The 56,533-nt window shown below is 69.4% G+C and carries 50 protein-coding genes and 1 tRNA gene (1 of these 51 cut by a window edge); 28 read left to right on the top strand and 23 right to left on the bottom strand.

Annotated elements, in window-relative coordinates; all coding sequences use genetic code 11:
* Together ACFORO_RS38335 and ACFORO_RS38340 are read left to right on the top strand one after the other, a co-directional pair.
* Positions 1-980 (top strand): tetratricopeptide repeat protein (locus tag ACFORO_RS38335; protein WP_377896740.1); only part of this gene is annotated, 980 nt, incomplete at its 5' end.
* A 444-nt stretch (positions 981-1,424) separates the two neighbouring features.
* Positions 1,425-1,811 (top strand): hypothetical protein, encoded by a 387-nt coding sequence (locus ACFORO_RS38340; protein ID WP_377871813.1) that lies wholly within the window; start codon positions 1,425-1,427, stop codon positions 1,809-1,811.
* A gap of 544 nt (positions 1,812-2,355) precedes the next feature.
* On the opposite strand, the gene ACFORO_RS38345 is transcribed toward ACFORO_RS38340, so the two are convergent.
* Positions 2,356-4,221, bottom strand: a complete 1,866-nt coding sequence (locus ACFORO_RS38345; protein ID WP_377871812.1) for an ATP-dependent helicase — start codon at positions 4,219-4,221, stop codon at positions 2,356-2,358.
* Between the two features lie 576 nt (positions 4,222-4,797).
* Between ACFORO_RS38345 and ACFORO_RS38350 the strand changes: the two genes are divergently transcribed.
* Entirely contained in the window at positions 4,798-4,872 is a 75-nt protein-coding gene (locus ACFORO_RS38350) for a hypothetical protein (protein ID WP_377871888.1), read from the top strand.
* A gap of 262 nt (positions 4,873-5,134) precedes the next feature.
* Entirely contained in the window at positions 5,135-5,629 is a 495-nt protein-coding gene (locus ACFORO_RS38355; RefSeq protein ID WP_377871811.1) for a hypothetical protein, read from the top strand.
* 1,113 nt (positions 5,630-6,742) lie between these two features.
* Here ACFORO_RS38355 and ACFORO_RS38360 read toward each other — a convergent pair.
* From ACFORO_RS38360 to ACFORO_RS38370, 3 genes are all read right to left on the bottom strand, one after another.
* Positions 6,743-6,816, bottom strand: a tRNA-Arg gene (locus ACFORO_RS38360).
* A 1,184-nt stretch (positions 6,817-8,000) separates the two neighbouring features.
* Positions 8,001-8,432, bottom strand: coding sequence for a peptidase inhibitor family I36 protein (locus ACFORO_RS38365; protein ID WP_377871809.1), 432 nt, complete (start codon positions 8,430-8,432; stop codon positions 8,001-8,003).
* Between the two features lie 189 nt (positions 8,433-8,621).
* On the bottom strand, positions 8,622-9,662 hold the full coding sequence (locus ACFORO_RS38370) for a LacI family DNA-binding transcriptional regulator (RefSeq protein WP_377871808.1): 1,041 nt from the start codon (positions 9,660-9,662) through the stop codon (positions 8,622-8,624).
* 143 nt (positions 9,663-9,805) lie between these two features.
* On the opposite strand from ACFORO_RS38370, the gene ACFORO_RS38375 reads away from it, so the two are divergent.
* From ACFORO_RS38375 to ACFORO_RS38410, 8 genes are all read left to right on the top strand, one after another.
* Positions 9,806-11,824: a cytochrome c oxidase assembly protein gene (locus ACFORO_RS38375; protein ID WP_377871806.1), complete on the top strand. Its 2,019-nt coding sequence runs from the start codon at positions 9,806-9,808 to the stop codon at positions 11,822-11,824.
* Between the two features lie 103 nt (positions 11,825-11,927).
* Positions 11,928-13,604, top strand: a complete 1,677-nt coding sequence (gene ettA, locus ACFORO_RS38380; RefSeq protein WP_354747671.1) for an energy-dependent translational throttle protein EttA — start codon at positions 11,928-11,930, stop codon at positions 13,602-13,604.
* 18 nt (positions 13,605-13,622) lie between these two features.
* Positions 13,623-16,259, top strand: a complete 2,637-nt coding sequence (locus tag ACFORO_RS38385) for a hypothetical protein (protein ID WP_377896741.1) — start codon at positions 13,623-13,625, stop codon at positions 16,257-16,259.
* A gap of 768 nt (positions 16,260-17,027) precedes the next feature.
* Positions 17,028-22,010, top strand: coding sequence for an NAD-glutamate dehydrogenase (locus tag ACFORO_RS38390; protein WP_377871803.1), 4,983 nt, complete (start codon positions 17,028-17,030; stop codon positions 22,008-22,010).
* The gene (locus ACFORO_RS38395; RefSeq protein ID WP_377871802.1) at positions 22,007-22,429 is read left to right on the top strand and encodes an acyl-CoA thioesterase; all 423 of its coding nucleotides are present in this window, start codon (positions 22,007-22,009) and stop codon (positions 22,427-22,429) included. The genes ACFORO_RS38390 and ACFORO_RS38395 overlap by 4 nt, the downstream gene beginning before the upstream one ends.
* A complete protein-coding gene (locus ACFORO_RS38400; protein WP_116201566.1) occupies positions 22,422-23,057 on the top strand; it encodes a hypothetical protein in 636 nt (211 codons plus the stop codon). The genes ACFORO_RS38395 and ACFORO_RS38400 overlap by 8 nt, the downstream gene beginning before the upstream one ends.
* Positions 23,058-23,103: 46 nt before the next feature.
* A complete protein-coding gene (locus tag ACFORO_RS38405) occupies positions 23,104-23,361 on the top strand; it encodes a hypothetical protein (RefSeq protein ID WP_377871801.1) in 258 nt (85 codons plus the stop codon).
* A 304-nt stretch (positions 23,362-23,665) separates the two neighbouring features.
* Entirely contained in the window at positions 23,666-24,112 is a 447-nt protein-coding gene (locus tag ACFORO_RS38410) for a DUF6292 family protein (RefSeq protein ID WP_377871800.1), read from the top strand.
* A 112-nt stretch (positions 24,113-24,224) separates the two neighbouring features.
* Here the strand turns inward: ACFORO_RS38410 and ACFORO_RS38415 are convergent, their stop codons facing one another.
* Positions 24,225-25,121 carry an acyl-CoA desaturase gene (locus ACFORO_RS38415; RefSeq protein ID WP_377871799.1) on the bottom strand — a complete coding sequence of 299 codons (897 nt, stop codon included), beginning with the start codon at positions 25,119-25,121 and terminating at the stop codon, positions 24,225-24,227.
* A 396-nt stretch (positions 25,122-25,517) separates the two neighbouring features.
* Positions 25,518-25,721, bottom strand: coding sequence for a cold-shock protein (locus tag ACFORO_RS38420; protein WP_037814060.1), 204 nt, complete (start codon positions 25,719-25,721; stop codon positions 25,518-25,520).
* Between the two features lie 387 nt (positions 25,722-26,108).
* Between ACFORO_RS38420 and ACFORO_RS38425 the strand changes: the two genes are divergently transcribed.
* Entirely contained in the window at positions 26,109-26,297 is a 189-nt protein-coding gene (locus ACFORO_RS38425) for a hypothetical protein (RefSeq protein ID WP_354743611.1), read from the top strand.
* Between the two features lie 116 nt (positions 26,298-26,413).
* On the opposite strand, the gene ACFORO_RS38430 is transcribed toward ACFORO_RS38425, so the two are convergent.
* The 3 genes from ACFORO_RS38430 to ACFORO_RS38440 are packed head-to-tail and all read right to left on the bottom strand — an operon-like array spanning position 26,414 to position 29,416.
* A complete protein-coding gene (locus ACFORO_RS38430; RefSeq protein ID WP_377871798.1) occupies positions 26,414-28,000 on the bottom strand; it encodes a glycoside hydrolase family 13 protein in 1,587 nt (528 codons plus the stop codon).
* On the bottom strand, positions 28,000-28,395 hold the full coding sequence (locus ACFORO_RS38435) for a globin (protein ID WP_377871797.1): 396 nt from the start codon (positions 28,393-28,395) through the stop codon (positions 28,000-28,002). The genes ACFORO_RS38430 and ACFORO_RS38435 overlap by 1 nt, the downstream gene beginning before the upstream one ends.
* A gap of 19 nt (positions 28,396-28,414) precedes the next feature.
* Positions 28,415-29,416: a mechanosensitive ion channel family protein gene (locus tag ACFORO_RS38440; RefSeq protein WP_377871796.1), complete on the bottom strand. Its 1,002-nt coding sequence runs from the start codon at positions 29,414-29,416 to the stop codon at positions 28,415-28,417.
* Positions 29,417-29,827: 411 nt separating this feature from the next.
* Here ACFORO_RS38440 and ACFORO_RS38445 point away from each other — a divergent pair, with 411 nt between their 5' ends.
* A complete protein-coding gene (locus ACFORO_RS38445; RefSeq protein ID WP_050788293.1) occupies positions 29,828-30,280 on the top strand; it encodes an HNH endonuclease in 453 nt (150 codons plus the stop codon).
* A gap of 108 nt (positions 30,281-30,388) precedes the next feature.
* Here ACFORO_RS38445 and ACFORO_RS46680 read toward each other — a convergent pair whose 3' ends face one another.
* Positions 30,389-30,634 (bottom strand): hypothetical protein, encoded by a 246-nt coding sequence (locus tag ACFORO_RS46680; RefSeq protein WP_446681609.1) that lies wholly within the window; start codon positions 30,632-30,634, stop codon positions 30,389-30,391.
* A gap of 465 nt (positions 30,635-31,099) precedes the next feature.
* Between ACFORO_RS46680 and ctaJ the strand changes: the two genes are divergently transcribed.
* A complete protein-coding gene (gene ctaJ / locus ACFORO_RS38455) occupies positions 31,100-31,354 on the top strand; it encodes an aa3-type cytochrome oxidase subunit CtaJ (protein ID WP_037814055.1) in 255 nt (84 codons plus the stop codon).
* Positions 31,341-31,823, top strand: coding sequence for a DUF5130 family protein (locus ACFORO_RS38460; RefSeq protein ID WP_182894010.1), 483 nt, complete (start codon positions 31,341-31,343; stop codon positions 31,821-31,823). The genes ctaJ and ACFORO_RS38460 overlap by 14 nt, the downstream gene beginning before the upstream one ends.
* Positions 31,824-32,328: 505 nt before the next feature.
* Here ACFORO_RS38460 and pepN read toward each other — a convergent pair.
* Positions 32,329-34,896: an aminopeptidase N gene (pepN, locus tag ACFORO_RS38465; RefSeq protein WP_377871795.1), complete on the bottom strand. Its 2,568-nt coding sequence runs from the start codon at positions 34,894-34,896 to the stop codon at positions 32,329-32,331.
* A gap of 177 nt (positions 34,897-35,073) precedes the next feature.
* Between pepN and ACFORO_RS38470 the strand changes: the two genes are divergently transcribed.
* A complete protein-coding gene (locus ACFORO_RS38470; protein WP_377871794.1) occupies positions 35,074-35,694 on the top strand; it encodes a mycothiol-dependent nitroreductase Rv2466c family protein in 621 nt (206 codons plus the stop codon).
* 46 nt (positions 35,695-35,740) lie between these two features.
* Here ACFORO_RS38470 and ACFORO_RS38475 read toward each other — a convergent pair whose 3' ends face one another.
* The gene (locus ACFORO_RS38475) at positions 35,741-36,532 is read right to left on the bottom strand and encodes an MBL fold metallo-hydrolase (protein ID WP_377871793.1); all 792 of its coding nucleotides are present in this window, start codon (positions 36,530-36,532) and stop codon (positions 35,741-35,743) included.
* Complete coding sequence (locus ACFORO_RS38480; protein ID WP_377871792.1) at positions 36,529-37,272, bottom strand: 2-phosphosulfolactate phosphatase; 744 nt, start codon at positions 37,270-37,272, stop codon at positions 36,529-36,531. The genes ACFORO_RS38475 and ACFORO_RS38480 overlap by 4 nt, the downstream gene beginning before the upstream one ends.
* A gap of 44 nt (positions 37,273-37,316) precedes the next feature.
* On the opposite strand from ACFORO_RS38480, the gene ACFORO_RS38485 reads away from it, so the two are divergent.
* Both ACFORO_RS38485 and ACFORO_RS38490 read left to right on the top strand, forming a co-directional pair.
* Positions 37,317-37,790, top strand: a complete 474-nt coding sequence (locus ACFORO_RS38485) for a ribose-5-phosphate isomerase (RefSeq protein ID WP_344283378.1) — start codon at positions 37,317-37,319, stop codon at positions 37,788-37,790.
* A complete protein-coding gene (locus ACFORO_RS38490; RefSeq protein WP_377871791.1) occupies positions 37,790-38,599 on the top strand; it encodes an Fpg/Nei family DNA glycosylase in 810 nt (269 codons plus the stop codon). Before ACFORO_RS38485 ends, ACFORO_RS38490 begins: the two co-directional genes overlap by 1 nt.
* Positions 38,600-39,148: 549 nt before the next feature.
* Here the strand turns inward: ACFORO_RS38490 and ACFORO_RS38495 are convergent.
* Positions 39,149-39,970, bottom strand: a complete 822-nt coding sequence (locus ACFORO_RS38495) for a hypothetical protein (protein ID WP_377873044.1) — start codon at positions 39,968-39,970, stop codon at positions 39,149-39,151.
* A gap of 142 nt (positions 39,971-40,112) precedes the next feature.
* Here ACFORO_RS38495 and ACFORO_RS38500 point away from each other — a divergent pair, with 142 nt between their 5' ends.
* Both ACFORO_RS38500 and ACFORO_RS38505 read left to right on the top strand, forming a co-directional pair.
* Entirely contained in the window at positions 40,113-40,988 is an 876-nt protein-coding gene (locus tag ACFORO_RS38500) for a TIGR03619 family F420-dependent LLM class oxidoreductase (RefSeq protein WP_354739727.1), read from the top strand.
* A gap of 1 nt (position 40,989) precedes the next feature.
* Positions 40,990-41,430, top strand: a complete 441-nt coding sequence (locus tag ACFORO_RS38505) for a nuclear transport factor 2 family protein (protein WP_354739725.1) — start codon at positions 40,990-40,992, stop codon at positions 41,428-41,430.
* Positions 41,431-41,432: 2 nt separating this feature from the next.
* Here the strand turns inward: ACFORO_RS38505 and ACFORO_RS38510 are convergent, their stop codons facing one another.
* A complete protein-coding gene (locus ACFORO_RS38510; RefSeq protein ID WP_377873043.1) occupies positions 41,433-42,293 on the bottom strand; it encodes an alpha/beta fold hydrolase in 861 nt (286 codons plus the stop codon).
* A 58-nt stretch (positions 42,294-42,351) separates the two neighbouring features.
* Positions 42,352-42,819 (bottom strand): MarR family winged helix-turn-helix transcriptional regulator, encoded by a 468-nt coding sequence (locus ACFORO_RS38515; RefSeq protein WP_377873042.1) that lies wholly within the window; start codon positions 42,817-42,819, stop codon positions 42,352-42,354.
* Between the two features lie 73 nt (positions 42,820-42,892).
* On the opposite strand from ACFORO_RS38515, the gene ACFORO_RS38520 reads away from it, so the two are divergent.
* Complete coding sequence (locus tag ACFORO_RS38520; RefSeq protein WP_377873041.1) at positions 42,893-43,900, top strand: 4,5-dihydroxyphthalate decarboxylase; 1,008 nt, start codon at positions 42,893-42,895, stop codon at positions 43,898-43,900.
* Positions 43,901-44,164: 264 nt separating this feature from the next.
* On the opposite strand, the gene ACFORO_RS38525 is transcribed toward ACFORO_RS38520, so the two are convergent.
* From ACFORO_RS38525 to ACFORO_RS38535, 3 genes are read right to left on the bottom strand one after another with little or no spacing between them, the layout of a single operon-like run.
* Positions 44,165-45,040, bottom strand: a complete 876-nt coding sequence (locus ACFORO_RS38525; RefSeq protein ID WP_377873040.1) for a phosphotransferase family protein — start codon at positions 45,038-45,040, stop codon at positions 44,165-44,167.
* Positions 45,041-45,084: 44 nt separating this feature from the next.
* A complete protein-coding gene (locus ACFORO_RS38530; RefSeq protein ID WP_377873039.1) occupies positions 45,085-45,747 on the bottom strand; it encodes an MSMEG_1061 family FMN-dependent PPOX-type flavoprotein in 663 nt (220 codons plus the stop codon).
* A gap of 11 nt (positions 45,748-45,758) precedes the next feature.
* The gene (locus ACFORO_RS38535; protein WP_377873038.1) at positions 45,759-46,718 is read right to left on the bottom strand and encodes a PDR/VanB family oxidoreductase; all 960 of its coding nucleotides are present in this window, start codon (positions 46,716-46,718) and stop codon (positions 45,759-45,761) included.
* Between the two features lie 67 nt (positions 46,719-46,785).
* Between ACFORO_RS38535 and ACFORO_RS38540 the strand changes: the two genes are divergently transcribed.
* Complete coding sequence (locus ACFORO_RS38540; protein ID WP_377873037.1) at positions 46,786-47,448, top strand: TetR/AcrR family transcriptional regulator C-terminal domain-containing protein; 663 nt, start codon at positions 46,786-46,788, stop codon at positions 47,446-47,448.
* Here ACFORO_RS38540 and ACFORO_RS38545 read toward each other — a convergent pair.
* Positions 47,445-48,005: a TetR/AcrR family transcriptional regulator gene (locus ACFORO_RS38545; protein WP_377873036.1), complete on the bottom strand. Its 561-nt coding sequence runs from the start codon at positions 48,003-48,005 to the stop codon at positions 47,445-47,447. The genes ACFORO_RS38540 and ACFORO_RS38545 overlap by 4 nt on opposite strands.
* Positions 48,006-48,100: 95 nt before the next feature.
* Here ACFORO_RS38545 and ACFORO_RS38550 point away from each other — a divergent pair, with 95 nt between their 5' ends.
* The 3 genes from ACFORO_RS38550 (at position 48,101) to ACFORO_RS38560 (ending at position 52,228) form a co-directional block, all read left to right on the top strand.
* Positions 48,101-49,003: an NmrA/HSCARG family protein gene (locus ACFORO_RS38550; RefSeq protein ID WP_377873035.1), complete on the top strand. Its 903-nt coding sequence runs from the start codon at positions 48,101-48,103 to the stop codon at positions 49,001-49,003.
* 77 nt (positions 49,004-49,080) lie between these two features.
* The gene (locus tag ACFORO_RS38555) at positions 49,081-49,407 is read left to right on the top strand and encodes a hypothetical protein (RefSeq protein WP_377873034.1); all 327 of its coding nucleotides are present in this window, start codon (positions 49,081-49,083) and stop codon (positions 49,405-49,407) included.
* A gap of 145 nt (positions 49,408-49,552) precedes the next feature.
* The gene (locus ACFORO_RS38560) at positions 49,553-52,228 is read left to right on the top strand and encodes a hypothetical protein (RefSeq protein WP_377873033.1); all 2,676 of its coding nucleotides are present in this window, start codon (positions 49,553-49,555) and stop codon (positions 52,226-52,228) included.
* Between the two features lie 469 nt (positions 52,229-52,697).
* Here ACFORO_RS38560 and ACFORO_RS38565 read toward each other — a convergent pair whose 3' ends face one another.
* The 3 genes from ACFORO_RS38565 to ACFORO_RS38575 all read right to left on the bottom strand — a co-directional run bounded on the left by ACFORO_RS38565 (position 52,698) and on the right by ACFORO_RS38575 (position 55,431).
* A complete protein-coding gene (locus tag ACFORO_RS38565) occupies positions 52,698-52,859 on the bottom strand; it encodes a hypothetical protein (protein ID WP_354739701.1) in 162 nt (53 codons plus the stop codon).
* Between the two features lie 25 nt (positions 52,860-52,884).
* The gene (locus tag ACFORO_RS38570) at positions 52,885-53,982 is read right to left on the bottom strand and encodes a glycosyltransferase (RefSeq protein WP_377873032.1); all 1,098 of its coding nucleotides are present in this window, start codon (positions 53,980-53,982) and stop codon (positions 52,885-52,887) included.
* A gap of 180 nt (positions 53,983-54,162) precedes the next feature.
* On the bottom strand, positions 54,163-55,431 hold the full coding sequence (locus ACFORO_RS38575) for a cation:proton antiporter domain-containing protein (RefSeq protein ID WP_354739695.1): 1,269 nt from the start codon (positions 55,429-55,431) through the stop codon (positions 54,163-54,165).
* A 212-nt stretch (positions 55,432-55,643) separates the two neighbouring features.
* Between ACFORO_RS38575 and ACFORO_RS38580 the strand changes: the two genes are divergently transcribed.
* Positions 55,644-56,171, top strand: a complete 528-nt coding sequence (locus tag ACFORO_RS38580) for a DUF1453 domain-containing protein (protein ID WP_377873031.1) — start codon at positions 55,644-55,646, stop codon at positions 56,169-56,171.
* A gap of 39 nt (positions 56,172-56,210) precedes the next feature.
* Positions 56,211-56,533, top strand: the 5' end (the start) of a protein-coding gene (locus ACFORO_RS38585) for a sensor histidine kinase (protein ID WP_377873030.1). It continues 760 nt past the right edge of the window; only the first 323 of its 1,083 coding nucleotides appear in the window; the start codon lies at positions 56,211-56,213; its stop codon lies off the right edge, out of view.

Genomic DNA, 56,533 nt, shown 5'->3' on the forward strand with positions numbered 1-56,533 from the left:
GGTTGCGTGTGCTGGGACCTGACCATCCCGACACTCTGGGCACTCGCAACAATCTGGCATTCTGGCGGGGCGAGTCGGGTGATCCGGCGGGCGCGGCATCCGCATTTGAGAAGCTGCTCGCCGATCGGTTGCGTGTGCTGGGACCTGACCATCCCGACACTCTGGGCACTCGCAACAATCTGGCTCGCTGGCAGGGGGACGCGGGTGATCCGGCGGGTGCCGTTTCCGCATTCGAGAAGCTGCTGACTGATACGTCGCGGGTGCTAGGCCGCGACCATCCCAGCACTCTGACCACCCGCGGCAACCTGGCTCGCTGGCGGGGCGAGTCGGGTGATCCGGCGGGTGCTGCTGCTGCGTTCGAGGAGTTGCTCGCCGACCGGTTGCGGGTGCTCGGCCCCGACCATCCAGACACCCTGGCCACCCGCGGCAACCTGGCTCGCTGGCGGGGCGAGTCGGGTGACCCGGCGGGTGCCGTTTCCGCATTCGAAAAGCTGCTGACTGATACGTCGCGGGTGCTAGGCCGCGACCATCCCAACACCTTGACCACTCGTAACAACCTGGCCGCCTTGCGGGGTAAGGCGGGTGATCCGGCGGGTGCTGTTGCTGCGTTCGAGGAGTTGCTCGCTGACCGGTTGCGTGTGCTCGGCCCCGACCATCTCGACACCTTGACCACTCGTAACAACCTGGCCGCCTTGCGGGGTAAGGCGGGTGATCCGGCGGGTGCTGCTGCTGCGTTCGAGGAGTTGCTCGCTGACCGGTTGCGGGTGCTCGGCCCCGACCACCCCAGCACTCTGGCCACCCGCGGCAACCTGGCTCGCTGGCGGGGCGAGTCGGGTGATCCGGCGGGTGCCATAGCTGCGTTCGAAGAACTGCTTGCTGACCGGCTGCGACTCCTGAGTCCTGGCCACCCCGATATTCTGACCACACACGACGTCCTCGCGTACTGGCGAGATCTGTCTTTCGAGGATCCATCGTCATGATTGGCTCAGTCAATTATTGAAGTTACGGCGATTTCGTAGCCTAGCGAAGCTGCGCTCGATACCCAGCTTCTCGACGCGGAGCTGGCCCACCTGGGGTCCCGATTCGGCTGGGGCGAAGCCAAAGCGTGCGCGGCGCGTGCGGCGCAGGCCGAGCTGCAGCGCTAGTCCAGGACGAAACTTGCTCGCTGCGCCAAGCGCACCCAGCAGAATGAAGGCGCGGGGAATCTCGCGTTTCGCTGGGACCGTACCTCATAGCACGTCCTGTAGTCAGTTCATCCGCGCCGAAATCTTTTCAAGATCAACCCGCCGGCTTCCGGCCGGGACAGTGGGAAACCCCGTCGGATTCCGCGTGCCCTTCTGAGCTGGTCCCGTCGGGTTCGTGGTCAAGGCTTCGGGACCGGTCCCGGCCGCCCGTCTGTATGGTTCTTCGGCGGGGTGGTGCTGGTGGATGCAGTGTTGTGGGTTCTGCAGGGGTTCATGGCTTTCCTCACCGTTCCTTCGGGCTTGATGACTGCCCTGCGTCGGGAGCCGCGAGGCGTCCTTCACGGCGAGACGGTAGGTCTAGGAGGAGGTCCGGGTCCGGCCGCGCGGCTGGGCGGTGTGCTGGTGGCGGCCTGCGGAACGGCGTTGGTGTTGCCGGGCCTGATGAGCAGGGCGACGGTCCTGACGCCGTTTGCGGCTCTCGCGCTGCTGATCCCCGTAGCCGCTGTCCCGACGTTGAAGCTCAAGCGCGGCGACATCGGACCGTTTCGCTGGTTCTTCGGAACGCTCTTCCTCGCGATCCCGCCGGTCTTGGTCGCTTGGGGTCGTCTCGGGCCCTATCCGCTCTGACAGGAAGTTCGCCAGCCGAAGTAAAAGCAAGATTTGGAAGCCTGTATAGGTCTTTCCGGTCGCGGAGCGGGCCCGACGCGTCGTCCGGCACATCAGTGCGAGGTTGTCGCGGGCTGGACGGTCGCAGGTACGGCCTCGGAAAGCGACAGCGAAACGCCCGTGGAATCTGTTCGGCCGGTACTGGCAGGCTCTCGTGTCGGCTCTCGCGTATTCCTGGGATAGCGCGGGTTGCCAAGGAGACCTGAGGCGACCATGGCCCGGCAGAAAGCCGCTCGCTCGACATCCACGTCGCGGTACTGCGCACGAAGCTCGGCAGGCCGGATGGGCGGGACCTCGATCAGGGCACATCGCTGCCGGAAACCTGAACCTCCTGGTCATTGGACTGCCGGTATTCGCGGGCAGCTCACGCGAAGGTTCGGCGGCGCGCAACGTCGCCACAGGCGCGGCATCGTCTGTGTGAGGGCTGCATGGGTGCTGGGGGGTGGACCGGCTTTCCGGTCGTATTGGTGACCTGGCCACGACCAATGGTGGGTAGTGCTGCGGGTTACAGCTTGCTCAGCTTGTGGTCCGCTGTCACCGTCTTGACGCCGTAAGGGGTGCCGAAATCGGCCGTTACGGCTGTTTTGGTCGTCGCGGTCACCTTGCCCATGCCGAAAGTCGTGCTCACCACCCGGTCGCCGACCGAGTACGGATTCCGCGCCGCCACGGGAGCCGCCGGGAACGAACGTCGGACCGGAACGATCTGGTCGAGGAATCGGGAAGGCTTTCTGGGATACCCCTTTTCGCTGACCAGGGCGTGCGAAAGTTCCAGCCGCTCCCTGGCCCGGGTGACGGCGACGTAGAACAGGCGGCGTTCCTCGTCGACCTCCTCCGACGAAGCCGCATAAGCGATGGGGAGGAAGCCCTCCGCGAGGCCAGGAAGCAGGACGGCGTCCCATTCCAGGCCCTTCGCCTTGTGCATGGTGGCCAACGTGACTCCACCACCGCCGCGGGGTGCGTGCTCCGCGGCCGCCCGTCGTTCCAGTTCGCGAAGGAGGATTTCGACGGTTTCCCGTGTGCCGTCCGGTGTCCGTTCGACAAGCCGCAGCAGCGCTCCCAGCGACTCCCATCGATCGCGCGCGGCGCCCTGCCCTACCGGCGGAACGTCCGGGTCGAAGCCGGCATTCTTGAGAACCGACTGCAGTCCGGCCATGCCGGCCAAAGTCGGCGACCGTTCGGCGAGATCGGCCAGCGCTGTCATTGCCTGGCGGATCTCCTGCCTTTCGAAGAACTTCTCGTCGTCGAAAACCTCGGTGGTGACCCCCTCGTCCTGCAGGGCGGTTCGATAGAACAAGACCTGGGACCTCGTTCGAACCAAGATGGCGATCTCGGATGCGGTCGTGCCCTCGGCGACGAGTTCGTTGGCCCGTCCTGCCAGTGCCGAGGCTTCGGTCGCTTCGGTGTCGTAGGTCCGGAGAGTCGGCTCGGGCCCGTCGGGTCGCTGTCCCTTGAGCACCACGCCCGTCGACGCTTGCCCCATGAGCCGGTTGGCGTAGCCCACGATCTGAGGTGTCGACCGGTAGTCCCGGTCGAGCGAGATGCTGACCGCGCCGGGAAAACGATCGGCGAACCCGACAAGCAAAGAAGGGTCGGCTCCTTTGAACGAGAAGATGGTCTGGTTGGGATCGCCCACGACGGTCACATTGCGGCCTTGACCCAGCCAAGCGGCCAGCAAGCGCTCCTGCGAGGGGTCGGTGTCCTGGTACTCGTCCACTACGAAGCACCGGTACCTGTCTCGGAACTGCGCTGCCGCCTCACGGTCGTTTTCGAGCAGGAGCGCGCACTGCTCGATGGTGTCGCCGAAGTCCAACACGGCCTGAGACCGTTTCGCCTGCTCGTACCGTTTGTAGCCGGCTGCCAGCACCGCGGCAGGCAGGTTTCGCTTCCGTCCGCTCTTATTCGCCGCTTGCGCGTACTGGTCCGGTGTGAGCCGGCTTCGCCGCGCCCAGTCGACTTCCTCCCTGAGGTCCCGAACATCCGTGGTCGCGACCGACCGCACCTCGGCTTCCAGCGCCTTGCGGAGAAATGATCCCTGACCGCCCTGGAAGTCGTGAATCATCCGCAGCTCATCTCCGGGAAGGCCGGTCCTCGTCCAGAAATGTTTCAACTGGCCCATCGCCGCACTGTGGAACGTCCGAGCCTGTACGGACACTCCCAACGACCGGATGCGATCCCGCAGCTCGCCCGCAGCTTGGTTGGAATGGGTCACCGCAAGGATCTCGGTGGCCTTGACCTGCTTTGTCACAGCCAGATAGGCAATCCTGCGAGTGATGGTCCGGGTCTTGCCGGTACCGGCGCCGGCAAGAATGCGTACCGGGCCTGGCGGTGCCAGCACAGCCGCACGCTGTTCGGGATCCAGCCCGTCGAGCACCTGCTCCCGCCGCTGAACATCGTCAGCCATCTAAACCCTCCCCGGTTTGGCGCGTTGTTCGAATCAAGACCCTACGACGTGGCTGCGCGGGTGGGGATCACGCCTGCCACTGTCGCTACGGCCGCAGTCTCTTCGACAGCGTCTTCCGGCGACAGATTCGGCGGGCTCGCGCTGAGTCCCGGAGACAAGATGGTGCTGACCGGGAGCATGGCGCGGGACACGAAGAGATCGTCGCGCAGGCTGCGTCCGCGGGTGTCGGAGCGACCGGCAGCGTCAGCTGGCAAATTCGTGTGGTCGTAGCCGCGGACCCGGACTCGTTGTCGGGCAAGGCACGCAAGGCTCGCGAACTCGGCGTTCCGTGGAGGGGGTTGTCCTACGAGATCCTGTGATGGGGCTGCTCAGGGCTTTCGGGGTGAACGAGTGTGTGCGCCACCTGTACGAGACCTATCCTCGATAGTCGTCGGGCGGGAGGGGATCGATGTGCTGCACCTGAGGGTCGAGTGGCCCCACGATCTCGAAGAAGAGCCGGTTACGCTCTACTGTGAGATCGATGTCGATGGTTAAGAGGTTCGCAAGATCGAGCTATTTCACGATGGAAGAATGACGTATGCTGATGCTGATCAGTCAACCGGTGATACGGTGCTAGGGTAAGATCCCTGCGTTGGAGGAGATTCAAGCGCAAGCTGATTTTCTCCCGGAGGTAACCGATGCCGGACATTTCGGTCGAGTTTGGGATGAGGTGCGCCGATCGGCGCAGTGATGACCGTGTTCTCTCGGGTGGAACGGTCGACATAGGCCGGGCGGAATGTGGTCGTGGTTTGGCGATGAGCACTGGTCGGGATTTCGGATCTATGGGCAATCTCGTCTGCGGGAACATGATGGCTCATTTTCCTGGCGCTCCGGGTGGCCGCTGATGCTCGAAGAGACTTTTGTGCGCGATCTGCGAAAGTTGGCGCACGACGTAGGACTCGAAGCGGGTTCATTTGAAAGCGGGCACGATCGCTGGAGTTGCTATCGCAGGGCGATGCGGCTTCCTGGCGCGATCGATCAGCTGATCTCATTGATTGGCCGCGAGCCCGACAATACGATCGCGGCTTCGGTTTCCTTGAGCTGCCTGGAGCAAGTTCCGGGGGTGCTTCGTGAGAGAGTGGTAAGCGCGCTCCCCGACGGTTATTCACAAGATCTCGCAAGGGCGAGAATGGCGGATCTGTCGGTACTTGATGACCTAGTTTCGAGATCGAGTGTCGCTTTTGAGTCGACTTCGATGGAAAGCTGGTCGCAATGGCTGCAGTTGCGTGCCGCGAAACTTTCTTCCAGTCGTAAGGTGCTCGAATATCTTGCGTCCTCGGGGGTGACGAAGCGAATCAGGAGGGAGGCGCTGGCTCGCGCGAAGGAAATAGGTGGCTGAGGCCGGTGTCGCTTGCGCGCAGCTGTCCGGGGCAAGGACGTCTGCTTCCTTCTTGTGTCGACGCTGGCGGCGTCCTCTGCAAGCCTCTCGCAGGTGCCGGACGCGATCGTTGAAGCTGTGGTGATTGCCTGACCGCTTCAGGTTTCAACGCAGCGGCTACCGCAGTCGGCTCTGGTTTGCGGTTGCTTCCGCGCGGCTTCATCAAGGGCAGCGTCGGCCTCGTCGATGTTGGCCTCGGTTCGAACTCTTGGTTGCAGAGCCGCCGCGGCCGTGTCGCTGGTGTCTATCGCGTCGCGTGCAGTCCGACTGGGGCAGCGAGGAGTTCGGCTGGTGAAACCGTACGCCGGAGCTGGGCTTGGCCCGTGTGTCTTTGTCTCGGCCGGGCGTGCCACGCAGGCTGAGCAGGAGTCGGCCGGGTGCAGGCTTGGGTACGCAGCAGGCGGAGTTGCCGTGAGGCCTGTCCGTTCCCGAACTGGCATTGGGTGCTCCGGCAGGCGGGTGTCTCGTCGAGGCAGCAGGAGGCGAGGCCTCGCCGGGGTTCGAGGTGAATGGGCCTGTTTCGGTTGGCGGTTAGGCGGCTTCGCCCGATGCGGCGGCCTCTGTGGACGGTCGGTGCGGCGGTGTTGTCGGCGGGCAGGCGAGGTCAATGCCGAGCGCGAGTTGCTGCGCTCGTCGGCGTCCTCGCGGTGGCTGGTGCGTTGGTGCGGTGGCCGAGTGTGCTGCTTCGGCTGAGGCTGCGACTGGTTGGGGCGTGCTTGCTGTCAGTGGATGCGGGTGCCGGGCGAGGTGGTGGAGTTTGCGGAGGTGTCGTTGGACGAGTCCGGCGCTGCGGGCTTCCTCGAAGAGGGCTCGGGCGGCTCCGTTCCGCGACCGGCGGCTGGGGTCGGGCATGGGCGTTCCTGGCGTGGGCGAGCTTGTTGAGGGCAAGATCACGAATGCGTTTCGGCCTGGTTGAGGTGTCGTGATGGCGGGTAGTGACGCCGTGTCACGGGAGTGCCGGAGAAGGCGACGCGGGCTTGCGGTGAGACGCGGGGCGTGCCCGGCGGTCCGGACGGTTCGACCACCCGGGTATGAGCTGTGCCTGGTCAGGGATTCCCCTGACCAGGCTGTTTGTGCCCCCGGCAGGACTCGAACCTGCGACCTAGAGATTAGAAGGCTCTTGCTCTATCCAGCTGAGCTACGAGGGCCCGGGTGGCCGACAGCTGCTGACCTCCAGCATGGGCAGCTTAGTCATCGCCAATCTCTCGATCGTTCGACACCGTCGAATCGTTTCAGCCTCGGTTCGTCGGATTTGCGGGTCTCCGGGGGCGGAATGCCACAGCGCGCGACGGCTTCGGCACGCACTGCTCGGGGGAACGGCCTCGGGCGGCTGGTGGGCGGCGGTTTGTGCAGCTTGGGCACCTGGATCTCCTGGCGGGGGCGGCGGGTGGGACGGAGGTTCGGGCTCGTGGCTGGTGGAGACTGTGGCGATCTTGTGATGTAGGACGTCTGGCTGGGGCGGTGCCGGTTGGGCGGTTCGGCGGTTGCGGCGAGGTGTCGGGGCGGACCGAGTGTGGTCCGGCAAGCGGCTTTGCGATGGCGTGATCGGATCGGTGTCAGGTCCGCCTCCGAACCTGACGAGTGGCGGTCGCGGACGGGCGGGGCAGCCGTCGCAGCGTCGCCGGGCGACCGCCGGTGCGTGCCGGGCTGATCCACCGGAGTCTGACGTGCGGGCACGGGTGCGTGGGCAGGGCGGACCGGCTTCCGAATCTGGCATCGGCGGGCATCCGCCTGGACTGCGGCGGACCACGGCGGGGCCCAAGGAGTCTCACGGCGGGACCCAGGCCAACCATGGCGGTAGCCAGGTCTGCCGCGATGGAACTGAGACCTGCCGCGGAACCCAGGCTTGCCGCGAAGGCGGCCTGACCTGCCGTGAAGGAACCCAGGCCTGTCGCGAACGAAGTCAGGCCTCGCATGGTGGAAGCCTGACCTGCCGTGAAGGAACCCAGGACTCTCGCGAACGAAGTCAGGCCTCGCGTGGCGGAAGCCTGACCTGCCGCGAAGGAACCCAGGACTGTCGCGAAGCAAGCCAGGCATCCCACGGCGTAAGCCTGACCTGCTGCGACAGGACTCAGCCCCGCAATGACGGAAGCCAAGGCCTCTCACGACGAAACCCAGGTTCGCCTGCGAACGGACCCGGGCCTCGCCTCCCGCTCCCAGGTCGGGGCCGGGAGCGGGAGGGCGAGGGGTCAGGGGCCCGTGGGCGCGGGTCTTCCGGGCTGCGCGCCCACGGGCCGGGGGCCGCTCGGGGGTGCGGCCCCCGGGCCGGCGAACTTCGGCTGCGAGTCGACTCGGCCTGGAGCTCGCCTTGTTCGCCTGGCCCGGTCTCGGGTTATTCCCACACTTTCAGGGCACGCACCGCGAACGGGGACTGCGGAACGTACGTGCCGCCGCCCGGATAGGTGATGAAATCGCCCTCGGTGGAACAGTCCGCTCCTTGGTAGATCGTGACGTCGCGGGTCATCCGGTTGACGAAGGAATGTCCTTGGAATCCCTCGGGCAGGGGAATGCAATCACCCGGATTTGCCGTGCGCAGGTCATAACTCTGTGCTCCGCCGGAATAGGTTTCGCTGTCCCACAGGCAGAACTCTCCCGCGTTGCAGGCGGGTGCCGGGGGAGTGGCCGGACTGGCTTGCGCTAGGCCGGAACCGGTCAGGAGACCTGCGGTGACCAGCAGCAATACGCCGGGCAGGCGGGACGGGGCGGCGGTGGGCCAGGTGCGGCGGCCGGGGAAAGGCAGGGACGGCAGCAGGCGGCGGAACATCGTGGGAACTCCCCCTCAATCGAATGCGGTGCCGGGCGAAGAGGCCGGGCGGTATCCCGGGAAACCGGGCATGTCTCCACCTTGGCGGGTTTCGCACGGTTTGTCTGCCCGCATTCCTACGTCTGTGGACAAGTAGTTTCCCGTCACTCGTACGAGACCTAGTTGTCCACAGATCGCCGAGCGGTCTTGCTAAATCGCCGCGGTGCTTTCCCGGACCGCCAGCGACACCGGGAGTTCGACCGGCGGCGGGACGGGGGCGGCGGCGAGGAGGGACATCACCAGTTCGCCCGCGACGCGGCCCTTGCCCGCCAGGTCCTGGCGGACGGTCGTGAGAGGTGGTTCAGACCATGCGGCCTGCGGGGTGTCGTCGAAGCCGACGATCGACACGTCGGCGGGCACGCGCAGGCCCAGCCGGTGGGCGGCGGCGATGGCGGCGAAGGCGAGCTGGTCGGACATGCACAACAGTGCCGTCGGCCGCACCGAGGCGGTGAGCAGGTCGGTGGCGGCGGCGCGGGCGGTCGAGGCGGAGAGCCACGGGGCTTCGGTGATGGAGATGTCGGTGATTCCGGCGGCGGCCAGGGTGTCGAGGTAACCGGCGAGGCGTTCCCGGGTGCCGTGGAAAGGGCTGGTAACCGCGGAAAGGCGCGGTGCGGCGAGGATTCCGAACCGCCGATGGCCTAGCTCCACTAAATGGCGTGCGGCCAACGACGCGCCGCCGCGGTCGTCGCAGCCGACTCGGGCCGTGTCCGGAAGGGGTGGCTGGTCGATGACTACCAGCGGCAAACCCCGTGCGCGCACGGCTTCCAGCGCGGGCGTGCCGTCGGCGAGGGAGTACGCCACGGCGATATCCGCTTGTGCGGCCAAAACTCGCGCCGCCGGCGGGCCCTCCTGGGCTTCGTGGCCGGGCAAGAGCAGCAGCGCATTGCCGGTGGGTTCTACGGTTTTCGCGAGCGCGTCCAGGGTGATCGACAGCGCGGGGTCGGAGAAGGCCGCCGACAGCGACGAATCGAGCAGGAAAGCGATCGCGCCGGTGCGGCTCGTGGCGAGGCTGCGGGCGGTCGGGTTCGGTCCGGGGTAACCGAGTTCACCCGCCACGCGCAGAATCTGCTCCCGCAACTGCGTCGACAGCTGGTCAGGCCGGTTGTAGGCGTTGGACACAGTGGCGCGCGACACCCCGACCGCCTCCGCGACGTCGTCCAGCGTCGGGCGGCGGCGACGGCTGCTGGTCATCGGCGGAGCATAGAGGAAAGCCTTGCCGCGCACCGGGTTCCGCCCGGCAACCCGGCTCGACCAGCGCAAACACCGCGAGCGAGCGATCCGGGGCGAAACCCACCCCGGTGCCGGGCCGCGCGCGACCGGCCTAGTCTCGTAGCGTGAGCTCGGAACCTGTGACGAAACCCGCCCCGGACCGCGGACGCAAGACGAGTGTGCTCCCGCTGCTTTCGGTCGGAGTCGTGCTCGCGGCGGTCGTCGCGGTCGGGCTCGTCGCGCTCACCGGCGGCGCTGGCTACGTCATCGCCGGGCTGCCGGACCCGGGACTCGTCACGCGGTACGGCGTCACGGTGGCCCGCGTGCTCGCCGAGGCGTCGTCGGTCGTGTGCGTCGGAGCCTTGCTGCTCGCCGCTTTCCTCGTACCGCCACAGAAAACCGGCACGCTCGCGCCCGAAGGGTACGCCGCGGTCCGCACCGCCGGAATCGCCGCGTGGGTCTGGTTCGCGGCCTCGATCCTGTCGGTCGCCTTCACCGCCGCGGACAGCGCGGGCAAGCCGTTCGGCGACGTCCTTTCCCCGGACACGCTGCTGAGCCTCATCAGCGCGATCGAACAGCCCAAGGCATGGCTGTGGACGGCGCTGATCGCGATCCTGCTCGCCCTCGGCTGTCGCCTGGTGCTCAGCTGGGGCTGGACGGCCGTGCTGTTCTTCCTGGCCGTCGCCGGGCTCGTCCCGGTCGCGGTCACCGGGCACTCGGCGAGCGGCGGTTCGCACGACCTGGCCACCAACAGCCTCCTGTTCCACCTCGTCGCGGCCGCGCTGTGGGTCGGCGGCCTGCTCGCCGTGCTCGCGCTCGGCTGGCGCCGCGGCAAGAACCTCAGCCTCGCCGCGCAGCGGTTCTCCAAGCTCGCCCTGGTCTGCTGGGTCGTGATGGCGGTGTCCGGCATCGTCAACGCGCTGGTCCGGATCAACCTCGGCGACCTGTTCACCACCGACTACGGCCTGCTCGTCGTCGCCAAGATCGTCGCGCTGCTGCTGCTCGGCGTCTTCGGCCAGCAGCAGCGCAGCCGCGGCGTGGCGAACCTTGTCGACGGCAAGGGCGGCAGCCAGCTGCTCCGGCTCGCGGCCGTCGAAGTGCTGATCATGTTCGTCACCATCGGCATCGCCTCCGGCCTCGCCCGCACGCCACCGCCGCCGGACGCGGTCACCCAGCCGGGCACCGTCGAACTCCTCATCGGCTACGACCTCCAGGGCCCGCCGACGTTCTGGCGGCTGCTCACCGACTGGCGGTTCGACCTCGTCTACGGCACCCTCGCGATCGTTCTCGCCGGCCTCTACCTCGCCGGCGTGCGGCGGCTGCGCAAGCGCGGCGACGCCTGGCCGGTCGGCCGGATGGTGGCGTGGTTCGCCGGCTGCCTGGTGATCCTGCTGGCCACGTCGTCGGGCATCGGCCGGTACGCGCCCGCGATGTTCAGCGTGCACATGGGCACGCACATGCTGATGTCGATGGTCGCGCCGGTCCTGCTGGTGCTGGGCGGCCCGGTGACGCTCGCCCTGCGCGCGATCCAGCCCGCCGGTCGCGACGCTCCTCCGGGGCCGCGCGAATGGCTACTGGCCGCCGTGCACTCGCCGGTGTCGCGGTTCCTGACCAACCCGATCGTCGCGCTGCTGCTGTTCGTCGGGTCGTTCTACGGGCTGTACTTCTCCGGCCTCTTCGACAACGCGCTCAACTACCACTGGGCGCACCTGGCGATGAACGCGCACTTCCTGCTCGTCGGCTACGTCTTCTACTGGCCGGTGATCGGCGTCGACCCCGCGCCGCGGCGGCTGCCGCCGGTCGGCAAGCTCGGGATGATGTTCGGCGCGATGCCGTTCCACGCCTTCTTCGGCGTGATCCTGATGAACATGCAGACCGTGATCGGCCGCGAGTTCTACACGTCGCTGAAGCTGCCGTGGGTCGGCGACCTGCTGACCGACCAGCGGCTCGGCGGCGGCATCGCGTGGGCGTCGGGCGAGGTGCCGGTGCTGCTCGTGCTGATCGCGCTGCTGGTGCAGTGGGCGCGCCAGGACGAGCGCGAGGCGAAGCGGCGCGACCGGCGCGAGGAGAACACCGGCGGCGAGGAACTGGCCGCCTACAACGCGATGCTGAAGAACCTCGCCGAGGGCAAACGGGCCGAATGACGCGGCGGAAAATCATGCTGTCCGCGTGACCTCGACCTGACCCTCGGTAGCACGGTGGTGACCGCCGTCAGGCCGCCGGAGGAGCCACTCTACGATCGATGGCATGGCCGAGTTCATCTACACCATGAAGAAGGTGCGCAAGACCGTCGGGGACAAGGTGATCCTCGACGACGTGAGCACCGCGTTCTACCCCGGAGCCAAGATCGGCGTCGTGGGCCCGAACGGCGCCGGCAAGTCGACCGTTCTCAAGATCATGGCGGGGATCGAGCAGGCCAGCAACGGCGAGGCCTTCCTGCAGCCGGGCGCGACCGTCGGCATCCTCATGCAGGAGCCGGAGCTGAACGAGGAGAAGACCGTTCGGCAGAACGTCGAGGAGGGCCTCGGCGAGACCAAGCAGAAGCTCGATCGCTACAACGAGATCGCCGAGCTGATGGCGACCGACTACAGCGACGCGCTGATGGAGGAGATGGGCCAGCTCCAGGAGGAGCTGGACCACGCCGACGCCTGGGAGCTCGACGCGACCGTCGAGCAGGCCATGGACGCGCTGCGCTGCCCGCCCGCCGACGAGCCGGTCACCCACCTCTCCGGGGGCGAGCGCCGCCGGGTGGCGCTGTGCAAGCTGCTGCTGTCCGCGCCCGACCTGCTGCTGCTCGACGAACCCACTAACCACCTGGACGCCGAAAGCGTGCTGTGGCTGGAGCAGTTCCTCTCCAACTACAAGGGCGCCGTCCTCGCCGTCACCCACGACCGGTACTTCCTGGACAACGTCGCCGAGTGGATCATGGAGCTCGACCGCGGCCGCGTCGTCGGCTACGAGGGCAACTACTCCACGTACCTGGAGAAGAAGCGCGAGCGGCTCGAGGTCCAGGGCAAGAAGGACGCCAAGCTGGCCAAGCGGCTCAAGAGCGAACTCGAGTGGGTGCGGTCCAACGCCAAGGCGCGCCAGACCAAGTCCCGTTCGCGGCTCGACCGCTACGAGGAGATGGCCGCGGAGGCGGACAAGCACCGCAAGCTCGACTTCGAGGAGATCCAGATCCCGCCGGGCCCGCGTCTGGGCAGCGTCGTGGTCGAGGTCGAGAAGCTGCGCAAGGGCTTCGACGACCGGGTGCTGATCGACGGGCTCTCGTTCGACCTGCCGCGCAACGGCATCGTCGGCGTGATCGGCCCGAACGGCGTCGGCAAGACGACGCTGTTCAAGACCATCGTCGGGCTCGAGGAGCCGGACGGCGGGTCGGTCAAGATCGGCGAGACGGTCAAACTGTCCTATGTGGACCAGAGCCGCGGCGGGATCGACCCGAAGAAGACCGTGTGGGAGGTCGTCTCGGACAAGCTCGACTACATCCACGTCGGGCAGACCGAAATGCCCTCGCGCGCTTACGTGAGCGCGTTCGGCTTCAAGGGCCCGGACCAGCAGAAGCCGGCCGGCGTGCTGTCCGGCGGCGAGCGCAACCGGCTCAACCTCGCGCTGACGCTCAAAGAGGGCGGGAACCTGATCCTGCTGGACGAGCCGACGAACGACCTGGACGTCGAAACGCTCGGCTCGCTGGAGAACGCGCTCGAGCAGTTCCCGGGCTGCGCCGTCGTGATTTCCCACGACCGGTGGTTCCTCGACCGGGTCGCGACGCACATCCTCGCCTGGGAAGGCACCGACGAAGACCCCGCGAAGTGGTTCTGGTTCGAGGGCAACTTCGAGGGCTACGAGAAGAACAAGGTCGAGCGCCTCGGCGCCGAAGCGGCTCGTCCGCACCGGGTCACCCACCGCAAGTTGAAGCGCGACTGACCGGCGCGGGGGTCCCGAGTGGAAACCAGCAGGCACAACCGGCCCAGCCCGTCCGCGACCGCGGACGGGCGGCCCGCCGTTGCCAGTGGCGGGACCCTCGCCGACCTCGGTCGGCTCATCGACCGGGCGGAATCGCTGCGCTTCCGGGCGCCGGAGCTTTCGCTGGTTCTCGGCGAACGCTCGGCGGCGCTCGCGGAGACGGCGGGCGCGGACGGGCACTGGATCCGGGCGGAAGCGCTCGTGGTGTCCGCTCGCGTGCGGATCGGCAAGAGGACGTCCACAGTCGGCCGCGCGGTCGCGGCTTTGCGTGCGGCCGAGCACGCCGGATACGCCACGACGGCGGCGCGGCTGCGCGTTGACCTCGCGGTGTGCGCGCGCAGCCTCGGCGTCCCGCTGATGGGGCTGGCCGCGCTGCGTCCGGTGCTGTCCGAGGACGTGCCGCCTTCTCTGCGCGCGGAAGCGTTGTGCCACCTCGTCGGATGCCTCGCCCAGTTCGGCCGGAAGGCGGAGCTGGACCGGGTGCTCGTCGAGGCGGACCGGCTGCTGGTGGCCGACGATTCGCTCGACGCGGACGACCGGTTGCTGATGCGTGCCTTGCTGCGCAACGGAACCGCGGCGCACCGGCGCCGGCACGGCGACCTCACGGCGGCCGCGGACGCCGCGCGCACCGGGCTCGGCTTCCTGGAGAAGATGGACCGCCCCGGCGACGACGGCGGTCTCGTCCGGATCCGGCTCGTGCTCCAGTTGGTGAGCACGCTGCTCGACCGCGGCGACGCCGACATGGCGTACGACATCGCCGAACCCATGCTGCGCGAACCGGTCCGTGCCGCTGGCGTCGCGCCCGCGGCGTGGCTGCGGCTGGCGGTGGCGACTCGCATCCACCTGCCCTCCGGTGCCGGTGACGCCGCTGCCGAGCTGGTGGGGGAGGCCGTCGCGGCCACCGACCGGCACGGGCTCGCGGCGGTCACCGCGCGGTTGTGGCTGGAGCTGGCGCAGATCGAGGAGCGGTTCGGCAGCGCGGAAGAGGCCATCGGCTGCCTGCACCGGGCGCGGGCCGCGGAACACGTGCACGCGCGGGCCCGGCGCCAGGCGTGCGGGCTGATCGCGGGCGAGCTGGGTGCGGAATCGGTGGCGTCGATGGATCTCGACGACGTCCTCGCCGCGTCCGCCCCGCGCGACGGACGCCCGGTGTCGATGGAGGTGGAGCCGAGGGTCGCGGCCGAGGAGACCTCGGTGATGCCGGCGATCCGCGACGTCCCCGCCCCGCGGCCGGATCCGGTCGCGGCCCCGCTGCCGGTCGTTCCGGCGCAGGTCGAGGTGGCCGCGGAGCCGGCTTCGGCTCGGGTCGAGGCGGCGGAGAAGAAGCCGGCGTGGTCGTTCCGGCGCGCCGCGGCGGAGGCTGAGGTCGAGCAGACGTCGGTGCTGCCCGCGATCCGGGAACCGGAGGAGGCTCCGCGGACTGGCGGACGGCGGCGGGCTGAGGACCGCAAATCGCCGGTGCTGCCGGGGTGGGCGCGGCCGTTCGGGCGGAAGGGCGCGGAAGCGCCCGCGCCGCGGAAACGGGCGGCCGAGGACGCTCCGGTGCGGGCTGCCGCTGCGGAGCCGGTCAGCCAGGCGCAGGCCGGGGACGGCCGCCGGGCGAAGGACATGCCGGTTCGCTGGGCAGACGCGCCGCGCGGAGCGGAGAGCGCCGGAACCCGGCGGACGGAAAGTGCGGCCGGGACGCGGGCCGCGGAGGACGTGCGCGGTCGTCGGGCTGAGACGCAGCAGCGGCCGACTCGAGCCGCGGAGAACGCGGACGAGGCGCCGGTTCGCCGGGCGGAGAAGCCGCAGGCCGCGGAAGACGCGCCCGCGCGTCGGGAAGAGACGCAGCCGGCCGGGACGGCGTCGGTCCGTCCGCTGCGGGCGGCGGACGACACGAAAACGCCTTGGGCGCGGGAGGAAACCCCGCGTCGCACGGCGGAAAAAGCGCCGGCCCCGGCCGCCGAGACCTCGAAAGACGAGCCGCGGTTCTCGCTGCGGATGCCGGATCTGTCGGACCTCCTGCCGGAGTTGCCGCTCGCCCCGGCTCCCGCGGAAGAGGGCGCCGCGCCGCTGTGGGAAAGCGCCGAGTGGGCGCAGGAGGAAGCCGCGCGCCGCGATTCGCGCGGACGCAAGACCCGGCACGACGCCGAGCACGGCTCGGTCGCCGCGAAGTCCGTGCTGGACCGGCTGGGCATCACCGCGACCGGCGGAGGCGGGGGACGCCGCCGGGCCGACGAGCCCGGACGTCCCGAATCCGCCGCGGCGGAACCGGAAACCCCCTCGCGGGACAAAACGGAGCTGGCCCCCGCGCCGCGTCCGGAGGAACCCGAGCCGGTCGAGGAGCCCTGGCTGCCCCGGCTGCGGATGCCGCCCGCGCTGGACCCGCTGTCCGACATCGACGCGTGGACCCCGGCGGAGCAGCCGTTCCCGGAGAGCTACGCGCGAGCCATCGCGGAGGACGAACCGCCGCCGGACGCCGGACTCGCGGAACTGCTCGCCCGCGCCCTCGCCGAGCACCAGGCAGGGACGGCGAGCGCGGCGGCGCTGGTGAAACGTCTCGGCCCGAACGACGAGCCGAAGCCGATCAACGGCCGCGCGACCGCGGACCGGCACCGCAACAACGGCGACTGAAAATTCTTGCCCCGCAGGGGATGCGCTGGCTCGGCCGGGCGGATTCCGCAGCGGGGCAGGGGATCGCGCATCAACGCGGCTTTGGCTACGGACCACGGCCGGAGGGCGACCACGCGGCCCGCGCTGCTGGGGAAATCCCGCGGCTTCGGCCCCGAAAAGTCCGTGAGGGGAACCCTGAGGGAATCAGATTCCCTCAGGGTTCCCCTCACGGACTTCCGCGGAGGTGAGCACATGCGGCCCGCTCCGGCTTCGGTCGCCCGCCGATTTTCGCGCTGTACCAAGCGGTTTTCCCAGTCACTGGCTGGACGCGCCGAGATCATGCGGCACAACCACCCGGACCCGCCGATCTGCGCGCACCCGGGACTTGCCCCATCCTGGAAACCCGGCTGCTCCTCCCAGCCCACCCGGCTCCGTCCTCCGCAACGGAAGAATTAGCCCGTACGGGTGGGAATTCTCGCAGGAGGGGGAGGCAACCTTTTCCGTTCCCGCCGCGGGCGATACGAGCACTGAACCGATCCCGAAGCCACCGCCGCGCCGCCGAAACACGTCCTCCGGCCTCGTGCCAAGCCTTTTGCCGAAAGCCGCCCGCGCCGAACCCGTCGGTAGCTGAACCGATCCCGCGCGGGCGCGTCGCCGGGGACCCCGGAAACGAACCTTAAGTCTTTCCCCGCCGCGCACGGGGGCGCCTCGGGGCGGATTAGGGTGAGGGATGTCCGGCACGTTGTGGTGACGGACGCATCTCGGTCTCGCACACTGGAGAGTTGCTCAATGAGCTCGACGGGAGTCTCGTCCCCGCCCGATGTCGGCACCGAAGCCGGCGCCGCCCGCCGCACGGCCAGCCCGGAACAGATCCGGGACGAGCTGATCGACACCGCCGCGGCGCAGGCGCCGGAGATCGCGGACCTGATCCGCTTGTACTACCGGCACATTCCGGCCGACGAGATCGTCGGCGACGATCCGGTCGCGCTCGTCGGCGCGGTGCGTTCGCACCTGCAGCTGGCGGACAAGCGCATGCCCGGACGCCCGGCGGTCCGCCTGCTGAACCCGACCACCGCCGAGGACGGCTGGACGCGCGACGCGACTGTCGTGCAGGTCGTCACCGACGACATGCCCTACCTGGTGGACAGCGTCACCGCGGAGTTCGCCCGCGACGGCGTGCAGGTGCAGCGCATCGTGCACCCGATCGTCGTGGTGAGCCGCGGCCTGACCGGCGAGCTGGAGGGCCTGCACCTCGACGCCGACCCGGCCGATCCGCCCGCCGGCGCGTCCGCGGAGTCGTGGATGCTGGTGGAGATCGACCTCGTCACCGACCCGCAGCGGGCGCGCGAGCTGGACAACCGGCTGTCGTCGGTGCTCGGCGACGTGCGCGAGGTCGTCGAGGACGCCGAGAAGATGGCGCAGACCGCCTGCTCGCTCGCGGAAACCCTCGAACAGAACCCGCCGAAGCTGCCCGGCGGCGGGGGCGAGGTCGTCGAGGGCGCGCGCTTGCTGCGCTGGCTCGCCGACGGCCACTTCACCTTCCTCGGCTACCGCAAGTACGAGCTGGTCGACAGCCCGCAGCCGGACAGCGACGAGCCCGCCCTGCGCGCGGTTCTCGCGTCCGGCCTGGGCGTGCTGCGCCAGGACAGCCTGGCCGCGCGCAGCCTCACCGCGGGTCCGGACAGCTCGGTCGACGCGCTCGCGCCGTCGCTGCTCGTGCTCACCCAGGCCAGCGCGCCGAGCACGGTGCACCGTCCGGTTTATCCGTATTACGTCGGCGTGAAGACGTTCGACGAGCACGGCGAGGTCACCGGCGAGCACCGGTTCCTCGGCATGTTCACCACCACCGCGCTGCACGAGAACGTGCTCGACATCCCGGTGGTCGGCCAGCGCGTGCGCGCGGTGATCCACCGCGCCGGGTTCCCGATGGAGTCGTTCTCCGGCCAGCGGATGCTGGAGGTCCTGCAGAACTGGCCGCGCGCGGACCTGTTCTCCGCGGACACCGATTCGCTGTACTCCACCACTACTGGCGCGATCACGCTTTCGGACCGCCGCCGGCTGCGGCTGTTCCTGCGCCGCGACCCGTACGGCCGCTTCTACTCCTGCCTGGTCTACCTGCCGCGCGACCGCTACACCACGCGCTCGCGGCTGGCGATGCAGGAAGTGCTGCTGGAAGAACTCGAAGGCACGCAGCTGGAGTACAGCGCGCGCGTCGGCGAGACGCTGCTCGCGCAGGTGCACTTCATGGTGCACACCGACCCGTCGAACGCGGTCGAGCCGGACACGCTGCGCATCCAGGAGCGGCTCAACGCCGTCGTGCGCAGCTGGGACGACCGGCTGGTCGAGGCGATCATCGCCGAGCGCCGCGAGCGCGCCGGCGACGGCGGCCCGATCGGCATGATGGGCGAGGAGTCCGCGGTCGACCGCGGGCAGCGCTTCGGCGCGGTGTTCCCCGAGGCGTACAAGGAAGATTTCACCGCCGAGGAGGCGCTGGCCGACCTGGCCAAGCTCGACACCCTCGCGGACGAGGGCGACCTCGCGCTGTCGTTCTACCTGCCCGCGGACGCCGAACCCGGCGAGCGGCGGTTCAAGCTCTACCTGCGCGGCGAGGGCGTCACCCTGTCCAAGGTGCTGCCGGTGCTGCAGGCGATGGGCGTCGAGGTGGTGGACGAGCGGCCGTACGAGCTGTTCCGCGAGGACGGCGGGGCCAGCTGGATCTACGACTTCGGCCTCCGCGTGGACAAGAAGGGCCTCGAAAACGCCGACGAAACGGCCGCGCACGAGCTGCGCGAGCGATTCCAGGACGCGTTCCACGCGGCGTGGCAGGGCGAGGCGGAGGTCGACGGCCTCAACGCGCTCGTGCTGCGCGCCGGGCTGACCTGGCGCCAGGCGGCGGTGCTGCGGGCCTACTCGCGGTACCTGCAGCAGGCGCGCAGCCCGTTCTCCCAGGCCTACATCCAGAACACGCTCGTCAAGCACACCGAGGTCTCGACGAAACTGTTGCGGCTCTTCGAAACCCGCTGCGATCCGCAACTGTCCGATGTGGACCGGAAGACGCACGCGGAATCGCTGACCGCCGAGATCTCCTCGATGGTCGACGAGGTCACGAGCCTCGACGAGGACCGGATCCTGCGCCGGCTGCTCGCGGTCATCAACGCGACCCTGCGCACGAACTACCACGTGCGCGACGCCAACGGGAGCCCGCGCCCGTACCTGGCGCTCAAGCTCGACCCGAGCGGCGTGCCGGAGCTGCCCGAGCCGCGCCCGAAGTACGAGATCTTCGTGTATTCGCCGCGCGTCGAGGGCGTGCACCTGCGGTTCGGCGAGGTCGCCCGAGGCGGCCTGCGCTGGTCGGACCGGCAGGAGGACTTCCGCACCGAGATCCTGGGCCTGGTCAAGGCGCAGGCGGTGAAGAACGCGGTGATCGTGCCGGTCGGCGCGAAGGGCGGCTTCGTCGTGAAGCGTCCGCCGCGGGCCACCGGCGACGCCGGGGTCGACCGCGACGCCCAGCTCACCGAGGGCATTTCCTGCTACCGGATGTTCATCTCCGGTCTGCTGGACCTCACCGACAACCGCGTCGAGGGCGAGACCGTGCCCGCGCCGGACGTGGTGCGCCACGACGCCGACGACAGCTACCTGGTCGTCGCGGCGGACAAGGGCACCGCGAAGTTCTCCGACATCGCCAACGAGGTCTCGGCGCAGTACGGATTCTGGCTCGGCGACGCGTTCGCCTCCGGCGGTTCGGTCGGCTACGACCACAAGGCCATGGGCATCACCGCCAAGGGCGCGTGGGAGAGCGTGAAGCGGCACTTCCGCGAGCTGGGCAAGGACACCCAGACTGAGGACTTCACCGTCGTCGGCATCGGCGACATGATGGGCGACGTCTTCGGCAACGGGATGCTGCTGTCCGAGCACATCCGGCTGGTCGCGGCGTTCAACCACATGCACGTCTTCCTCGACCCGAACCCGGACGCCGCCTCGACCTTCGCGGAGCGGCGGCGGCTGTTCGACCTGCCGCGCAGTTCGTGGGACGACTACGACCGTTCGCTGATCAGCGAGGGCGGCGGGATCTACCCGCGCTCGGCCAAGACCATCCCGATCACCCCGCAGGTCCGCGCGGCGCTCGGCCTCGACGAGGGCGTCACCAAGCTCGCGCCGATGGACCTGATCCAGGCGATCCTGCTGGCCCCGGTCGAACTGCTGTGGAACGGCGGCATCGGCACCTACGTCAAGGCCGAGAGCGAAAGCCAGGCCGCGGCGGGCGACAAGGCCAACGACGCGATCCGCGTCAACGGCAACCAGCTGCGCGTGCAGGTCGTCGGCGAGGGCGGCAACCTGGGCCTGACCCAGCTCGGCCGCATCGAGTTCGCCCGCAGCGGCGGCAAGATCAACACCGACGCGCTCGACAACTCGGCCGGCGTCGACTGCTCCGACCACGAGGTCAACATCAAGATCCTGCTGGATCACCTGGTGGCGGGCGGCGAACTGCAGCACGCGCGGCGCAACGAGCTGCTCGGCGAGATGACCGACGAGGTCGGCTCGCTCGTGCTCGCGGACAACTACCGGCAGAACGCGGTGCTCGGCGTCAGCCGGGCGCACGCCGGGCCGATGGTGTCGGTGCACGCGCGGCAGGTGTCCGCGCTGGTCGCGAAGGGCGCGTTCGACCGCAAGCTGGAGGCGTTGCCGAGCCCGTCGCAGTTCCGCGCGCTGGAGAAGGCGGGCGAAGGCCTGACCTCGCCGGAGCTGGCGACGCTGCTCGCGCACGTGAAGCTCGACCTCAAGGACGAGCTGCTCGCCTCCGACCTGCCCGAATCCGAGGTGTTCACGCGCAGGCTGCCGGAGTACTTCCCGGCTCCGCTGCGGGAGCCGTTCGCCGCGGCGATCACGCAGCACCCGCTGCGCCGCCAGATCATCACCACGCTGATCACCAACGAGCTGGTCGACGGCGGCGGCATCTCGTTCGTCTACCGCCTGATGGAGGAGATGAACGCGACCGCCACCGACGCGGTGCGCGCGTACGCGGTGGTCACGCACGTCTACGACCTGCCGAAGCTGTGGGCCGAGATCGACGCGCTGGACAACGTGGTGCCGACCGCGGTCGCGGACCGGATGGTGCTGGAGACGCGGCGGCTGCTCGACCGGGCCGCGCGCTGGTTCCTCACCAACCGCCCGCAGCCGCTCGCGCCGCTGGCCGAGATCAACCGGTTCGGCCCGGTGCTCGCGGAGCTCGGCCCGAAGCTGGGCGAGCTGCTGCGCGGACGCGAACTGGAGTCGGTGGAGCAGGACGCGGCCGGGATGGTCGAGGAAGGCGTGCCCGCCGGTCTCGCCCGCCGGATCGCGCTGCTGCTGCACAGCTACGGCCTGCTCGACGTGGTCGAGGTGGCGGAGCTGGCCGAGCAGCAGGTCGGGCTCGACGCGACGCACACCCCGGCCGACACCGCCGAGCTGTACTACGCGCTGTCGGACCACCTGGACATCGACAAGATGCTCACCGAGATCAGCGCTCTGGAACGCGGCAACCGCTGGCACGCCCTCGCCCGGCTCTCGCTGCGCGACGACGTGTACGGTTCCCTGCGCGCGATCGCGCTCGACGCACTGCGGCACAGCGACCAGGACCTGTCCGTCGACGAGCAGATCGAGCAATGGGAGAAGGCCAACGCGTCGCGGCTTTCGCGGGCGCGCGTGGCGCTGGACGAGATCACCCGTTCCGGGCGGCTCGACCTCGCGACGCTGTCCGTGGCCGCGCGCCAGATCCGGAGCACGGTGCGGTGACATTCGTTTCCCACGTCCAGCCGCGATGGTCGGACATGGACGTGTACGGGCACGTCAACCACGCCAATGTGGTGACGCTGCTCGAAGAGGCCCGGGTGCCCGTGCTGTTCGGCGAAGCCGAGCGCGCGGGGCTCACCGAGCTGCCGAAGGGCGTCGTGGTCGTGAAGCTCGCCGTGCATTACCGCGCGCCGATCGTCGCGACGCCCGGCCGCTCGGTGCGCGTGGAGATCACGCTCGCCGAGCTGAAAGCCTCGACGGTGACGCTCGGATACGTCGTGCGGACCGGCCCGGACGCGGCCGATCCGGTCGCGGTCACCGCGGAGACCGTGCTGGCCCCGTACAACACGGTCGAGCTCCGGCCGCGCCGGTTCAGCGACGGGGAATCGGAATTCCTCAAGCGGGTGCTGGCCGATGCCTGAGCTGCGGATCCCCGATCCGGGCGACCGGGAGACGCTGAGCGCGTTCGTCGCCCGCGCGGTGCGGCTGGACGGCACGACTGCCGTCCGGCTGCGCCGCCGGGGCGACGACGTCGTCGAGGCGTGGACGGCCACGCCGTTCGAGGTCCTCGCGACCCGCGCGGTGGCGGGGACGGTGACGCCCTCGGACGTCACGGTGTCCGGCAACGAACTGCTCGCGGCGCTCGCCGTCGCGGGCGGCGAAGTGATGGACCCGGGTCCGGCGCGCGATTTGCTGTGGCACGCCGAGCTTCCGGTGTCGGACCGCTGGCAGAAGGTCGACGAGCTGCCGGTCGGCGTGGTGTCGGAGCTGGCCGACCGCGGCGTCGCGCTCGCCCGCGACAACGCCGGGCCGCACGGCACGCCGCCCGCTTCGCTGATGGACCAGGCGGTGCTCACCGTCACCGGGGGAGACCTCGAGGTCAAGGTCCAGATGCGGTGCCTGTTCGCGTTGTCCGGCATGGGTTTGTTCGATTCGTCGATCGACGGCGACGTGGTCCGCGTGACCGCCACCGATTCGTGGCTGCGCCTCGACGCCCGCTACGGCGCGGTGCTCAAGCGGCGCCAAGCGTTGCTGCCGTTGCTGTTCTGAGGCGATTCTGCTGGCGGGCGCCGCCTGGGGGTGTCATCGTGAACGGATGACCGAACCCGACGGCGACCCGACCGCGGACTTCCTCGCCGAGGTCCGGGCCGAGGAGACGCCGTGGCGCACCGACCGGCCCGCGGACGCTGATCCCGCTCCGGAAGCCGAGCCTGGGCCTGGCCGTGCCCGATCGGTAGTGCGCGCGGTCGGCGAGGCCGCGCCCTATGTGCAGGCGGGGTTGTTCGCCGCTTGGGTGGCCACCTCGATCGCGGACTCGGCTGACGGCGGCCAGACGGGCGATCTCGGCGGCTGATCTTGGCTGCTGGGAACCGGGCGAGGCCGCACCGTGTGTCCAAGCAGGACTGTCCGCCGCGTGGATCGCGACGTCGATCGCGGATTCCGCCGACAGCGGCGGCCAATCGAGCGACCTCGGCGGCGGCCAGACGGGTTGATCTCGGCTCCGGGGTTGTCCCAGCGAGTAGAGTCGGAGTCCAGTCCAGCTGCCGGATGCCCGATCCGGTGCGACCCCGATCATCGCGACCGCCGGCCTTCGCGCGCTTCGACGACCCCGGTTCGCTTTCTGCGCGAAGCGGAAGCGGCGGCGGAAGAGGAGACCCATGCTCCTGTCCGGCCCGGAACGCCCGATGTCCCTGCCCACCGCCGACGACCCGCAGGTGCTGCGGCAGGCACTGGCCGCCTATGTGCGCGAGGTCGCCGCCGCGGTCGGAGTTTCGGCGGAGTGCGCGTCGTGCGAGGTCACCGACACGATCACCGCGTACGTCGCGCTGAGCGGCCGGTCGCCGCGGTTCCCCGGCCGGGACCTGATGCTGCTGTGGACCATGCGGCAAGGCTGGTCGGTGGCGGTGGAGACGACGCCGGCCGAGTCCCCGCAGCAGGTAGCCCAGCTGGGCGGCGACGTGACACCCGCGCCGGAACGAGTACGCCGGTTCGTCGCGGACGTGGTGAGCTCGGCCGAGAAGGCCGGGACTCCGGGGCCGGTGCTGGCGGTGTCGAGCCACGGCGACCTGCGGACCCGGCTCGAGGAGCGGGTCCGCAGGGCCTGAGGAGTCACTGCTGTCTTGACTTGAGGTACGTGAGGGGAACCCTGAGGGAATCAGATTCCCTCAGGGTTCCCCTCACGTACCGTGAACCTCGCCCGGCGGGGGCTGAGGGTGTTCAGGCGGTCTTGAGCTTGCGGGCGAGCCGTTCGGCGCGGGGCCAGCGCACGTGCGAGGCCCAGCGGAACTTCTCGAACATCCAGATCAGCCGCGCGGAGATGTCCAGCTGTCCGCGGCCGACGCCGTGCCGGGCTCCGGTCGGGTCGGCGTGGTGGGAGTTGTGCCAGGACTCGCCGAAGGACGCGATCGCCAGCGGCCAGAAGTTCGCCGAACGGTCGCGCGCCTCGAACGGGCGCTCGCCGATCAGGTGGCACAGCGAGTTGACCGACCAGGTCACGTGGTGCAGCGCGGCGACCCGGACCAGCCCGGCCCAGAAGAACGCGGTCAGCGCGCCCCACCAGGTCATCGTGATCAGCCCGCCCAGGAGCGCGGGCCCCAGCAGGGTCACGAGGGTCAGCACCGGGAAGAGCCGGTCGATCCGCTTCAGGTCGGCGTCGTCGAGCAGGTCCGGGGCGAAGCGGCGCGGGTTCGTCCGGTCGCGGCCGAACAGCCAGCCCATGTGCGCGTGCCAGAAGCCCTTCGCGAGCGCGGCGGGCGTCGAGCCGAAGCGCCACGGCGAATGCGGGTCGCCGTCGCGGTCGGAGTACGCGTGGTGGCGGCGGTGGTCGGCGACCCAGTCGATCACCGGTCCCTGCATGGCCATGCTGCCCGCGACGGCGAGCGCGATCCGCAGCCCGCGGCGGGCGCGGAACGCGCCGTGCGTGAAGTACCGGTGGAAGCCGACGGTGATGCCGAGGCCGCTCACGCAGTAGAACGCGGCGGCGAGGCCCACGTCCAGCCAGCTGAGGCCCCAGCCCCAGGCCAGCGGCACCGCGGCGGCGACCGCGAGGAGGGGGACGACGGCGAAGAGCTTCACCAGGAATGCCTCGGTGCCGGTCTTGCGGCCGTCGAGCATGGGCTGGGGCTGTTTCGGGGGACGCTGGACGGTGCTCTGGGTGTCGATGGGTAACGCTCCTCCTCGAGCTGGTCCGGCCGCCGCGCTCTGCGGGGCCGAGGCCGGTGCTGCGGCGAGCGTCCGGGGCAAGGGGGGAGCCGCCGGACAGGGGATGCGCCGTGCGTTGCGAACTGGCCAGGCAGGGGAGGGCCTCAAGGCCAGTCGCGACCTGCTCTGGTCAACGGGTGATCTTCGGTCCGGGTTCCCGGGAAGCGGAAGACCTTGCGCGGCCGGGTGAATTCACCGGCGCGCACCAGGGGGTGGATCGAAATCGGTTGCCGTGGGCGGAAAGTCCGCTCCGGCGAGGGTCCCCCTGGTGCGGAAAGCCTTCCGCACCAGGGGAAACACCAGCGGAACTCAGATGGCGCGGACGCCGGTGGCCTGCGGGCCCTTCTGGCCCTGGCCGACCTCGAACTCCACGCGCGCGTTTTCCTCAAGGCTGCGGAACCCGTTGCCCTGGATCTCCGAGTAGTGCACGAAGACGTCGGCGCTGCCGTCGTCCGGGCTGATGAACCCGAAGCCCTTTTCGGCGTTGAACCACTTCACGGTGCCTTGCGTCATAAAAACTGTCTCCATCGGACTAAACAGCGGATGCCACCTCGACACCCGGGCCGGCGACCGACGGTGTGCCTTCCGAAAAGAGAAACACCACGCCCGCTACATCTTGCGAGCGTGGCTGCGGGACGTACCCACCGCACGAACACAAAACACGACCGCGATCAGTAAAGCACGCCGGAGCCGGTCCCACCAGGGCTGCCGCTCCGCGGGTCCACTGTGGACGCCGCGACGCGCGAAGGGGGACGGGCTCGCGGGCAGGTCGGGGGCGGGGAGTAGCGTCAGCAGCGTCGAGAAGTCTCACCGTGCGCCGGCGCTCGAGCCGGCGCCGTCCCCGGCGGACCTGCCCCCGCGGTGCCGCCGGTGGCCCCTTCCACCTCGACGAGGAGCGACATGCGCTCGGAACGACGTCCGCTGTCCGCCGAAACCAGTGAATTCGCCCGCGCCCGGGTCTCCGCCGAACAAGACCTGCGCGTCCAGCAGGAACACGCCGCCCGCACCGTCGCCGAACACGCGCACGACGTCGACGACCTGCGGGGATTGCTCGCCATGCTCGGCCTGGAGGCGGGCGCTCGAGTCTGACCCGCCTGAGCCGCTGCTGGAATCTTCGCCCGTGCGCGGGTCGTGAGGGGAACCCCGAGGGACTCAGAGTCCGTGAAGGTTCCCCTCACGGACCCGCGCGACGGTGGCGCGGCGGGCTATCCGAGCCAGGCCGCCGAGTCCGGCGCGAGCCTGCCGTCGACCAGCGGACTGCTGGTCAGCAGCACTTCGCCCGGCGGAAGGGCGATCGAGCTGGCCGAGGTGTTCAGCGCGCAGATCAACCCGCCCCGGCCGCGGCGGAACGCGAAGCAGCCCGCGGGTGCGCCGTACCACTCCAGTTCGTCGCCGCCGCGGAACGCCGGATGGTGTTTCCGCAGCTCCACCGCGCGCCGGTACAGCGACAGCGTCGATTCCGGTTCTTCGAGCTGCCGTTCCACGGTGAGCGGAGCCCAGTCCGCGGGCATCGGCAGCCAGGTCTGCGCGGTGCGCGAAAACCCGTACGGCGGGAGCGTGCCCTCCCAAGGCAGCGGCACGCGCTCCCCGTCGCGGCTGAACTCCGGGCCCTGTGAGCGGGCGCGCGGGTCGGTCATCGCCTCCAGCGGCAGCTCGGCGTTCGGCAGGCCCAGCTCTTCGCCCTGGTACAGGTACACCGCGCCGGGCAGGGCGAGTTCCACCAGCGCCATCGCACGCGCCCGGCGGACCCCGGCCGCGCCGCCGCCGTAGCGGCTCGCCGCGCGCCAGACGTCGTGGTTGGACAGCGTCCAGGTCGCCGGGGCGCCCGCCGCGCGCGGCACCGCCAGCGAACGTTCGATCGACGTGCGCATCGCGTCCGCGTCGAAATGCGTGAGCACCAGGCGGAAGTTGAACGCCAGATGAAGTTCGTCCGGCCGCAGGTAGCGCGCCAGGCGCTCCTCGTCCTGCACCCAGATCTCGCCGACGGCCATCGCGTCCGGGTATTCGTCGAGCACCTTGCGGATCAGCTGGTGCACCTCGTGCACGCCGTCGTCGTCGAACCGCGGATCGCCGAGCGCGCCGCCGCCGTGCGCGGGCGTGCCGGGATCCATGTCGGGCAGTCCGGCGGGCTTGGCCATCCCGTGCGCGACGTCGATCCGGAACCCGTCGACGCCCCGGTCGAGCCAAAACCGCAGGGTGCGTTCGAGGTCGGCGCGGACGTCCGGGCTGGCCCAGTTCAGGTCCGGCTGCTGCGGGGCGAACAGGTGCAGGTACCACTGCCCGTCCGGCACCCGCGTCCACGCCGGGCCGCCGAACACGCTGACCCAGTTGTTGGGCGGTTCGGCCCCGCCGGGACCGCGGCCGGCGCGGAAGTGGTAGCGCTCCCGCTCCGGGCTGCCCGGTCCGGCGGCCAGCGCGGACTTGAACCACGCGTGCTGGTTGCTCGTGTGGTTGGGCACCACGTCGACGGTGACCCGGATGCCGCGCCGGTGCGCCTCGGTGAGCAGCACGTCGAAGTCGCCGAGGGTGCCGAACATCGGGTCGACGCCGCGCGGGTCCGCCACGTCGTAGCCGTGATCGGCCATCGGCGACGGGTAGAACGGCGTCAGCCACAGCGCGTCGACGCCCAGCAGCTCCAGGTAGCCGAGCTTGCTGCGGATGCCCTCGAGATCGCCGATGCCGTCCTCGCCCGAATCGGCGAACGACCGCACGTAGATCTCGTAGAACACCGCGTCCGACCACCACGACGGCCGCGGGCGGTCCGGCCGCCGTCCCGCGACCTCGCGTCTCATCAGACGAAGCTGTTCATCATGCTGTGCGCGGCCATTTCCAGGTACGCCCACAGCTGGCCGAGGTACGGCTCGGGGAGGTGCTCCTCGTCGATCGCGATCCGGATGCAGCGCAGCCACGCGTCGCGTTCGATCGGGCCGATCTTGAACGGCGCGTGCCGCATCCGCAGGCGGGGGTGGCCGCGCTGGTCGGAGTAGGTGTGCGGACCGCCCCAGTACTGGATGAGGAACAGCCGGAACCGTTCCTCCGCCGGGCCGAGGTCCTCCTCCGGGTAGAGCGGGCGCAGCACCTCGTCGCGGGCCACTTCCTCGTAGAACCGCTTGATGATCCGGCGGAAGGTCGGTTCGCCGCCCACCGCCTCGTACAGGTTCGCCGGTTCCGGCTCGCTCACAGACACACATCCATCTTGCCCTGCCTCAGCCGCGCTGCGCGCCCGACTGCTTGTCCTGCATGGACGACAGGAGCCGGCCGAGCGGCGGTTCGAAACCGGCCTCTTCGAGCGCGCCGAGCAGCTGCCCGCGCAGCTTCCGCTGCACCGCCCACTGCTTGCCCGGTCGCACCTTGACCGTCAGGCGCAACAGGATTCCCTCCGGCGTGACCTGTTCGACGCCGAGCAGCTCCGGCGGCTCCAGCACGTTCGCCGAGAGCGCGTCCGATTCGACCGCCTTCGTGGCCGCGCCGCTGAGCACCTCGGTCGCCTTGTCGACGTCCGCGGAGTAGCTCAGCGGGACGTCCACCACGGCGTAGGCGAAGCCCTGGCTGGAGTTGCCGACGCGCAGCACCTCGCCGTTGCGGACGTACCAGACGGTGCCCTTCAGGTCGCGCAGCGTGGTGATGCGCAGGCCGACCGCCTCGACGGTGCCGGTCGCCTCGCCGATGTCCACGACGTCGCCGACACCGTACTGGTCCTCGATCATCATGAACATCCCGGAAAGGAAGTCCTTGACCAGGTTCTGCGCGCCGAACCCGAGCGCGACGCCGACGATTCCGGCGGACGCGATGATCGGGGCCAGGTCGATGCCCAGTTCGCCCAGCACGAGGATGAACGCGAGGCCGTAGATCAGGAACGTGGAGCCGGACTTCAGCACCGAGCCGATCGTCTTGGCGCGCTGCCTGCGGCGTTCGGTCACCGCCGTGCCGAGCATGTCCGGCGCGCGTTCGCGCAGCGGTCTCAACAGCGTCGGGATCTTGCCGCCGCTGCCCGCGGCCGGAAGCGTGGTGACCCGGTCGATCAGCCGCTTGGTGAGATATCGCACCAGGAAGGCGATGACGAGGATCATGATGATCTTCAGCGGCTTCGTGAGGAGCCAGCCCGCCGACGCGGCGAGCCACTCGTTGTGCGTGACCGAATAGACCTGGGCGCACCACGACCCGGTCTCGGAGATGCAGGCGGGTGGAGCGCTGAGCACGGCATTCACTGGCGGAGATTGTCCCTTCTCGTTTCTTCGCCCCGGCGGCGCGCAGGCGGCCGCGGGGTGGCCGCCGGGTCGCGGGTATGTGACACGTCACAGAACACGCGTGCGCCGGGGCCCTGATGTGTGGTCGACTATGCCTGCACCGGTGGAGGTGGTCGAGTGCCAGACCGACAACCCGTCCCCCTCGGCGGCGCCGGCCAAGCCATGGCCGAGCTGCCGCCGGAGGCGATCCTGCGTGCCTGCCCGGGAGGGTCCGCATCCGGCGGCTCCGTCCCGTCCGGGCCGGGGACCCGTCCAGGGGGAGCTTCCCGTCCGCCCGGACAGCGTAGAGCCCGCGATCCGGTCGCCCCGGCATGGGGGCGGCGCCGGGTCCTCCTGCTCAACGCCACTTTCGAGCCGCTGACCGCGGTGCCCATGCGGCGCGCGGTGGTGCTCGTCATGTGCGGGAAGGCGGAGGTCGTCCACGGCGATCCGGGCGGCGTCGAACTGCACGCCGCGACGGTGTCGCTGCCCGTTCCCTCGGTGATCCGGCTCAGCACGTACGTGCGGGTGCCCTACCGGGCGCAGGTGCCGCTCACCCGCGCCGGGCTGATGCACCGGGACCGGCACCGCTGCGCCTACTGCGGCGGCCGGGCCGAGACGATCGACCACGTCGTCCCGCGCAGCAAGGGCGGTCCGCACAGCTGGACCAACTGCGTCGCCTGCTGCGCGAAATGCAACCACCGCAAGGCAGATCGGCTGCTGTCGGAGATCGGCTGGCGCCTGCGCGTGGTGCCGCGCGCTCCGCACGGTCCGCACTGGCGGCTGCTGGCGCATTCCAAAGAGGCCGATCCGCTGTGGCGGCCGTATCTCGGGTCGGCGGCCTAGCGGCCTGGACCCGGACACGTCGGCACCCCGGCTGCCTGTGCGGCGGCCGGGGCGAGCCGATGGATCGTGCTCGACGTCCCTGATCCGGTGCTGGCTGCGCCTGTTTGCTCAGGCGGCGAGGCTGTAGTCGGCCTGGCAGGTGACGCGGGTGCCCATCGTGACCCGGGTGCCGCGCGTAACGCGAGTGCCGCGGGTGACCCGCGTGCCGCAGGTGACGCGGGTGCCTGCCGTGACGCGAGTGCCGCGGGTGACCCGGGTCCCGCGCGTGACGCGGGTGCCCATCGTGACGCGGGTTCCGGCCGTGACGCGGGTCCCGCGGGTGACGCGGGTGCCCCTGGTGACTCGAGTTCCCATGGTGACCCGGGTACCCATTGTCACGCGTGTGCCCGCGGTGACCCGGGTTCCGCGGGTGACCCGAGTGCCCCGCGTAACCCTGGTGCCGGACGTGACCCGCGTTCCGGGCACGAATCCGGTCTCGCTGGGTGACGAAATGGTCTCGGCGATCGCCTGAGCGGGGGGCTGGACGCTCTGCATGAGGTGTCCTCCTGGAACCGGTGCGTAACGGGCTGGGGCGGGGGAGGCGGGCGCAAGGCCCGTACAGGTGAAAAAGCTACGAGGATTTCAAGGTTCCGACAAGCCGGTATCGCCCGGTACGGCCGCCTGTACGGCGAGTTGCCATCTTTCGGCCCGCAGCCCTTCGCCCCAACGTTCCAGCGACGGCGGGCCAAGCGGCGGACGGCGCTTCAGCGACGACGAACGGTCACGGCCGCTCGCGGTGTCGCGCGGTGGCTCCGGAAGGCATCCGATACGCTCACCGGCGTGAACGTTGTCGAGACGATCCTGGTCTACGCGGTCATCCCCGGGGCCATTTACTTCGTGGTCGGCGCCGCGACCTTGCGGAAGAAGTTCTCGGGGACGCCGCGGTACCGGCCGGGGCAGCCGTGGGAGTACCCCGCGATGTGGTGGACCGCCAACCCGGACGGCGTAGGAGCCGGCCACGGCCCGGCGGTTGACGTGAATGCGGCGCCCGCGGGCGCTTCGACGGCCGCAGGAGGCGCTCGTGGCAAGTGGTGAAGTGACCCAGACCGCGGTCGCGGAGAAGGACCTGGCCTTCGGCGAGGTCATCACCAACAGCGGCCGCCTGTCCGCGGCGAAGATGTACGAGCCCGCGGCCCCGACGAGCCCGTTCACGGTGCAGCAGCTCGCGCGCCTGGACGAGGCCCTGACCTTCGCGACCCGCGAAACCGGCCTCGGCTTCAGCATCTACCTCGGCGACCTGGGCGAAGACACCCGCGCCGGCGCGGAAAAGCTGCACGCCGCCACCGACGACCCCTCGAACGCGGTGCTGCTCGGCGTTTCGCCCGCCCAGCGCGCGATCGAGATCGTCACCGGCGAACGCGCCCACTCGCGCCTGCCCGACCGGGGCGCGAACCTGGCCGTGGCGAGCATGGTGGCCTCCTTCAAGGAAGGCGACCTCACCGGCGGCCTGGTCAACGCCCTGCGCATGCTGAGCGACCAAGCGGGCCCCGCCCCGAAGCACTGACCCCGCACAACCTTTCAAGGAGCCGTCCCGCCATCGCGCGGGGCGGCTCTTTCTACGTTCCGGCTCGGGCAAGTCCGTGAGGGCCACCTTCACGGACTCTGAGTCCCTCAGGGTTCCCCTCACGACCTTTCGACGGTCCGTGAGGGGCACCTTCACGGAACCAGATTCCCGCAAGGAGCCCTTCACGGCCCGCCCGCCCAGCGCGCGCCGGGATGCGCCCCAATGTGGCATTGGGTGCGTCAGACGCACCGAACGCCACATTGGGTGCGTCGCATGCACCCAATGCCACATTGGGGCGCTAGCCGCCCTACCCAACCGCAGCTGACCTACGAAACTAGCCAGGCGGCCAGACCCGGCCTTGCACCCCGATACGAAGCCAAAAACACGGGCTGAGGGTGCTGGTCAAGGCATCTTTCCCGCCTTGACCAGCACCCTCAGCCCATAGTCGCAATCAGCTTCGGGGTGCCCCAACGCACCACGCTTGCGTCAAAACCCCCGAGAAAACTCAAACCTGGCTGTCGAAGTCCCGAGCAGCCAACGCCCGAACAATCCCCGCGCGCCCCTCGGAAACAAGCCGTCGCAACGCGGCCGGATGCTCCCCTTCGAGCCACTCGTCCGAAGCATTCACCGTCGCGGGCTCAACAGCCCAAGACGGATACAGCCCGATCGCAGTCGGCTGAGCCCGCTCGCTGGACCGCCGCGCCCACACGTCGTCGATCACCTCGAAGTACCGCTCGATGTAGTCACCGAGCAGATGCTTCTGCCCCGGGTGCGAGAACCCGGAAATCAACGCATCGCTGACCGCATTGGGAATCTCGTCGTCGTAAATAGCCCGCTGCCAGGTATCAGCCTTGGCCTCAGCGGTCGGCTGCAGTGCACGCGAACGCTCCGCATGCCGCCGCCCGGCAGCAGTGTCGTCCCGCTCCTGCTCGGCATTGATCGCGTCGGCACCGGCCTTGCCATGCGCGACCAGCGCCTGCAGCAGCCGCCAGCGCAGATCGGTGTCCACCGTCAGCCCGGGCAGCGGCGCGGACTCGTCGAGCCAGCCCGCGATCTCCGTCAGGATCTCGTCGCTCAACACCCCGCCAGCCAGCGAGTTCACAAACGCCAGCTGGTGATCCGACCCAGCCTCCGCAGCCCGAGCCAGCTCCAGCAGCCGCCCGCTCAGCGCAGGCCACCCCTCCGAAGCAGCCCACTTCTGGTCCGCATAGGAGTTCAACGCAGTCTGCGCCTGCAACAGCAACCGCTGCACCACGCCGACCTCGCTCTCGGCGTGAATCCCGCGCGCCACGAGCGTCACGAAGTCGCGAGCCTTGAGCTCGGCCTCGCGCGTCATCTCCCAAGCAGCCGACCAGCACAGCGTGCGCGGCAGCGATTCGGTGATGTCGCCGATCCGGTCGATCAGCGTGGTCAGCGACGCCGGGTCGAGGCGCATCCGGCAGTAGGTCAGGTCGTCGTCGTTGACCAGCACGAGCTTGCCCGCGGCCTGGCCGACCAGGTCCGGCACCTCGGTGCGCTCGCCCGTGACGTCCAGTTCGACGCGGCGGGTGCGGACGATCTTGCCGTCGGCGTCCTCGTCGTACACGCCGACCGCGACGCGGTGCGTGCGCAGTTCCCCGGCACCCGGCTTCGCGCCGGTCTGCACGACGGCGAACGACTTGAAGGTGCCGTCCGCGGCGATCTCGTAGCGCGGGCTGAGCGAGTTGAGGCCGGTGGTCTCCAGCCATTCCGCGCTCCACCACGACAGGTCGCGGCCGGACGCTTCCTCCAGCGCGGCCAGCAGGTCGGCGAGCGTGGCGTTGCCCCACGCGTGCTTGCCGAAGTAGACCTTGAGGCCGTCGAGGAAGTGGTCGATGCCGACGTAGGACACCAGCTGCTTGAGGACGCTCGCGCCCTTGGCGTAGGTGATGCCGTCGAAGTTGACCTCGACCGCGTGCAGGTCGACGATGTCGGCCGCGATCGGGTGCGTCGAGGGCAGCTGGTCCTGGCGGTAGGCCCAGGACTTCTCGATGTTCGCGAAGCTGGTCCAGGCGTTCTTGTACTCGGTCGCCTCGGCCTGGGCGAACACGCTCGCGAAGGTCGCGAACGACTCGTTCAGCCACAGGTCGTCCCACCAGCGCATGGTGACCAGGTCGCCGAACCACATGTGCGCCATCTCGTGCAGCAGCGTCTCGGCGCGGCGCTCGTAGGCGTAGCGGGTGACGCGGCTGCGGAAGACGTAGTCCTCGAGGAAGGTGACCGCGCCGGCGTTCTCCATCGCGCCCGCGTTGAACTCCGGCACGAACAGCTGGTCGTACTTGGAGAACGGGTACGGGGTGCCGAATTTCTCGTGGTAGAAGGCGAAACCCTGTTTGGTTTCGACGAACAGCCGCTCGGCGTCCATGTGCTCGGCGAGCGACGCGCGGCAGTAGATGCCGAGCGGGATGGTGCGGTGCTCGTCGCGGAACTCGTCGGTCCATTCCGCGTACGGGCCGGCGACGAGCGCCACCAGGTAGGTGGAGATGCGCTCGGATTCGGCGAACTGCGTGCGGCGCGCGCCGTCCTCGGTGTCCTCGGCGCTTGCGGCCAGCGCGTTGGAAACGACCTTCCAGTCGCGCGGGGCGTGCACCGCGAGCCGGTACACGGACTTGAGGTCCGGCTGGTCGAAGCAGGCGAACATGCGCTTCGCGTCGGCGGTCTCGAACTGGGTGTAGAGGTAGACGCCGTCGTCGACCGGGTCGACGAACCGGTGCAGGCCCTCGCCGGTGTTCATGTAGCGGCAGTCGGCGGTGACGACGAGTTCGTTCTCCGCGGCAAGGCCGGGCAGCGCGATGCCCTTTTCCTCGGCGTAGCCGCTGACATCGAGCTCAGTGCCGTTCAGCACGGCGGAGCGGACGCCTTCGGCGACGAGGTCGATCCACGAGGCTTCGCCGGGACGGCTGCTGGAGAACCGCACCGTGGTGGTGGAGCGGAACGTCTTCTCCCCGGGACGGCCGCGGCCGTCGGTCAGGTCCAGCTCGATGTCGTAGGACGACACGTCCAGCAGGCCGGAGCGCTGCTTGGCTTCGTCACGCGTCAGGTTGGGGGCGGGCACGGGCACCTCTGGTCTTCGGTTCCGGTTGGCACGACGTTCAGCATCCAATCATGACGGGCCCGGAACCGGCGACCAGGGAACAATGCGGAGGGCTCCCCGCGTTGCCTCGCAGTGCGGGGGTCCGCCCCGCCCTCCGGCGACTGCCGGGGAGCAGCCTCGCCGAGGAGCCCGTGAAACATGACTGACTCGTCCCAGCCCACGAAGGTGGACTTTTTCTTCGACCCGATCTGCCCGTTCGCGTGGATCTCGTCGCGGTGGATCCTCGAGGTCGAGAAGCACCGTGAGCTGGACCTGAACTTCCGGGTGATGAGCCTGTCGGTGCTGAACGAAGGCCGCGAAGACCTGCCCGAGCGCTACAAGGAGCTGCTGAGCGAGGGCTGGGCCCCGGTCCGCGTCGCCACCGCGCTGGCGCAGACCCAGGGCCAGGAAGCCGTGCGGAACTTCTACACCGAGTTCGGCACCCGCTACCACAACCAGCACAACGAGGACCGCAAGCTCGTGATCAAGGAGGCGCTGGCCGCGATCGGAGCCCCGGCCGAACTCGCCGAGTCGGGCGAATCGACCGAATACGACGAGGCGCTGCGCAAGAGCCACCACGAGGGCATGGACCCGGTCGGCATGGACGTCGGCACGCCGACCATCCACGTCAACGGGAACGCGTTCTTCGGCCCGGTGCTGTCGTCGATCCCGCGGGGCGAGGACGCGCTGAAGGTGTTCGACGGCGCGGTCGCGCTGGCCAGCTACCCGGACTTCTTCGAGCTGAAGCGCACCCGGACCGGGGACCTGAACTTCGACTGACACCCGGCTCGTGAGTGCTGATCGCGGTTCTAACCGTGACCAGCACTCACGAGAATCCGAGCGCCGCCTTGGTGACGTCCTCGGGGTAGGGCGAGTTCCTCAACGCTTCGTCAAGCGGGGTGTTGGCCGTCTTCAGCTCGTGCAGGCGCAGCAGGCCGTCGCGATGGGTGCGCACGAACGCTTCGTCCACCGGCTCGCCGTGACCGGGCACGACGATGCGCGGTTCGAGCGCGAGCAGCGCGTCCATCGCGGCGGCCCAGGCGTCGAGTTCGTCGGCCGGGCCGAATGAGTACGCGGTGAAGCCGTGCGGGCCGTGCTCCACGACGTCGCCCGCGAAGACGACGTCGGCGTCCGGCACGTGCACCAGCAGGTCGTGGTCGGTGTGCGCGGAGCCGGGGTGCACGAGGGTCACGGTGCGGCCGCCGAGGTCGAGTTCGGCGCGGTCGGGCACGAGGCGGTCCGGGGGCATGAGCCCGGTGCGCTCGATGGCGTCGGCGATTTCCGGCTTGCCCTCCTTGCGGTAGTGGGCCGCCCAGGTTTGTTTGTCGGCTTCGCCGTTCTTCAGCAGGGCCCGCAGGCAGCCGGGGTGGGCCCAGACGTCGCACGGCAGGAACGGCGTGGTGCCGAAGGCGTGGTCGAAATGCGCGTGCGTGTAGACGACCGACCACGGCAGCTCGGTCAGCTCGCGCACCGCGGCGGCGAATTCGGCGCCCTGGTCGACGTCGCCGCGGGTGTCGATGACCAGGCACTGCTCCTGGCCGAGCACCAAGCCGGTGGTGAGGTCCAGTTCGTCGTACCGGCGGGCGAAAACCCCGTCGGCCACCTCAGTCCAGCTCATTGCCCCTCCAGAATTCCGTGCGACACCATCGCCACGCTATCGCTGACGTCCTGGTGCGCCGCGAGAAATACGTCGTTTCCGTGACCGGTCGCGGCGAGTTCCCTGCCGGAGGTGCAGCCGCGCAGTGCGGCAGGTACGTCAGTGGCCGCATAGGCAGCCGCCGCCAGCGCGGCTTCGGCGGACCGCGACCCGGTCAGCGCGCTGACGATCGCGCCCGCGCCGAGCTGGTCTTCGACGCACGGCCGCAGCGGGCCGAACTCGATGCTTTCACCTTCGCCGAACATGTTCACTCCCCAGCGTTCCCCGGCGGGAATGACGCCGATCGGCCGTCCGTCGCCGATTTCCAGGGCTTTCGCTGCGGTTGCTGACGCATTCCGCAGGCAACCGGCTAATACGTGCGCGCCGGTTTTCGCGGCGGCCGCGCAGAGCGTCGCGCCGTTGGGGGAGGGGAGGGCGAGCAGCGTGCCGGACGGGATCTGCGTCACAGAAGACGGCCGGAGCGACCATTCCTCGTCGCCCGCGACCACTGCTCCGGCTCCGCGCGCCTCGGCGATTCCGCGTTCGTCCCGCCATCGCACCGGCAGCACGCGGCCGCCCCGGCTGACGACGAGATCCGTTGTGGTGCTGAAGGAAAGCACGTCCACGATGATCAGCACCGCGCATTCCCGGCCGAGGATCCCGACGCCCTCGCCGCCCCATTCGAGGCGGACGTCCGCGCCGTGCTGCGCTGCGATGTCCACCCCCGGAGCATGCCGGGTCGGCGGCGAGATGGCACACTCCCGCTGTGCGTGTCTACTTGGGATCCGACCATGCCGGTTTCGAGCTGAAGAACCACCTTGTCCGCCACCTCGGCGAACAGGGGCACGAGGTGACCGACATCGGTCCGTTCGTCTACGACGCGGCCGACGACTACCCGGCGTTCTGCGTCGAAACCGCGCGCCGCGTGGCCGCCGACGAGGGCAGCCTCGGCATCGTCATCGGCGGGTCCGGCAACGGCGAGCAGATCGCGGCGAACAAGGTGCCCGGCATCCGCGCCGGACTCGGCTGGAGCGTCGAAACCGCGCAGCTGACCCGGGAGCACAACCACGCCCAGGTGCTGGGCGTCGGCGCGCGGATGCACACCGAGGAGCAGGCCACCGAGATCGTCGAGGCGTTCCTGGCCACGCCGGTCGACCCGGCCGAACGCCACGCGCGTCGCGTGCAGCAGCTGCTCGACTACGAGCGCACCGGCACCCCGCCCGCCCTGCCGGAGGCCTGATGCCCGAGGGGCACACGCTCCATCGGCTGGCCCGTCTTCACCAACGCCGGTACGCCGGCGAACCGGTCGCGGTGCGCAGCCCGCAGGGCCGGTTCGCCGCCGAGGCGGAGAAGCTTGACGGGCAGGTGCTCGTTTCCGCTGAGGCGTACGGGAAACACCTGTTCCACAACTACGGTCCTTTGGGGACAGTCCATGTCCACTTAGGTCTGTACGGCACGTTCGGGGAAGCCTCGCTGCCCGAGACCGCGCCGGTGGGCCAGGTGCGGATGCGCCTCGTCGGCCGCACCCACTGGACCGATTTGCGCGGCCCGACGCGGTGCGAACTGCTGGACCCGGCGCAGGTCGACGCGATCAAAGCCCGGCTGGGCCCGGATCCGCTGCGCCGTGACGCGAAGCCGGATCGCGCGTGGGAGCGGATCTCGCGGTCTCGGACGACGATCGCGGCGTTGCTGATGGATCAGGCGGTGCTGGCCGGCGTCGGGAACGTTTATCGCGCGGAAGTGCTGTTCCGGCACGGGATTTCGCCGATGGTTCCCGGACGCGCGCTGGACCGCGCGCTGTGGGACGACATCTGGGCGGACCTCGTGACGCTGATGCGCGCCGGGGTCCGGGTCGGGCGGATCGACACGGTCGCGCCGGAGCACCTGCCCGCGGCGATGGGCCGGGCTCCGCGCGAGGACCGGCACGGGGGCGAGGTTTACGTCTACCGACGGGCCGGGATGCCGTGTTTGGTTTGTGGGACTCCGGTGGCGCAGAAGGAATTGGCCGCGCGGAATCTTTATTGGTGTCCTGCTTGCCAGCCTGCTTGAGTACGGCGGAGCCTAGAGCTTGAGCCGGGTTCGCTGCGGGCGGATTATCGCGCCCCAGTGAGGTTTTCTCGGTAGAGCGGTGTGCGGCGGGTTCGTTGCAGTGGTGCGGGGATGCGGCGCACCGCCTGGCTGCCTGGTCCGGTTCCGGCGAAGGTCCGTGAGGGGAACCCTGAGGGAATCAGAGTCCCTCAGGGTTCCCCTCACGGAACTCGGCCTCGCGCGCCGGGCCCGTCGCCGAGGCGAGACCCCGCCTACGCGCTGCGGGGACGCGATGCACCCGGCTGAGTCCGCGGCGCGCTGCACCCGCAGACGTCCGTGAAGGGCTCCTTGAGGGAATCAGATTCCCTCAAGGAGCCCTTCACGGACGACGACAACGCGGGACCACGCCGGTCGGCCGGAGAGAACCCCGCACACCGTCGCGGCTGCGGCTCGCAATTGAGAAGACCCCATCGAGATCACCTCCGTCCGGCCACACGGAAGCTCGTCTGGAGCGGAGACGACGAAGGCCCCGCGGCAAACCTGCCGCGGGGCCTTCACCAGGGTCATCGGTCAGAAGTCGAAGCCCCCGCCGCCGTCGAAGCCGCCTCCATCGAAGCCGCCTCCATCGAAGCCGCCTCCGTCGAAACCGCCGCCGAAGTCCTGGCTTCCGTCGAAGCCTCCGCCGTCAAAACCGCCGCCGTCGAAGCCTCCGTCCATGCCGCCGGCGTCCAGGGCGTCCGCCTGGCCCGCGTCGTAGCCGGATTCCCAGGCCGAGGCGCTGGCGATGCCGCTCATGCCGGAGAACATGGCGCTGAACAGGAACATCGAGCCCAGGCCCCACGCGCCGGCGACGAGCGCGGGCTTCCACCACGGCTCGCTGTACCAGCCCTGCGGCACCGGGCGGCCCGCGACGCGGCCGCCGGGGTAGTAGTACGGCGTTTCCTGGCCCGGGTCGGGCGAGGCGGCGTAGCGCTGGCCTTCGACGTCCACCTCGCGGTGTTCGGTGACCTTGCCCGCGCGTTCGCGTTCGGCCTCGTCCGGCAGCGCGGGGCCGGGGTCCATGCCCATCGCCGTGCGCGCGGCGCGGACGTAGTACAGGCCCTCGATGGCGGTTTCCTTCACCAGCCGGGCCTGTTCGACCGTCTTGGCCTGCTCCAGCTGCGAACCGGCGGCGTTGTAGCGCTCGCTCGCGTCGGCCATCGCCTGCTGGGAGGCGGTGTCGGTGCCGGTGATGTTGAGGACCTGGCCGCCGAGGCGCTCGACGAGGCGGCGCGCGTCGGCCTTCGCGTCGTCGAGCTGGCTCTGTCTGGTCGCGGCCTGCTTCTTCGACAGGTACAGCACGCCTCCGACGATGACGACGACCAGCACGATCAGGAGGATCGCGGTGCCCATGGGTCACTCCGTGTCTCGATCTGACGCGACGGCCGGGCAGCCGTCTCTGAAACGGACAACGCGGACCGTGCGCGGAGAGTTCCCGGCGGCGCCTCCGATCGGGCGGTGGCCGACAAAACTAGAACACGTTATAGTCCGCGGCATGAAGTTCTCCTTGTCGATCGCGATGAGCCCGCTCGACCAGCTGAGCGGCCTGGCCCGCGCCGCCGAGGAGGCCGGGTTCTCCTCGATCGTGCTGCCCGATTCGCTCTTCTACTCCGAGAAAGTGTCCGCCGACTATCCCTACACCCCCGACGGCAGCCGGTTCTGGGACGAGAACACGCCCTGGGCCGACCCGCTGGTCGCGACCGCCTCGATGGGCGCGGTGACCGAGCGGATCCAGTTCTACACGTCGGTGCTGAAACTCGGCTCGCGCAATCCGGTGCTGCTCGCCCGCCAGGTCAACTCGGTCGCCGCGCTGACCGGCGGACGGTTCGGCCTCGGGCTGGGGATCGGCTGGTCGCCGGAGGAATTCGAATGGTGCGGCGCGCCGTACGCGCGGCGCGGCAAACGGTTCGACGAGGCGATCGAGGTGCTGCGGCTGATCCTGAGCGGCGACATGGTCGAGTTCCACGGCGAGTTTTTCGACTTCGACAAGCTCAAGATGAGCCCGGCGCCGCCGTCGCGCGTGCCGTTCTACATCGGCGGGCACACCGACGTCGCGCTGCGCCGGGCCGCGCGCGTCGCGGACGGCTGGTCGTCCGCGATGATGACGCTCGACCAGCTGCGCGAGACCATCGGCAAGCTGAAGGGCCTGCTCGCCGAGCGCGGGCGCGCCGACGACCCGTTCGAGTTCCAGGCGGTGTGCGTCGACCGGTTCGGGCTCGACGGGTTCCGCGAGCAGGCCGAGGCGGGCGTCACCGACGCGATCACCATGCCGTGGGTGTTCGAGGGGCACGGATTCGACGCGGAGCTGCGCCCGAAGGTCGACGCGATCCGCAAGTTCGGCGACGAGATCATCGCGAAAATCGAGGAGTGACATGGGAGTCGAGGTCTGCTGGGATCCCGCGGCGCAGCAGCCGCCCGCGCGGGAGGCGGCGTTCAAGTCGATGACGGCGGCGACCGCCGGGGACAAGGACGGCTGGCTCGCGCTGTTCGCCCCGGACGCGGTCGTCGAGGACCCGGTCGGGCCGTCGATGTTCGACGAGGAGGGCAAGGGCCATCACGGGCGCGACGGCCTTTCCGCCTTCTGGGACAAGACGATCGGCAACGTCGAGAAGTTCGAGTTCGTGATCCGCGATTCGCACGCGGCGGGTTCGGAGGTCGCGAACGTCGGCACCATCACGACGTTTCTGCCCGGCGGCTACCGCGTCGACACCGACGGGGTGTTCGTCTACCGGGTCGACGAGGACGGGCTGGTCGTTTCGATGCGCGCGTTCTGGGAGACCGAGCGGGCGATGGCGACTGCCCGACAGGTCTGATGTCAGCCCGGGTCCGCTTCGGCGAAGTCAAGAACGTGGGCGGTGACGAGATCGGGTTGCTGCAGCGTCAGCGCGTGAGTGGTTCCCGGCACGATTTCCGTGCTGATGCGGGGATTCAGCGTCGCGATGCGCGCGGCGACCTGTCGTGCGTGGTGGATGTGGCTGCGTTCGCCGAGGACCAGCCGGACGGGGACTTCGATCGCGCGAAGCTCGGCGTCGGTGAAGACGTGCTGCGGCGGTAGTCGCGCTTTGTATTTGAAGGCGGCGAACAGCAGCGGCCGCAAGGTGTGCCGCACGGCCGGGTCGCCGGCGACGATCCGGCGCTGGACCGCGGCGGGCAGCAGCCACGGGAAGATCTCCTTGAAACTCCAAAGGATGAACTTCGGGACGCTGATCGCCGCGAATCCGGCCGGTTCCAGCCCGATGACGCCCGTGATCTGGTCGGCGGAACGGGTCGCGAGGTTCAGCGCCAGGAAACCGCCGCGCGAAACGCCCGCGAGGCAGACCTTCTCCTGGCTGATGCCGGCGAGGACCTCGGAGAGCCATTCGGCGAGGTCGTCGTCGGTGCTGGCGGAGGCGGTCTCGACCGAGTGCCCTGGTTCGCCGATCGAATCGATGGCGTAGACCGGGTGGCGGGCGGCCAGTTCGGCGAGGTGCGGGTACCACGACAGGGACGAGCCCATGATGCCGTGCAGCTGGACGATCGGCGTGCCGTGTTCGGGACCGCTGCGCCGGACGCGGGTGGGGCCGAACTTCGTCGTGATATCCAGTTCCGCCGAGGGAACCGGCCACTTTCGCAGGACCTTCGCGTACGCGGCGAAGTAGCGTTCCTGGGCTTTGGGGTCGGTGAAAGTTCCCGGCATGTCGTCCCTCCCCGAGACGGGTTACCGTGCACTTACACCGTAGCACCGGTCGCCGCGGTCAGGCGTTGTCCAGGCGCAGCAAGGTGTTCAGCAGATTTCCGCCGGGCAGTCCCTCGTCGCCGAAGATCCGGTGCTGCACCTCGATCACGAGCGGCAACGCGGCGCGCAGGGCGGCCGCGCCGGGGTCGGTCACCTCGACGCGTTTGGCGCGGATGTCGTCGTCGCTGCGCGCGCGGGCGACGAATCCCTTGCGCTCCAGCGTTTTCAGGATCTGCGACACCTGCATCGGGTGGATGTCGCCGGAGGTCGCGAGACCGGATTGGGTGACCGGGCCGCCGGTGCGGTTCAGCCAGGCGGCGAGCGCGAGCGTCTGGAACTGCAGATGCGTCAGGTCGAGCGGGGCGAGCGCCTGGTCGATCTCGCGGACGTAGCGGTGCACGACGCGCCACATGACGAAGCCCACCGCGTTCTCGGGGGCGCCGAGCGAGGCGGTGGCGAAGAGTTCGGCGAGCGCGTCCTTGTCCATCGGGAGGCATCGTAGCGGTTGCCTCCCGATAGTAAACGCGTTTAGTATCGGAAGGGACGGAGAGGAGCACCTGATGACTGACCTGCGGCTGGACTTCGGCCTGTACCGCTACGACAACACCCGCCCGCTGTTCGACGGCCGGGTCCGCTTCGACGGCGTCGACGCGACCCTGCACACCGCCGACATCGTCTCGGACCTGTTCGAACGGATGGTGCGGGGGCGCGAGTTCGCTGTCGCCGAGTTGGGCCTGACCTTCTACCTGCGCACCCTGGACCTGCCGGATCCGCCGTTCGTCGCGCTGCCGGTGTTTCCGAATCGGCAGTTCCGGCACTCGGCGATCTACGTCAACGCCCGCAGCGGCATCCAGGCGCCGCGGGACTTGATCGGCAAGACGATCGGCGAGTTCGCGACCTACGGGCACGACGCGGGCGTGGTGGCGAAAGGCATGCTGTCCGATGAGTACGGTGTGCGGCCGGAACAGAGCCGGTGGGTGATCGGCGGGTTCGACTGGCCGATGGAATGGTTCGACTTCGTGCCCCGGCTGCATCCTCCGGAAGTGGACGTACGGCAGGCTCCGGCGGGGAAAGCGCTCGGTTCGATGCTCGAGAGCGGCGAGATCGACGCCTTTATTTCCGCGGATCCGCCGCGCGGGATCCGGGAGGATTCACCGGAGGTCGCGCAGTTGTTCCCGGATTACGTGAGTGTGGAGCGGGAGTATTACCGGCGCACGGGGATTCGGCCGATCATGCATGCGGTGGTGGTCCGGCGGGATCTGCTGGCGGAGCATCCGGGGCTGGCGGAGCGGCTGTATCGGGGGTTTGTCGACGCTAAGGAAATGGCGATGGCGGATTACCGGCGTGGGCGGATCTTCAATCATATGGGGGATGCGGGGATGGTGCCGTGGTTCAGTGCGTTGTACGACGAGAATCGCCGGTTGTTCGGGGAGGATTGGTGGCCGTACGGGATCGAGAAGAACCGGCTGTCGGTGGAGGCGTTTCTGCGGTGGCACTTCGAGCAGGGGTTGTCTCGGCGGTTGATGACGGTTGAGGAGATTTTTGTGCCGGAATTGCTGGGTACATAGCCGTCCAGCTGGTCCTCGTGACCGTCGGGGTGCATCTGGACGGCCGGACTCTGCGCGGCGACTAGGCAATCCTGAGCTGCCCCGGTCGTGCGTTGCGGGTGGACGCGCAAGCGCCAGATCTACGCCCACGCTTACCTGTTCGCGGACACCGGGGGATGCGCAACCGCAAGCTCTGCCCGCCGGGCCAACTGGACCGCCTGGCCGCTACCGGTCACCTCAAGGGCGGCTCGGCTGACCGGATGTCGTCACTCGCGTCCGATGACTTTAGGCCGCCAATTCCTCGTGCAGTCCTTCCAGCGCGATGCGGTCATCCTCGGTCCCGGTGTGCGGCGCGGAAAACCAGTCCGCGTACTCGCGCAGTTCCGACAGCCGCCAGTCGAGGGCGAACAGTTCGACCATTTCCGGGTCCAGGCCCGCGACGTCGGGCAGGTCGGCGTAGTCGCGTTCGCGCGGGGCGACGGCGAGGCTTTCCCAGTCGACCAGGCGCAGGCCGTCCGGGGTCAGGACCTGGTTGTCGTTGTGGGGTTCGCCGTGGGTGGGGACCCAGGCGTCGCGGCGGGAGGCGGCGAGCGCGGCGAGTCGCAGGTAGCGGGCGTTCCAGTGGTTGATCGCGTCGGCGCGGGCGGCGAGGGCGGTGCGGGCTTCGTCGGCCAGCGGGCCGGACGTCCACGGTTCGGCGGTGCGGGATCGCAGTTCGTCGGCGAAGTCCGGGCCGACTTGCGGGGACCAGTGGCGCAGTCCGGCGGGTGGCGGGGTGTGGTGCAGGGCGTCCAGCGCGGCGAGGATTGCCGGTTTGTCGACTTCGGCTTCCGCGGGGCTGCGGCCGTTCAGCATCGGGGTGATGCTGAGTGCGCCGACGCCGGTGTCCACTGTGAACCGGCCGGATCGCGCGGGTATTGGCGCGCAGACGAACTCGAGCCCGGCGGCGGCCAGTTCGGCGGCGCTCGCGTAGGTGCTTTCGAGCGACGCCGCGGTGTGCCGGGGCTCGAGCTGGTCCAGCGTGACGAACAGGGTGTCGGCGCGCCAGTGGTGCGCGCCGAAACCCCAAGGCAGGTAAGCGATCTCGGAGACGGGCTGCCAATGTTCGGCGAGCGCGCGGGTGATGGCGGCGTCGGTGACGAAGGACGGTCGAGATCGCACAAATCGGATACTAGGCAGGGCTTCGTGGTGGGAGCAACGGAGTTTTAGAACAGGTCGTTCTGGTACTTCTCGTCGATCACGTCGTACAGGGCGCCGCTGACGAGGTCGCCGAGGCTGTTGTTCATCTTCTGCGCTTGCTCGGCGATGGAGAGGGTGTAGAAATCGCCGCCGAGGGTGGCGGCCTCGGCGAGCCCGCGGGTGTCGCCCTCCCACAGTTTCGCGCGGATAATGGCCTTGCCGCACTGTCCGAACACTTCGCGCACGCGCACGATCGTCGCGAGCACGGCGGGTTTGCCGTCCGCGCTGAGCATGCCCAGCAGTTCCGGGTCGTCGGTGACGAAGGCGTCGCCGTTGACCCGCATCACCTCGCGCAGGCCGGGCACGAAGAAGACGAGCCCGATCGACGGGTTGGCGGTGATGTTCTCGAAGGTGTCGGCGAGTTTGTTGCCCGGACGGTCGGGGATGGCGAGCGTCCACGGGTCGAGGATCCGCACCGAACCGGGCGGGTCGCCTTTCGGGCCGACGTCCATGAGGCCGTCCGCGCCGACGGTGGCGGCGCAGAAGAACGTGCTGTGCGCGATGAACCGCGTGGCGAATTCGCCGAGGTGCGGTTCCTTTTTCTCGGCGATGAACTGGTCCGGGAAACCGATGATTTCCCGGACGCGCGCCATGGTGATCGGGGCGTAGGCGTCTGCCGCGGTGGTCATGATTTCTCCCGTCACAGGTCGAGGACCAGTCGTGGGGTGCGGGCGCGGGACACGCAGACGAACATCCGGTCGCCTGCCGCTTGTTCGCTTGCGGAGAGGATCCCGTCGCGGTGGTCGGGGACGCCGTCGAGCACCTTGGTCTCGCACGAACCGCAGATGCCGGACCGGCACGAGGTCACTGGTCGGATCCCCGCTTTTTCGAGTGCGCCGACAATGCTTTCGTCGGCGCCGACGGACACGGTTTTCTTCGAGGCCGCGCATTCCACTTCGATCGGCTTGTTTTCCGCCGGAGCGGCTTGCGGGGCTTTGAAGCGTTCCAGCCGCAATGCTTCGGGAGGCCAGTTCGCCGCTGCGGTGTCCAAATCGGACAGCAGCGATGCCGGGCCGCAGGCGTAGACCTTCGCGCCCGCCGCGACGGGCCTTTCCAGCTCAGTCAACGGAATCCGGCCGGTGGTGTCCGAGGAGTGGCAGCGCACGCGCTCGCCGTAGCCGCGGAGTTCGTCGAGGAACGGCATCGACGCGCTGGTGCGGCCGCCGAAATACAGCTGCCAGTCGGTGCCCCGGGCTTCGGCGGCGCGGACCATCGGCAGGATCGGGGTGATGCCGATGCCGCCCGCCACGAAGACGTACGACTTGGCGGGGTTGAAGGCGAAATTGTTCCGCGGGCCCTTGATCGAGACGCGCTGGCCGGGACGGAGAAATGCGTGCACGTATTCCGAACCGCCGCGGCTCGCGCGTTCCCGGCGGACGCCGATCCGGTAGTACGCGCGTTCGCCGGGCGGGCCGCAGAGCGAGTACTGGCGCTCGAGGCCGTTCGGCAGCACGAGATCGACGTGCGCACCGGGTTCCCAGCTCGGCAGCGGTTTCCCGGTCGGGTCCGCCAGGTCCAGCGAGACCACGCCGTCGGCTTCCCAGCGCAGCTGCCGGACGGCGACGTCCAGCTTCCCGGCGGTTCCGGCTTGCGGAGTCATCGGCTTCCCTCCTTTTGTTAACGTTGTTACTTGCCGCCTGGCCGAGGGTATTGGTAACATCGTTAACATGTCAACCGAGGCGAAACGGGCGGGAATCGCGGCGACGCGGGCCGAGCGGGCGGTGGCCGAGGCGCTGGACCTGGTCGACGCGGGCGGGCTGGAGGCGCTCACCATGCGCCAGCTGGCCGACCGGATGGGGCTGCACCTGCCCGCGATCTACCGGCTCTTCGCCGGCAAGGACGCGCTGATCGACGAAATGGCCGAGGCGATCCTCGCCGGCGCGGTCGCGGACCTGCCCGCCGAGGACGGCGACTGGGAAAGCCGCGTGCGGAGCTTGGCCGCCGGATTGCGCACGGCGCTGCTCGCGCATCGCGACGGGGCACGGATTGTCGGCGGGAACTACGCGGCCAAGCGCAGCAATCTGACCTATGTGGACACTCTGCTCGGCTGCCTGCTGGCTTCCGGGCTGCCACGGAAACAAGCGATCTGGGCGGCGGGCGCGGTGTTTTGCTACGTGCTCGGGGAAACGCTCGAGGAGCAGGGCGCGAGCGGCGACGAAATCGACGTGCTGATGGGGGTTTTGGGGACGCGGCAGTACGCGCACCTGGAGTCGGGGCCGATGGAGTCGATGCTCGACTTCGAGGAGCGGTTCGCGTTCGGGCTGGAATTGCTGCTCGCCGGGGTGCGGAGTGTCGTGAGCAGCGGTGAGAACCGGCGACGAGTGCGCTAGCTTTCCGGGCTGATCCCCGCCACCGCGATCCGGAACAGGCGGCTGGCCTCGGCAGCCGGGTCGGGGTGGCGTTCGGTCGTCAAGGTGATGCCGACGATCAACGCGATCAGGTCGCCCACGGTCACCCCCGGCGAGACCGCCCCGTCGCGGGCGGCGCGCGCGACTAGCGGGGCCGCGGACTCTTCCAGCGTCATCGAGCAGGAGTTCCCGTGCGCCGGGTCGGGCGTGTCGTACGCCAGGGCCGCCGCGAGGCCGCGGGCGGTTACGCAGTAGTTGACGACGTCGTCCAGCCATTCCAGGAGTGCGCGGCGGCTGTCGGATTCCCCTGCCAGCTCCTGTGCGCGGGCGGCCAGCAGGGCGATCCGTTCCTGCGAGACCGCTTCCAGCAGCGCGTGCCGGGTGGGGAAGTGCCGCCGCACGGTCGCGGAGCCGACTCCGGCCGTCCGTGCGATCTGTTCCAGCGACGCGTTCGCCCCGTGTGCGGCGACCTCCTCCTCGGCCACTTCCAGGATCCGCGCGTAGTTGCGCCGTGCGTCTGCGCGTTGCTGGCCGGGCATGGCGTGACCTCCGGGTTTGCTAAGTGGCGGGCCCCGCCGTATCGTAGCGGACACGAAACGGCGGGGTCCGCCACTTAGTGTTCCGAGGGAGAGTCATGGTTGAGCAAGCACCGGTACTGGTCGTCGGCGCGACGGGACGGCAGGGCGGCGCGACCGCGCGCGAGTTGCTGGCGGCGGGCGTGCCGGTTCGCGCGCTGGTCCGGGATCCGGCGGTGGAGCGGGCGAAGGCGGTCGAGGCGTTGGGCGCCGAACTCGTCGTCGGGGATTTGCGTGATCGGGACGGGCTGGCGCCCGCGGTGAAGGGCGTGCGGGCGGTGTTCAGCGTGCAGATGCCGGACATGAGCGGGCCGGAGCCGGACTTCGCGGGCGAGGCGGCTCAGGGGATCAACCTTGTTGACGCGGCGGAGAAAGCCGGGGTGCCGCAGTTCGTGCATACCTCGGTGAGCGGGGCGGGGTCGCCGGAACTGGCCGAGGAGCGCTGGGCGTTCCTGGCGCCGACGATGGAGGCCAAGGCGGCGGTCCAGGATCGGCTCCGGGCAGCCGGGTTCCCGAGGTGGACGCTGCTCAAGCCGGGGTTTTTCATGGAGAACTTCCTGCCGTCCCTGCAGTATGTGTTCCCGCGCGGCATCGAGGGCGGGTTGGTGACGCTCCTGCGTCCGGAGACTCGGTTGTCGCTGGTGGCGGTGCGGGACATCGGCCGGGCGGCCGCCGCGGCCATCGCCGAGCCGGAGCGGTTTGACCGGGTCGAACTGGAATTGGCGAGCGACTACCGGACGATGACGGAGATCGCGCCGGTGCTGTCTCGCGTGCTGGGGGTGCCGTTGGCGGTGCCGGACATGACTGTCGACGAAGCGCTCGCTGCGGGGATGCCGCCGATGGGGTTCTCGCACACGATGCTGAACGAGATCGGCCAGCCCGCGCGGCCCGAGTTCGCGCGCGAGCTCGGGATTCCGCTGACCTCCTTTGAGGAGTGGGCGGAGACGACTATGCGGGCCTGAACGCTCGGGGTGCGTTGCTCCGTTCGTGTCAGCCGGTTGGTGCGGGTGCGCGATCGCGGCACTTCTGCCCTGGCGCGATGCGAAGCTCGCCAAAGGCGCTTTCTCCTGCCATTTCGAGACCAGGGAGGACGTGCTGTACGAAATCCACGACCAGTTCATGGATTTCCAGCTGCGGCGGATCCGCGAGGTGCTCGCCGATCGGCATCTGCCGGTCCGAGATCTCGATTTTCCAGCAGGAGCGCCGGTTTCTCTCCAGCACGACATTCGTCTCGATCGAGCGCAAGCGCGACGAGTTCGAAGCGCTCGTCACCCAGGTGGTCGAGCGCGGGATCGAGAGCGGCGCGTGCAAACCGGTCGCGACCGCGCGGGTGCTCGCGTTCGCGGTGATCGGCGTGGCGCGATGACGCCCCGGCGGATCGGCGACGCGTTCGGCGAGATCGTCGTCGCCGGGCTGATGACGGTTCGCTGCCGGAAAGCCGGGCCTGAACGCCTGGCACGAGCGGTCGCTCTCCCGGTAGAAAGGAAAGATCATCGGGGAGGGAGCACCCAGTGAAGGTCCTTCTGCGCAAATTTGTCCCCATCGTGGCAGCCGCCGTACTGGCGGTCACGGTGGCACAGCCCGCGGCGGCGGCGCGTCCAGCCGCTGGTCCATCCGCGTCGCCTGAATGGCGCGTCGCGGACGGCCAGCTGGTCTGGACGGCGCCGAAGCCGCTGTTCGGCGACGGTGCGGTGGAGTTCTGGTCCGGCGGCAAGCTGCTCGGCCGTGCCCAGCCTCGGGCGGATCTCCGGACGTTCTCGCTGCCAGCCGGCGGGATCCGCGATGTGCGCGGGCTCGAGGCGCGCGTCGGCGGGCGTTCGCTGACCGAAGCGCCCAAGGCGACAGCGGACCAACCGGCCCCGGCGCCGCTGCCCGCGTTGCCCGCTAATGCGGTGGATCCCGGTAAACCCGGGCAGTTCTCGACGGTCAAGGGCGAGTACTCGCTCGACCCGGTGCGGCTGCCGGGACTGGACGGGCCGATCGAGATGCAGGGCCTGGTCGTCGCGCCGAAACACGCGCCGGGGAACCGGCCGCTGGTGGTGTTCCTGCACGGCAGGCACCAGCCCTGCTACAACCCGACCGATCCGGACGACTATTCGCCGGAGTGGCCGTGCAAGGCCGGGATGCTGCCGATCCCGAGCTACCGCGGCTACCTGCAGACCCAGGAATTGCTGGCGTCGCAGGGATTCGTGACGGTGTCCATCTCGGCCGACGCGATCAACGCGCTCGACCACGCGGCGCAGGACGGCGGTGCGCAGGCCCGGTCGTCGCTGGTCCGGCTGCACCTCGCGCATTGGGCGGATTGGTCCGGCAGCGCTCGTTCGACGGCTCCGGCGATCGTGCGGGATTCCCCGGCGGCGGATCTGTCGAATGTGTTGCTGGTCGGGCATTCCCGAGGCGGCGAGGGCGTCAACCGCGCCGCGATGGACAGTTTGTATCCGCCGCCGGGCGACACCGGGTTCTCCGGGCCGGTCCGGTGGAAGATCCGCGGCGACGTGCTCATCGCGCCGACCGTGTTTGGGCTCAACCCGACTCCGGACGTCCCGTCGGTCACTTTCCTGCCCTCGTGCGACGGCGATGTCTCGGATCTTCAAGGGCAGCAGTACATCGACGCGGCACGCGGCGTCAGCCGGGACACGGCCTTGCACAGCGCGCTGTATGTCTCGGGGGCGAACCACAACTTCTTCAATGCCGAATGGACTCCGGGCGTCGCGGTGGCCCCGGCGCAGGACGATTTCTATTCTCCGCAGCCGGATCCGAATTGCTCGCCTGGCGTGCCCGCGCGGTTGACGGACGCGCAGCAGCGGGCGGTCGGCGCGACCTATGTCGCCGCGGCGGCACAGCTGTTCCAGAACCACGATCTGCGGGTGCAGCCGTTGTTGGACGGTTCCGGCGTGCGTGCGCCGTCCGCCGATCCGGCGCACGTGTTGACGCACGCTCTCGGCGGTGCGCGGACTCCGGTGCTGGTCCCGGATTCGTCCACGAAGGTCACCGGCAGCGGCGACGTCTGCCAGCAGGTCGGTCCGGATCAGCGGTGCCTCGCGAATTCCGGCGCCTCCAAGTCGCCGCATTTCGTCGGGCTCGAGGACGCGCCTGATCCGACGCGGACCGCCGTGCACGTGCGTTCGGCGGCGGCTGGCGTGCCGGCGAAGATCCAGTTGCCCGGCCCGGTTTCTTCGAGCGGCGCGCGGGCGTTGGCGATGCGGATCATCGCGCCGGAGAACGCTCCGGCCGAGTCGTTCGAGGTCGCGGTCACCGATACGCACGGCAAGCGCACGAAGCTGGGTGCGGTGACGGTGGCCGGGCTGGCCGGGACCGAACGGACGAAATCGTTCTGGGGCCAGGAAGTCCGGGTCCCGCTGCCGCCGTATCTGGAGGTGGCCGGTCTGGAGCTGACGCCGCGGAAGGCGGGCGACGAGGCGTGGCTGCTGGACGCGTACGCGTGGCGGCCCGGCCTGCCCGACCCGAACCCGGCCCCGCTGACCCGTGTCGACCTCGGGTCGATGACGGTCAAGGAAGGCGATTCCGGCTCGAAGACGTACCAGATCCCGGTCACGGTGACCGGGGACGGCGGCGGTTCGGTGCGGGTCTTCCGGGCCGATTCGCTCTCGCCGAGGGAAAAATGGACGTACCAGGCGGTCACGCTCGCGCCGGGGCAGCACACGCTCGACCTGCCCGCGACGGTCGTGGGGAACACCCGGTGGAGCTGGCCGTACCGGCTGCTGGCCGACGTGAAAGCGACTCACGGCACAGTCGTCGGAGCGGCCGAGGGCGCGGTGAACGTCGAGAACGACGACCCGGAGCCGGAGGTGAGCGTCGGCAAGACGGACGTGTCGGCGGTCGAGGGCGGCGTGCTGGCCTGGCCGGTCAATCTGTCCACTGTGGCCGATTCGGACCTCTACCTGACGGCGGAGGTGAAGGCGCCGAAGACCGGGCCGGAACTGATGACCTCGGACATCGACCCGCAGTGGCTGATCGAGCACCGCCTGGACCCGAAGAAGCCGCAGCCGTTGTCGGAGACCGGGGTGACGCTGGGCGTGCAGATCATGGCGGGGAAGCTGAGCGCCGACCTGACGATTCCGACGGTGCGCCACGACGGGGCTGATCCGGCGAAGCATGTCTCGCTGCACATGACGGAATCCGGCCGGGACATCGATCTCACCGGGACGGTGACGGACGCGGGCTGACCGCGGCGGCCGATGCGGTCAATCCTCCTGGTCCGGGTCGCGGGCCAGGAGGATTTTCCGTTCCCGCCGGCCGGTACTCGACCACGAGCAGGCCCGCGTCCGCTCCGTCGACCGTGAGCACCTGCCATTGGCCGGGAGTGATGGCGCGGTCGTGGTAGCGGCGCTGGATTTCGTCGTCCCAGCCCCAGATCGCGGCGACATACTCGCCTAACGCGGCTCGATGCAGCTGGAAACAGAAGTCGCTGTCCGCGGCCGCAGCGGGGTCTTGAGGTCCGTGAAGGGCTCCTTGAGGGAATCAGATTCCCTCAAGGAGCCCTTCACGGACCACTGCACGGCTTCCGTTCCCGGGTCCGCAGCCCACAGCGACCCGCACTCACCCTGACCGAACCAGCCGAGCCGGGGAAGCACGCCGGAAGCGCGTCCACGTCACAACCTCAAGTTCCTGGCGTGGGCGCTCAGGGTAGCGAGGTCACCGGCTCTGCTCGCGCACTCTCGGCAGGATCCGCAGCAACGCGGTTCCCGCCGCCAGCAACGCGAACCCGGCCAGCAGCAGCCACATCGCGTTCACTCCGGTGAAGGCGAGTCCGCTGGTCACTCCGGCCGCCGAGGCCGCGCCGATTTTCTGGTACATGGGGTTCTCGTTTCCGTCTCGGTGTTCACCAGTTCTTGCGGGTGCGCAGGAGCGCGTCCGCGTACGCCTTGAGATGGCAGGCCTGCAGGAAATAGTCGAGGACCAGTTCGTACATGGACGCGGCGAGCAGCATGCGGCGCCAGCCGCGGTACCGCACCGTCACGACTCGTTCCACCACGAAGATCGCCGAGATGCCGAGCCACCACGGGTTGAGGTGGAGGCCGCCGTGGGAGAGGGCCAAAGCCAGGGTGGTCAGGTAGATTCCGCTCACCAGGACACCGGCGATGGTCAGCAGCTGCCTGCCCCAGTACCGCCACGTGACGCGCGTAAGTCCATATTGGACACAGTTCTCCACCGCGCCGCGCTTCCATCGCAAACGCTGTGTCCACAGTGCACCCCAGGTCGTCATGACCTCGGTTTCCAGCGTGCAGGCGCTGGGCGAGATCACCCGGTGGCCGAGGTGCAGGAGGGCGAAGGTGAGTTCGTTGTCTTCGGTGAGCACGGTGGTGTCGTAGATTCCGCCGCTGCCGTCGCCTGCGGGCAGGCGGCCGGCGAGTCGTGCGGCGGAGACCTCGCGGAGAGTGCTGACCCGGAACATCGCCGCGGTTCCGGTCAGTACCAGGCATTTTCCGTGCAGCCGGTGGACGTCGCGGGCGTAGCGGGCGTATTCGTTGCGCTGCAGGTGGCCGACGAACCCGCCGCCCGGACCGCCGCGGAACACTCCGCCGACGCCGCCGTAGCCGTGGTCGAGGTGGCGCAGGGCGGTGCTCACGAATTGCGGGTCCAAAGTGGAATCCGCGTCTTGGACGAGGATGACGTCGTCCTCGTCCAGGCGCGGCAGGAGCCAGGCCAGCAGTTGGTTCAGTGCGCCTGCCTTCTTGTGCGTGTTGTTTTCGGACGGCCGGACCCGGGCTCCGGCCGCCGAGGCGGCTCCGGCGGTGTCGTCGGTGCAGTTGTCGGCGACGACGAAGACCTCGTCGACGAGCCGGTCCTGCCTGCGCAGCGCGGCGACGGTGTGCGCGATCTGCGGTTCTTCGTCGTGCGCGGGGATGACGGCGACGACGCGCACGCTGCCGGAACGATGCCGTCCGGCCTGGGGTTCGGCGAGCGTGGGTGCGGACATGAGCGGGGTCCTCTGCGCGGAACTGCGACGTGATGCGTCGCGCTTGACCCTTACTCTGCTGGCGGTCACGGAACGCTACGGGAAGATCCGATAGACCACCCGTGCGGGGGAGATTTTCCCGCGAAACCTGTGTAGTAGCTGGGAATTACGAAAGCGAGCGGCGGCTACTCTGAGTGCATGTTACTCGGACTGTCGGTGCGCCCGCGGAGTCATCAACCGGGCGATGAGCGGCGTCGACCCGAGCCCGTGCAGGGCCACGCTGCCGAGGACGCAGACCACCGTCAGCGTCAGCACGAGGTCGCCTGCCTCGCCGGTCAGGCCGTTGATCGCGAGCAGCCCGAACACGATCGACGTTGTGCCGCGCGGGCCGAGCGCGCCTACGAGGAACCGGTCCCGCAGCGGCATCCGGGTCCGCGTCAGCGACAGCATCACCGGGAGGATCCGCAGAACGGTCAGCGCGAGGAGGCAGAACACGACCGGCTCCCACGGCACGCCGAAGGACACCATGACCACCGCGGCCCCGCCGACGACGAACCACATCGCCATCGTCAGGATCCCGGTGACCTCTTCGAGCAGTTGCAGATCCTCCGACGGCCGGGCGAAGTGCTCCCGGGCGGCGCTGTCCGAGGTGCGGAGGTGCCGCGCGGCGAAGGCGCGGTAGACGTAGCGGAAGGCGATGCCGGAGACGAAACAGGCGACGAATCCGTTGCCGTCGATGGCGACGGTGGCCGCGTAGGTCAGCAGCGGGGTCGTCAGGATCGCGATGCGCCGCCCCTGTCCGGAAGTCCAGCCGGAGCGGACGGCGAGGAACAGCAGGAAACCGATCACCGCGCCGATGATCGCGCCGGCGGCGATGGCCTTGAGCGCGAACGGCAACGCGGTAGCTAGCGCTTTTCCGGCCGTATTCGCCGTATTGTCGCTGCGTGCGAGAATGAGTGCGAAGAGGAACAGCGGCGACACCAAACCGTCGTTGTAACCGCTTTCGACGTTCAGCACGCTGCGCACTTGCGGCGTCAGAGTCTTGTCCCGTACGACGCGTTCGGCGGCGGCGAAATCGCTCGGGATGACGATGCACGCGACGATCAGCAGCAACGGCCACGACAGTTCCGGGAAGAACGCCCAGCCGACCAGCATGGCGAGCCCGAGGCTCAGCGGCAGCGCGAGGAACAGCACCCGTGCGACGAGACCGGGCGCGTGTCCCCACAGCCGTCCGCCGCGGACCTCGGTGGCGTCGACGAAAAGCAGCATCGCGAGAATGAGTTCGGCGACGTGCTGCGCGATTTCGGTGTCGAAGAGCTCGAGCAGTTTTCCCGGATTCGCGAACAGCGCGGTCGCGACTCCGCACAGCACCATCAGCACGGGCGCGGCGATGTTCCACCGGTCGAGCTGTTTGGCCGCGAGCGCGCGCATCAGGACCGCGGCCGAGAGGACCAGCAATGCGGGAATCATCGTTTGTCCGGCTCCACGGCTTTTGATCGCGCCCAGCCGTCTTCGGCCGCTGACGCTCCACAGTGTACCGGTGCGGGTGCGCCTTTCCCGGTATTCCGGGTGTACGTCACGTCCACCCGGAATCGGTCGACGGTTGGACGATCCGGCGGGCTCCGCGCCCTAGCGTCGGCGAGGCGGGTGTTCCGGCCCGCCTGACTGAGAAGAAGGCCGCGATGACCGACGCTCTCATCATGGGCGGGATCCTGCTCGCCCTCGTTCTTTTCACCCAGGTGGGCCGCCGTCGGCACAACCTGGTCATGGGCATCATGCCGTTCGTTTCGTGCACCGTCATCGGAGTCCTGTACTTCACCGGCGGCATCTCGCTCACCGGGCCGAATGTGGCGGCCGGCCTGGTCGGGGCCGGCGTCGGGGCGGTCGCCGGCGCGGGGCTGATCGCGACCACCCGGGTGGAGCGCAGTCCGGTCACCGGGCGCGTGCAGACCTGGGCGGGCTGGCCGTACCTGCTGATCTGGCTCGCGGTGCTGGTGGGACGGCTGGTGTTCGTGTGGGCGGTGGAGAACGTGCACTCGTTCGCCGCGAAGGTCGGCGAGTTCCTGGTCAGCGCGCAGCTGGACGAGGACGGCGTCGGCCTGTTCTTCGTGCTGATGGCGCTGGCCATGGTCGCGGTGCGGGCCGGCGGGGTGCTGTGGCGCGCCCGGCGGCTGGACGAGGTCCACGACGTGCGACCAGTGCGGGTCTGACTACGCTGAGCAGCGAAGAAGCCCAGGGGAGGGGATGTGATGAGCCGGCTGCCGCTGGTGGTGATGCGGCTGCTCACACCGGTCGCCTTCGTCGCGATCCTCGTCACCGCTCGGCCCGGTGCGGAGTGGGAGTGGGTGCCGTTGGCGGCGTCCGCCGCGAGTGGCCTCGCGTTCGGGCTGCTGGACCTGCGCTGGCCGCGTGCGGCTGGCGTGCTGCTCTCGCTGGCCGCGCTGTTCGGCACGGTCGTGACGGTGGCGGACCAAAGTCTTACCGGGCCGTCGTTGCTCTGCCTGTCCTTGCTGGTGTTGTCCTCGCTGGCGGCGATCCGCCCGGCGGAGATCATCACGGTGGCTGCGGTCGC

This window comes from Amycolatopsis halotolerans, assembly GCF_042647905.1.
Taxonomy (GTDB): domain Bacteria; phylum Actinomycetota; class Actinomycetes; order Mycobacteriales; family Pseudonocardiaceae; genus Amycolatopsis; species Amycolatopsis halotolerans.

What these genes read in the sequence shown, in the direction of transcription:
- ettA (WP_354747671.1), top strand. Translation starts at nt 11,928, where the DNA reads ATGGCCGAGTTCATCTACACCATGAAGAAGGTGCGCAAGACCGTCGGG.
- ACFORO_RS38565 (WP_354739701.1), bottom strand. Translation starts at nt 52,859, where the DNA reads ATGTACCAGAAAATCGGCGCGGCCTCGGCGGCCGGAGTGACCAGCGGA.
- ACFORO_RS38520 (WP_377873041.1), top strand. Translation starts at nt 42,893, where the DNA reads ATGACTGACCTGCGGCTGGACTTCGGCCTGTACCGCTACGACAACACC.
- ACFORO_RS38400 (WP_116201566.1), top strand. Translation starts at nt 22,422, where the DNA reads ATGCCTGAGCTGCGGATCCCCGATCCGGGCGACCGGGAGACGCTGAGC.
- ACFORO_RS38420 (WP_037814060.1), bottom strand. Translation starts at nt 25,721, where the DNA reads ATGACGCAAGGCACCGTGAAGTGGTTCAACGCCGAAAAGGGCTTCGGG.
- ACFORO_RS38430 (WP_377871798.1), bottom strand. Translation starts at nt 28,000, where the DNA reads ATGAGACGCGAGGTCGCGGGACGGCGGCCGGACCGCCCGCGGCCGTCG.
- ACFORO_RS38410 (WP_377871800.1), top strand. Translation starts at nt 23,666, where the DNA reads ATGCTCCTGTCCGGCCCGGAACGCCCGATGTCCCTGCCCACCGCCGAC.
- ACFORO_RS38390 (WP_377871803.1), top strand. Translation starts at nt 17,028, where the DNA reads ATGAGCTCGACGGGAGTCTCGTCCCCGCCCGATGTCGGCACCGAAGCC.
- ACFORO_RS38425 (WP_354743611.1), top strand. Translation starts at nt 26,109, where the DNA reads ATGCGCTCGGAACGACGTCCGCTGTCCGCCGAAACCAGTGAATTCGCC.
- ACFORO_RS38415 (WP_377871799.1), bottom strand. Translation starts at nt 25,121, where the DNA reads ATGCTCGACGGCCGCAAGACCGGCACCGAGGCATTCCTGGTGAAGCTC.
- ACFORO_RS38490 (WP_377871791.1), top strand. Translation starts at nt 37,790, where the DNA reads ATGCCCGAGGGGCACACGCTCCATCGGCTGGCCCGTCTTCACCAACGC.
- ACFORO_RS38470 (WP_377871794.1), top strand. Translation starts at nt 35,074, where the DNA reads ATGACTGACTCGTCCCAGCCCACGAAGGTGGACTTTTTCTTCGACCCG.
- ACFORO_RS38530 (WP_377873039.1), bottom strand. Translation starts at nt 45,747, where the DNA reads ATGACCACCGCGGCAGACGCCTACGCCCCGATCACCATGGCGCGCGTC.
- ACFORO_RS38445 (WP_050788293.1), top strand. Translation starts at nt 29,828, where the DNA reads ATGCGGCGCGCGGTGGTGCTCGTCATGTGCGGGAAGGCGGAGGTCGTC.
- ACFORO_RS38535 (WP_377873038.1), bottom strand. Translation starts at nt 46,718, where the DNA reads ATGACTCCGCAAGCCGGAACCGCCGGGAAGCTGGACGTCGCCGTCCGG.
- ACFORO_RS38570 (WP_377873032.1), bottom strand. Translation starts at nt 53,982, where the DNA reads ATGTCCGCACCCACGCTCGCCGAACCCCAGGCCGGACGGCATCGTTCC.
- ACFORO_RS38575 (WP_354739695.1), bottom strand. Translation starts at nt 55,431, where the DNA reads ATGATTCCCGCATTGCTGGTCCTCTCGGCCGCGGTCCTGATGCGCGCG.
- ACFORO_RS38580 (WP_377873031.1), top strand. Translation starts at nt 55,644, where the DNA reads ATGACCGACGCTCTCATCATGGGCGGGATCCTGCTCGCCCTCGTTCTT.
- ACFORO_RS46680 (WP_446681609.1), bottom strand. Translation starts at nt 30,634, where the DNA reads ATGGGAACTCGAGTCACCAGGGGCACCCGCGTCACCCGCGGGACCCGC.
- ACFORO_RS38515 (WP_377873042.1), bottom strand. Translation starts at nt 42,819, where the DNA reads ATGGACAAGGACGCGCTCGCCGAACTCTTCGCCACCGCCTCGCTCGGC.
- ACFORO_RS38555 (WP_377873034.1), top strand. Translation starts at nt 49,081, where the DNA reads ATGCGAAGCTCGCCAAAGGCGCTTTCTCCTGCCATTTCGAGACCAGGG.
- ACFORO_RS38405 (WP_377871801.1), top strand. Translation starts at nt 23,104, where the DNA reads ATGACCGAACCCGACGGCGACCCGACCGCGGACTTCCTCGCCGAGGTC.
- ACFORO_RS38355 (WP_377871811.1), top strand. Translation starts at nt 5,135, where the DNA reads ATGCTCGAAGAGACTTTTGTGCGCGATCTGCGAAAGTTGGCGCACGAC.
- ACFORO_RS38510 (WP_377873043.1), bottom strand. Translation starts at nt 42,293, where the DNA reads ATGCCGGGAACTTTCACCGACCCCAAAGCCCAGGAACGCTACTTCGCC.
- ACFORO_RS38505 (WP_354739725.1), top strand. Translation starts at nt 40,990, where the DNA reads ATGGGAGTCGAGGTCTGCTGGGATCCCGCGGCGCAGCAGCCGCCCGCG.
- ACFORO_RS38475 (WP_377871793.1), bottom strand. Translation starts at nt 36,532, where the DNA reads ATGAGCTGGACTGAGGTGGCCGACGGGGTTTTCGCCCGCCGGTACGAC.
- ACFORO_RS38370 (WP_377871808.1), bottom strand. Translation starts at nt 9,662, where the DNA reads ATGACCAGCAGCCGTCGCCGCCGCCCGACGCTGGACGACGTCGCGGAG.
- ACFORO_RS38540 (WP_377873037.1), top strand. Translation starts at nt 46,786, where the DNA reads ATGTCAACCGAGGCGAAACGGGCGGGAATCGCGGCGACGCGGGCCGAG.
- ACFORO_RS38500 (WP_354739727.1), top strand. Translation starts at nt 40,113, where the DNA reads ATGAAGTTCTCCTTGTCGATCGCGATGAGCCCGCTCGACCAGCTGAGC.
- ACFORO_RS38495 (WP_377873044.1), bottom strand. Translation starts at nt 39,970, where the DNA reads ATGGGCACCGCGATCCTCCTGATCGTGCTGGTCGTCGTCATCGTCGGA.
- ACFORO_RS38365 (WP_377871809.1), bottom strand. Translation starts at nt 8,432, where the DNA reads ATGTTCCGCCGCCTGCTGCCGTCCCTGCCTTTCCCCGGCCGCCGCACC.
- ACFORO_RS38550 (WP_377873035.1), top strand. Translation starts at nt 48,101, where the DNA reads ATGGTTGAGCAAGCACCGGTACTGGTCGTCGGCGCGACGGGACGGCAG.
- ACFORO_RS38545 (WP_377873036.1), bottom strand. Translation starts at nt 48,005, where the DNA reads ATGCCCGGCCAGCAACGCGCAGACGCACGGCGCAACTACGCGCGGATC.